The sequence below is a fragment of the Providencia sp. Me31A genome, from assembly GCF_050487165.1.
Classification (GTDB): domain Bacteria; phylum Pseudomonadota; class Gammaproteobacteria; order Enterobacterales; family Enterobacteriaceae; genus Providencia.
In genome coordinates, this window is sequence record NZ_JBKQGZ010000009.1 from 115344 (window position 1) to 172177 (window position 56834).

The 56834-nt window shown below is 42.6% G+C and carries 58 protein-coding genes, 2 tRNA genes and 1 pseudogene (2 of these 61 cut by a window edge); 36 read left to right on the top strand and 25 right to left on the bottom strand.

Going from position 1 to position 56834, the window contains the following annotated elements:
• A protein-coding gene (locus ACLPIE_RS09155; RefSeq protein ID WP_430261320.1) for a DUF6122 family protein crosses the window boundary here: on the bottom strand, positions 1 to 45 show its 5' portion. Its footprint begins 399 nt before the window's first position; the window shows 45 of its 444 coding nt (coding positions 1-45); its start codon is at positions 43 to 45; the stop codon falls past the left edge of the window.
• Between the two features lie 83 nt (positions 46 to 128).
• Positions 129 to 599: a transcriptional regulator ArgR gene (gene argR / locus ACLPIE_RS09160; protein ID WP_430261322.1), complete on the bottom strand. Its 471-nt coding sequence runs from the start codon at positions 597 to 599 to the stop codon at positions 129 to 131.
• Between the two features lie 491 nt (positions 600 to 1090).
• Between argR and mdh the strand changes: the two genes are divergently transcribed.
• Positions 1091 to 2029 (top strand): malate dehydrogenase, encoded by a 939-nt coding sequence (gene mdh / locus ACLPIE_RS09165; RefSeq protein WP_430261324.1) that lies wholly within the window; start codon positions 1091 to 1093, stop codon positions 2027 to 2029.
• A gap of 68 nt (positions 2030 to 2097) precedes the next feature.
• Here the strand turns inward: mdh and ACLPIE_RS09170 are convergent, their stop codons facing one another.
• Positions 2098 to 2628, bottom strand: coding sequence for a substrate binding domain-containing protein (locus ACLPIE_RS09170; RefSeq protein WP_430261326.1), 531 nt, complete (start codon positions 2626 to 2628; stop codon positions 2098 to 2100).
• 5 nt (positions 2629 to 2633) lie between these two features.
• Between ACLPIE_RS09170 and ACLPIE_RS09175 the strand changes: the two are divergent.
• Both ACLPIE_RS09175 and metC read left to right on the top strand, forming a co-directional pair.
• Positions 2634 to 2933, top strand: a pseudogene (locus ACLPIE_RS09175) (transporter); the annotation flags it as partial.
• A 24-nt stretch (positions 2934 to 2957) separates the two neighbouring features.
• Positions 2958 to 4130: a cystathionine beta-lyase gene (gene metC, locus ACLPIE_RS09180; protein ID WP_430261328.1), complete on the top strand. Its 1173-nt coding sequence runs from the start codon at positions 2958 to 2960 to the stop codon at positions 4128 to 4130.
• An 80-nt stretch (positions 4131 to 4210) separates the two neighbouring features.
• Here the strand turns inward: metC and ACLPIE_RS09185 are convergent, their stop codons facing one another.
• Positions 4211 to 4483, bottom strand: a complete 273-nt coding sequence (locus ACLPIE_RS09185) for a helix-turn-helix domain-containing protein (protein WP_430261330.1) — start codon at positions 4481 to 4483, stop codon at positions 4211 to 4213.
• A 514-nt stretch (positions 4484 to 4997) separates the two neighbouring features.
• Here ACLPIE_RS09185 and ACLPIE_RS09190 point away from each other — a divergent pair.
• The gene (locus tag ACLPIE_RS09190; RefSeq protein WP_430261332.1) at positions 4998 to 5345 is read left to right on the top strand and encodes a DNA-binding protein; all 348 of its coding nucleotides are present in this window, start codon (positions 4998 to 5000) and stop codon (positions 5343 to 5345) included.
• Between the two features lie 132 nt (positions 5346 to 5477).
• Entirely contained in the window at positions 5478 to 5840 is a 363-nt protein-coding gene (locus ACLPIE_RS09195) for a DNA-binding protein (protein ID WP_430261334.1), read from the top strand.
• A gap of 32 nt (positions 5841 to 5872) precedes the next feature.
• On the opposite strand, the gene ispB is transcribed toward ACLPIE_RS09195, so the two are convergent.
• The gene (ispB, locus tag ACLPIE_RS09200; protein ID WP_430261336.1) at positions 5873 to 6844 is read right to left on the bottom strand and encodes an octaprenyl diphosphate synthase; all 972 of its coding nucleotides are present in this window, start codon (positions 6842 to 6844) and stop codon (positions 5873 to 5875) included.
• A 335-nt stretch (positions 6845 to 7179) separates the two neighbouring features.
• Between ispB and rplU the strand changes: the two genes are divergently transcribed.
• The 3 genes from rplU to cgtA all read left to right on the top strand — a co-directional run bounded on the left by rplU (position 7180) and on the right by cgtA (position 9107).
• Positions 7180 to 7488, top strand: coding sequence for a 50S ribosomal protein L21 (gene rplU / locus ACLPIE_RS09205; RefSeq protein ID WP_004905925.1), 309 nt, complete (start codon positions 7180 to 7182; stop codon positions 7486 to 7488).
• Positions 7489 to 7507: 19 nt separating this feature from the next.
• Positions 7508 to 7765 (top strand): 50S ribosomal protein L27, encoded by a 258-nt coding sequence (gene rpmA / locus ACLPIE_RS09210; protein ID WP_004905922.1) that lies wholly within the window; start codon positions 7508 to 7510, stop codon positions 7763 to 7765.
• Positions 7766 to 7931: 166 nt separating this feature from the next.
• The gene (gene cgtA / locus ACLPIE_RS09215) at positions 7932 to 9107 is read left to right on the top strand and encodes an Obg family GTPase CgtA (protein WP_430261338.1); all 1176 of its coding nucleotides are present in this window, start codon (positions 7932 to 7934) and stop codon (positions 9105 to 9107) included.
• Positions 9108 to 9168: 61 nt separating this feature from the next.
• On the opposite strand, the gene dacB is transcribed toward cgtA, so the two are convergent.
• Positions 9169 to 10617, bottom strand: coding sequence for a serine-type D-Ala-D-Ala carboxypeptidase (gene dacB, locus ACLPIE_RS09220; RefSeq protein ID WP_430261339.1), 1449 nt, complete (start codon positions 10615 to 10617; stop codon positions 9169 to 9171).
• 246 nt (positions 10618 to 10863) lie between these two features.
• On the opposite strand from dacB, the gene greA reads away from it, so the two are divergent.
• Positions 10864 to 11340, top strand: coding sequence for a transcription elongation factor GreA (greA, locus tag ACLPIE_RS09225; protein WP_430261340.1), 477 nt, complete (start codon positions 10864 to 10866; stop codon positions 11338 to 11340).
• Positions 11341 to 11458: 118 nt separating this feature from the next.
• Here greA and yhbY read toward each other — a convergent pair whose 3' ends face one another.
• Positions 11459 to 11752 (bottom strand): ribosome assembly RNA-binding protein YhbY, encoded by a 294-nt coding sequence (gene yhbY, locus ACLPIE_RS09230; RefSeq protein WP_004905914.1) that lies wholly within the window; start codon positions 11750 to 11752, stop codon positions 11459 to 11461.
• A 135-nt stretch (positions 11753 to 11887) separates the two neighbouring features.
• Here yhbY and rlmE point away from each other — a divergent pair, with 135 nt between their 5' ends.
• The 16 genes from rlmE (at position 11888) to ACLPIE_RS09310 (ending at position 30029) form a co-directional block, all read left to right on the top strand.
• Complete coding sequence (gene rlmE / locus ACLPIE_RS09235; RefSeq protein WP_004905912.1) at positions 11888 to 12517, top strand: 23S rRNA (uridine(2552)-2'-O)-methyltransferase RlmE; 630 nt, start codon at positions 11888 to 11890, stop codon at positions 12515 to 12517.
• A 48-nt stretch (positions 12518 to 12565) separates the two neighbouring features.
• A complete protein-coding gene (gene ftsH, locus ACLPIE_RS09240; protein ID WP_430261341.1) occupies positions 12566 to 14548 on the top strand; it encodes an ATP-dependent zinc metalloprotease FtsH in 1983 nt (660 codons plus the stop codon).
• Between the two features lie 66 nt (positions 14549 to 14614).
• Positions 14615 to 15451: a dihydropteroate synthase gene (gene folP / locus ACLPIE_RS09245; RefSeq protein WP_430261342.1), complete on the top strand. Its 837-nt coding sequence runs from the start codon at positions 14615 to 14617 to the stop codon at positions 15449 to 15451.
• Between the two features lie 4 nt (positions 15452 to 15455).
• A complete protein-coding gene (gene glmM, locus ACLPIE_RS09250) occupies positions 15456 to 16793 on the top strand; it encodes a phosphoglucosamine mutase (RefSeq protein WP_430261343.1) in 1338 nt (445 codons plus the stop codon).
• Positions 16794 to 17013: 220 nt separating this feature from the next.
• Positions 17014 to 17358 carry a preprotein translocase subunit SecG gene (gene secG, locus ACLPIE_RS09255; protein WP_430261344.1) on the top strand — a complete coding sequence of 115 codons (345 nt, stop codon included), beginning with the start codon at positions 17014 to 17016 and terminating at the stop codon, positions 17356 to 17358.
• A 115-nt stretch (positions 17359 to 17473) separates the two neighbouring features.
• Positions 17474 to 17563: transfer RNA gene (locus ACLPIE_RS09260), tRNA-Leu, on the top strand.
• 58 nt (positions 17564 to 17621) lie between these two features.
• Positions 17622 to 17698 (top strand) — tRNA-Met (locus ACLPIE_RS09265).
• Positions 17699 to 17949: 251 nt separating this feature from the next.
• Positions 17950 to 18402: a ribosome maturation factor RimP gene (gene rimP / locus ACLPIE_RS09270; protein WP_430261345.1), complete on the top strand. Its 453-nt coding sequence runs from the start codon at positions 17950 to 17952 to the stop codon at positions 18400 to 18402.
• A gap of 23 nt (positions 18403 to 18425) precedes the next feature.
• Positions 18426 to 19934, top strand: coding sequence for a transcription termination factor NusA (nusA, locus tag ACLPIE_RS09275; RefSeq protein ID WP_430261346.1), 1509 nt, complete (start codon positions 18426 to 18428; stop codon positions 19932 to 19934).
• 23 nt (positions 19935 to 19957) lie between these two features.
• Positions 19958 to 22696: a translation initiation factor IF-2 gene (gene infB, locus ACLPIE_RS09280; protein WP_430261347.1), complete on the top strand. Its 2739-nt coding sequence runs from the start codon at positions 19958 to 19960 to the stop codon at positions 22694 to 22696.
• Positions 22697 to 22782: 86 nt separating this feature from the next.
• Entirely contained in the window at positions 22783 to 23193 is a 411-nt protein-coding gene (gene rbfA / locus ACLPIE_RS09285) for a 30S ribosome-binding factor RbfA (protein WP_430261349.1), read from the top strand.
• Entirely contained in the window at positions 23193 to 24146 is a 954-nt protein-coding gene (truB, locus tag ACLPIE_RS09290; RefSeq protein ID WP_430261350.1) for a tRNA pseudouridine(55) synthase TruB, read from the top strand. Before rbfA ends, truB begins: the two co-directional genes overlap by 1 nt.
• 112 nt (positions 24147 to 24258) lie before the next feature.
• Positions 24259 to 24528 carry a 30S ribosomal protein S15 gene (rpsO, locus tag ACLPIE_RS09295; RefSeq protein WP_004905890.1) on the top strand — a complete coding sequence of 90 codons (270 nt, stop codon included), beginning with the start codon at positions 24259 to 24261 and terminating at the stop codon, positions 24526 to 24528.
• A gap of 276 nt (positions 24529 to 24804) precedes the next feature.
• Positions 24805 to 26928, top strand: coding sequence for a polyribonucleotide nucleotidyltransferase (gene pnp, locus ACLPIE_RS09300; RefSeq protein ID WP_430261352.1), 2124 nt, complete (start codon positions 24805 to 24807; stop codon positions 26926 to 26928).
• Positions 26929 to 27021: 93 nt separating this feature from the next.
• Positions 27022 to 27939, top strand: coding sequence for a lipoprotein NlpI (nlpI, locus tag ACLPIE_RS09305; RefSeq protein ID WP_430261354.1), 918 nt, complete (start codon positions 27022 to 27024; stop codon positions 27937 to 27939).
• Positions 27940 to 28109: 170 nt separating this feature from the next.
• Entirely contained in the window at positions 28110 to 30029 is a 1920-nt protein-coding gene (locus ACLPIE_RS09310) for a DEAD/DEAH family ATP-dependent RNA helicase (protein ID WP_430261356.1), read from the top strand.
• Positions 30030 to 30283: 254 nt separating this feature from the next.
• On the opposite strand, the gene btsR is transcribed toward ACLPIE_RS09310, so the two are convergent.
• Both btsR and ACLPIE_RS09320 read right to left on the bottom strand, forming a co-directional pair.
• Positions 30284 to 31000 carry a two-component system response regulator BtsR gene (btsR, locus tag ACLPIE_RS09315; protein WP_430261358.1) on the bottom strand — a complete coding sequence of 239 codons (717 nt, stop codon included), beginning with the start codon at positions 30998 to 31000 and terminating at the stop codon, positions 30284 to 30286.
• A gap of 18 nt (positions 31001 to 31018) precedes the next feature.
• Positions 31019 to 32704 carry a LytS/YhcK type 5TM receptor domain-containing protein gene (locus ACLPIE_RS09320; RefSeq protein ID WP_430261360.1) on the bottom strand — a complete coding sequence of 562 codons (1686 nt, stop codon included), beginning with the start codon at positions 32702 to 32704 and terminating at the stop codon, positions 31019 to 31021.
• Positions 32705 to 33509: 805 nt separating this feature from the next.
• Between ACLPIE_RS09320 and ACLPIE_RS09325 the strand changes: the two genes are divergently transcribed.
• From ACLPIE_RS09325 to ACLPIE_RS09335, 3 genes are read left to right on the top strand one after another with little or no spacing between them, the layout of a single operon-like run.
• Positions 33510 to 34481, top strand: a complete 972-nt coding sequence (locus ACLPIE_RS09325; RefSeq protein WP_430261362.1) for an HlyD family secretion protein — start codon at positions 33510 to 33512, stop codon at positions 34479 to 34481.
• 11 nt (positions 34482 to 34492) lie between these two features.
• Positions 34493 to 35638 (top strand): ABC transporter permease, encoded by a 1146-nt coding sequence (locus tag ACLPIE_RS09330; protein WP_430261364.1) that lies wholly within the window; start codon positions 34493 to 34495, stop codon positions 35636 to 35638.
• Positions 35638 to 36792, top strand: coding sequence for an ABC transporter permease (locus ACLPIE_RS09335; RefSeq protein ID WP_430261366.1), 1155 nt, complete (start codon positions 35638 to 35640; stop codon positions 36790 to 36792). The genes ACLPIE_RS09330 and ACLPIE_RS09335 overlap by 1 nt, the downstream gene beginning before the upstream one ends.
• A 213-nt stretch (positions 36793 to 37005) precedes the next feature.
• Here ACLPIE_RS09335 and ACLPIE_RS09340 read toward each other — a convergent pair whose 3' ends face one another.
• Together ACLPIE_RS09340 and ubiU are read right to left on the bottom strand one after the other, a co-directional pair.
• Positions 37006 to 37881 (bottom strand): U32 family peptidase, encoded by an 876-nt coding sequence (locus tag ACLPIE_RS09340; RefSeq protein ID WP_430261368.1) that lies wholly within the window; start codon positions 37879 to 37881, stop codon positions 37006 to 37008.
• 17 nt (positions 37882 to 37898) lie between these two features.
• Positions 37899 to 38894 carry a ubiquinone anaerobic biosynthesis protein UbiU gene (gene ubiU, locus ACLPIE_RS09345; RefSeq protein WP_430261370.1) on the bottom strand — a complete coding sequence of 332 codons (996 nt, stop codon included), beginning with the start codon at positions 38892 to 38894 and terminating at the stop codon, positions 37899 to 37901.
• Positions 38895 to 39418: 524 nt separating this feature from the next.
• Between ubiU and ubiT the strand changes: the two genes are divergently transcribed.
• The gene (ubiT, locus tag ACLPIE_RS09350) at positions 39419 to 39943 is read left to right on the top strand and encodes a ubiquinone anaerobic biosynthesis accessory factor UbiT (RefSeq protein WP_430261372.1); all 525 of its coding nucleotides are present in this window, start codon (positions 39419 to 39421) and stop codon (positions 39941 to 39943) included.
• Entirely contained in the window at positions 39937 to 40443 is a 507-nt protein-coding gene (locus ACLPIE_RS09355; protein WP_430261374.1) for a GNAT family N-acetyltransferase, read from the top strand. The genes ubiT and ACLPIE_RS09355 overlap by 7 nt, the downstream gene beginning before the upstream one ends.
• On the opposite strand, the gene ACLPIE_RS09360 is transcribed toward ACLPIE_RS09355, so the two are convergent.
• Positions 40413 to 40754 carry a GIY-YIG nuclease family protein gene (locus tag ACLPIE_RS09360; RefSeq protein ID WP_430261376.1) on the bottom strand — a complete coding sequence of 114 codons (342 nt, stop codon included), beginning with the start codon at positions 40752 to 40754 and terminating at the stop codon, positions 40413 to 40415. The two genes, ACLPIE_RS09355 and ACLPIE_RS09360, sit on opposite strands and share 31 nt — an antisense overlap.
• Positions 40755 to 41024: 270 nt before the next feature.
• Here ACLPIE_RS09360 and bhsA point away from each other — a divergent pair, with 270 nt between their 5' ends.
• Together bhsA and ACLPIE_RS09370 are read left to right on the top strand one after the other, a co-directional pair.
• On the top strand, positions 41025 to 41276 hold the full coding sequence (bhsA, locus tag ACLPIE_RS09365; protein ID WP_430261377.1) for a multiple stress resistance protein BhsA: 252 nt from the start codon (positions 41025 to 41027) through the stop codon (positions 41274 to 41276).
• A 315-nt stretch (positions 41277 to 41591) separates the two neighbouring features.
• A complete protein-coding gene (locus ACLPIE_RS09370; protein WP_430261379.1) occupies positions 41592 to 42029 on the top strand; it encodes a YhbP family protein in 438 nt (145 codons plus the stop codon).
• On the opposite strand, the gene nrdG is transcribed toward ACLPIE_RS09370, so the two are convergent.
• From nrdG to pyrB, 5 genes are all read right to left on the bottom strand, one after another.
• The gene (nrdG, locus tag ACLPIE_RS09375; protein WP_430261381.1) at positions 42026 to 42490 is read right to left on the bottom strand and encodes an anaerobic ribonucleoside-triphosphate reductase-activating protein; all 465 of its coding nucleotides are present in this window, start codon (positions 42488 to 42490) and stop codon (positions 42026 to 42028) included. The two genes, ACLPIE_RS09370 and nrdG, sit on opposite strands and share 4 nt — an antisense overlap.
• A 4-nt stretch (positions 42491 to 42494) precedes the next feature.
• On the bottom strand, positions 42495 to 44633 hold the full coding sequence (gene nrdD, locus ACLPIE_RS09380; RefSeq protein WP_430261382.1) for an anaerobic ribonucleoside-triphosphate reductase: 2139 nt from the start codon (positions 44631 to 44633) through the stop codon (positions 42495 to 42497).
• Between the two features lie 401 nt (positions 44634 to 45034).
• Entirely contained in the window at positions 45035 to 45421 is a 387-nt protein-coding gene (ridA, locus tag ACLPIE_RS09385; RefSeq protein ID WP_004907508.1) for a 2-iminobutanoate/2-iminopropanoate deaminase, read from the bottom strand.
• A gap of 162 nt (positions 45422 to 45583) precedes the next feature.
• Positions 45584 to 46048 (bottom strand): aspartate carbamoyltransferase regulatory subunit, encoded by a 465-nt coding sequence (pyrI, locus tag ACLPIE_RS09390; protein WP_430261384.1) that lies wholly within the window; start codon positions 46046 to 46048, stop codon positions 45584 to 45586.
• Positions 46049 to 46061: 13 nt separating this feature from the next.
• Positions 46062 to 46997 carry an aspartate carbamoyltransferase gene (pyrB, locus tag ACLPIE_RS09395; protein ID WP_430261385.1) on the bottom strand — a complete coding sequence of 312 codons (936 nt, stop codon included), beginning with the start codon at positions 46995 to 46997 and terminating at the stop codon, positions 46062 to 46064.
• Between the two features lie 441 nt (positions 46998 to 47438).
• On the opposite strand from pyrB, the gene ACLPIE_RS09400 reads away from it, so the two are divergent.
• Positions 47439 to 47795 (top strand): hypothetical protein, encoded by a 357-nt coding sequence (locus tag ACLPIE_RS09400; protein ID WP_430261387.1) that lies wholly within the window; start codon positions 47439 to 47441, stop codon positions 47793 to 47795.
• Positions 47796 to 47862: 67 nt separating this feature from the next.
• Here the strand turns inward: ACLPIE_RS09400 and phnV are convergent, their stop codons facing one another.
• The 5 genes from phnV to phnR all read right to left on the bottom strand — a co-directional run bounded on the left by phnV (position 47863) and on the right by phnR (position 52505).
• Positions 47863 to 48660 carry a 2-aminoethylphosphonate ABC transport system, membrane component PhnV gene (phnV, locus tag ACLPIE_RS09405; protein WP_430261389.1) on the bottom strand — a complete coding sequence of 266 codons (798 nt, stop codon included), beginning with the start codon at positions 48658 to 48660 and terminating at the stop codon, positions 47863 to 47865.
• A 2-nt stretch (positions 48661 to 48662) separates the two neighbouring features.
• Entirely contained in the window at positions 48663 to 49523 is an 861-nt protein-coding gene (phnU, locus tag ACLPIE_RS09410; RefSeq protein ID WP_430261390.1) for a 2-aminoethylphosphonate ABC transporter permease subunit, read from the bottom strand.
• A 1-nt stretch (position 49524) separates the two neighbouring features.
• Complete coding sequence (gene phnT / locus ACLPIE_RS09415) at positions 49525 to 50634, bottom strand: 2-aminoethylphosphonate ABC transport system ATP-binding subunit PhnT (RefSeq protein WP_430261392.1); 1110 nt, start codon at positions 50632 to 50634, stop codon at positions 49525 to 49527.
• 5 nt (positions 50635 to 50639) lie between these two features.
• Positions 50640 to 51653: a 2-aminoethylphosphonate ABC transporter substrate-binding protein gene (locus ACLPIE_RS09420; protein ID WP_430261394.1), complete on the bottom strand. Its 1014-nt coding sequence runs from the start codon at positions 51651 to 51653 to the stop codon at positions 50640 to 50642.
• A gap of 132 nt (positions 51654 to 51785) precedes the next feature.
• Positions 51786 to 52505 carry a phosphonate utilization transcriptional regulator PhnR gene (phnR, locus tag ACLPIE_RS09425; RefSeq protein WP_430261396.1) on the bottom strand — a complete coding sequence of 240 codons (720 nt, stop codon included), beginning with the start codon at positions 52503 to 52505 and terminating at the stop codon, positions 51786 to 51788.
• Between the two features lie 138 nt (positions 52506 to 52643).
• Between phnR and phnW the strand changes: the two genes are divergently transcribed.
• Positions 52644 to 53747, top strand: a complete 1104-nt coding sequence (gene phnW, locus ACLPIE_RS09430; protein ID WP_430261398.1) for a 2-aminoethylphosphonate--pyruvate transaminase — start codon at positions 52644 to 52646, stop codon at positions 53745 to 53747.
• Between the two features lie 9 nt (positions 53748 to 53756).
• Positions 53757 to 54566: a phosphonoacetaldehyde hydrolase gene (phnX, locus tag ACLPIE_RS09435; RefSeq protein WP_430261400.1), complete on the top strand. Its 810-nt coding sequence runs from the start codon at positions 53757 to 53759 to the stop codon at positions 54564 to 54566.
• Positions 54567 to 54622: 56 nt separating this feature from the next.
• On the opposite strand, the gene argF is transcribed toward phnX, so the two are convergent.
• On the bottom strand, positions 54623 to 55648 hold the full coding sequence (gene argF / locus ACLPIE_RS09440; protein ID WP_430261402.1) for an ornithine carbamoyltransferase: 1026 nt from the start codon (positions 55646 to 55648) through the stop codon (positions 54623 to 54625).
• A gap of 163 nt (positions 55649 to 55811) precedes the next feature.
• Between argF and rraB the strand changes: the two genes are divergently transcribed.
• Complete coding sequence (gene rraB / locus ACLPIE_RS09445) at positions 55812 to 56225, top strand: ribonuclease E inhibitor RraB (RefSeq protein WP_430261404.1); 414 nt, start codon at positions 55812 to 55814, stop codon at positions 56223 to 56225.
• 65 nt (positions 56226 to 56290) lie between these two features.
• Here the strand turns inward: rraB and ACLPIE_RS09450 are convergent, their stop codons facing one another.
• Complete coding sequence (locus ACLPIE_RS09450) at positions 56291 to 56638, bottom strand: hypothetical protein (RefSeq protein WP_430261405.1); 348 nt, start codon at positions 56636 to 56638, stop codon at positions 56291 to 56293.
• Between the two features lie 157 nt (positions 56639 to 56795).
• Positions 56796 to 56834, bottom strand: the final stretch of a protein-coding gene (locus tag ACLPIE_RS09455; RefSeq protein ID WP_430261407.1) for a GNAT family N-acetyltransferase. The gene runs 465 nt beyond the window's last position; only the last 39 of its 504 coding nucleotides appear in the window; its start codon lies off the right edge, out of view; it ends in the stop codon at positions 56796 to 56798.

The following is a 56834-nucleotide window of genomic DNA, read 5'->3' on the forward strand; positions in this document are numbered from 1 at the left end:
ATGAAAACCATAGTGTATAAGGTTACGAAAAATTTCGAATAGCACAATGCGTCTCAAAGATAGGTGAATGGTAAAAACAAAAAAGAGGGAAACGTATTTCCCTCTTTATATCCAGATATCGGTATGAATTACAATTCTTGTTCAAACAACGCTAAGATAGCGTCATACAACTCTTTAGTTGTAAAATTGTTGGCGGGCGTAGAGAAAATGGTATCATCCCCCGCAATGCTTCCCAAAATCCCTTCAGCTTTACCTAATGAGTCTAGAAGGCGAGCGATTAATTGTGCGGCACCTGGGCTTGTTCTAATCACAACAACGGAAGGGTTATAGTCGATATCTAATACTAGGTTTTTAAGTGGGCTGGTTGCGGTTGGAACACCAGGCTCTGTCGGTAAGCAATATACCATTTCCATTTTTGCATTACGGGTGCGAACAGCACCAAATTTTGTCAACATTCTGGAAATTTTCGACTGATTGATGTTTTCGAAACCTTCTTCCTGTAAAGCTGTGACAATCTCAGCCTGAGAGCTAAATTTTTCTTCTTTAAGTAGGGCTTTAAAAGCCTTAACCAAGTCTTCTTGTTTAGACGGAGTGCGCATAATTAACCCATTCTTCGGCAGTAAACTAAGTTGTATTATCCGTAAAAGTGCATTTTTATGCAACAAAATTGCGTTATGATGATTTAATAATCAGCCCACTTTAAGGTTTTGAGAAAGATAACTAAATTGATAGTTAAAAGGACTATATTATCTTAAATTACAGGTACTAAAAATTAGCATGATTGACTAATGAATTTATGAGAATGATATTGTAAATTTATTGTTAAGTTCAATATTGTTAGCTCGAATAATATACAGTTAAATCAGTTTACTGTGTAAAAATCAATAGATAAAAAACTATTTGTTAAAACAGTGCCCGTTATCTCATTAACAGATAAGGAATTTGTTTAGAATAATGGCAAATAGTAAATGAATTCTCTCGCGTTAAACGCTCTCTCTATCTGTTAACAAATTGTTTTTTATACGTAATATGTTAACTGTATAAAAAATAAAGTGATATCTTTTTAAAGTACAAATTAAGGAGTTTCAGAATGAAAGTTGCAGTCCTAGGTGCAGCAGGTGGTATCGGTCAGGCTCTTGCCCTTCTTCTCAAAAACCAGCTCCCAGCAGGTTCAGAACTCTCTCTCTACGACATTGCACCAGTCACTCCAGGCGTTGCTGCTGACTTAAGTCACATCCCGACAGATGTTAAAGTAACAGGCTTTGCGGGTGAAGATGCAAAACCTGCTCTGAAAGGTGCTGACATTGTTCTCATCTCTGCAGGGGTTGCTCGTAAACCCGGTATGGATCGCTCCGATTTGTTCAATATTAACGCAGGTATCGTTCGTAACCTGATTCAACAAATCGCTGAAACTTGCCCGAAAGCATTGATCGGTATTATCACTAACCCAGTAAATACCACAGTAGCTATCGCAGCAGAAGTCCTGAAAAAAGCAGGTGTTTACGATAAAAACCGTTTATTCGGTGTAACAACATTAGATATCATCCGTTCAAATACTTTTGTTGCTGAATTAAAAGGTAAAAATGTTAATGAGATCGAAGTCCCAGTTATTGGTGGCCACTCAGGTGTGACAATTCTACCTCTGTTGTCTCAAATCGAAGGCGTAAGCTTTACTGATGAAGAAATTGCAGCACTGACTAAACGTATCCAAAATGCGGGTACTGAAGTGGTTGAAGCTAAAGCGGGTGGCGGGTCTGCAACACTGTCTATGGGCCAAGCTGCAGCACGTTTAGGTTTATCTTTAATTCGTGGCCTGCAAGGTGAAAGCAATGTAGTTGAGTGTGTTTACACAGAAGGTGAAGGTGAGCACGCACGTTTCTTTGCGCAGCCAGTTGTTTTAGGTAAAAATGGTATCGAAAAACATTTACCAATAGGTAAATTAAGTGCATTTGAAGAAAAAGCACTGAAAGAAATGCTAACTGTATTAAAAGCGGATATCGAGTTAGGTGAAAAATTCATCAATGGCTAATGCCAACTAATTTTGCTTCATTTTAAAGGTTGAGCTTCTATCATTAGAGCTCAACTTTTTTATTTTTATTAGGATGCATGTTGCCGCATCCAGTGATCCCAATGGGGATCTGATGGTATTTTTTCCACTAAAAAGTCAATAAATGTACGAATTTTCGGTGAGTGGGTGTGTGCTGGATGGTATAGTGCGTATAACGCAAAGGGGGTAGATTTGGGATCGTAATCAAGCAAAACAGGGATCAGCTCTCCATTTTCGATGTAATTTCCCAACATATAGGTTGGTAAGCAAACAATACCTTGGTGGCAACGTGCCGCTTCTAATAAACCTAAACTGCTATTAACCTCTATCATATTATTAATTTCTAATGGATAGGCTATACCGTTTTTATCAGCCATACGCCAAGTATCAGGAATATTTGGATTAATTAAGCAATTATGTAAGGCAATATCTTCGGGGGTTTGGGGAATGCCATAACGTTCAAAATAAATGTGGCTACCACAATATACCCAATTAATATTACATATTTTTCTTAATGCAATATCAAAGTCAGTTTCATTCAAATTAATTAAATCGTCATTAAGATCAACAGATAAACTCACTTTGAATTGTAGTGAATATCATTAGCCGATTTATACCCGAAGAACGCATTAACCAAACAGTATTACACTATGGTGTGTGTTTAGGCGTGATTGTCGCTCTATGGTTTTGGGTATCAACGCGCTTTTCTATTCTTTTCTTTATGCAATTGGGTGGACCATTATTTGGTATTGTTTCGTGCTTAATTCCTTGTTATTTAGTCTACAAAGTACCTGCACTACATAAATTCAAAGGGGCAACAGTGTGGTTCATCATCTTTTTTGGTGTATTACTATGTCTTTCTCCTTTCTTTAAATTTTTCGAATAATCATTTTCTTAACGAGAGGATCTCATGAAGAAAAAAAACGTTTCTGAGTTTCATATCGATACGCAAATTACACAATTAGGGAGAAACCCTGCGGAACAAGCAGGGTTTGTAAATGCGCCCGTTTATCGAGGGTCAACAGTTGTATTTCCTACAGTTGATGCATTAATTAACGATAGAGCGGAGTTTAATTATGGGACTGCGGGAACACCTACAATTAAACAGCTAGAAAAAGCTTGGTCAGCGCTTGCGGGAGCAGAAGGAACGGTTCTTTCGCCATCGGGTTTAGGAGCCATTGTATTGGCTTTACTCACGACATTAAAAACAGGCGATCATTTACTGATGCCAGACAGCGTTTACCGGCCAACACGAAAATTCTGTCATGGACTACTCGAAAAAATGGGGATCACAACGACCTATTATGATCCCATGATAGGCGCAGGTATTGAATCATTAATTAAACCCAATACCAGCACGATATTTATGGAGTCACCGGGTTCACAAAGTTTTGAAATTCAAGATGTTCCTGCAATTGTCAAGGTAGCAAAACACCATAATATTGCCACAATCATTGATAATACATGGGCGACGCCATTGTTTTTCAGAGCGCATGATTTTGGTTGTGACTTATCGTTGGAGGCCGGCACGAAATATCTTGGTGGTCATTCAGACTTGTTGATGGGGATTGTTTCAGCGAATCAGGCTTGGTGGCCTAAATTGCGTGAAACGTATGATTATATGGCAATGTTGCCAGGAGCTGAAGATTGTTTCTTGGCGCTACGTGGTCTACGCACATTATCTATTCGCTTAAAAGAAGCACAAGAACGAGCAATAGACATCGCAACTTGGTTGCAATCACGGCCTGAGGTTATACGTATTCTACATCCTGCATTCTCAGATTGCCCAGGGCATGAAATATGGAAACGAGACTTTGACGGTTCCTCAGGTTTGTTCTCCATTGTCCTTGATCCTAAATACACACAAGCCGATGTAGCAAAAATGCTGGATGGTTTGTCCATTTTTGGAATGGGGTATTCATGGGGTGGGTTTGAAAGCTTAATTATTCCATTTGATTGTGCGGAGTACCGCACGGTTACTCAATGGAATCCTGGAGGCTTAACACTGAGACTGCAAATTGGTTTAGAAAATATAGATGATTTAAAACAAGATATTGCAGATGGATTTGCTCGAATGGCATAAATGAATATTGAATTATTAAAAAGGATAAAGCCACTGAATAGTTAATAATTACTGTGGCTTTATATCTATACTCATATTTTTTAGTCTTCAGCTTGCATTTTTTCTCTGACTTTTCTTTCCAATAAATCGCCCGTAATTGGATCATAGTAACGGCTAGGCCAAATTTCCGCTGGATGAATTCCTAAAAAATTGGCAATGATCCATTCCCCCTTTGGCCAAGGCCGTGACAGTGCATTTGCGAGTGTAGATGAGCTCAACCCAGCCTCGCGGGAAATGGCGGCAAGAGTTGTTCCACGCTTACGTAAAGCGGCGATGATATCTGCAGGGTGCCAGTCTGACTTCCGTAAAATCATTTTTTAGTCCTTTTTTCATTCAGAATCATGTAGAGTTAGTGGTACGAGTAACGGGAAATTGTGATACATTCAATACAATCGTCCTGTTATTAGAAATAAAATAACAGAAATTTCTCAAAATAATTTCCAGTTTTTTCTAAAAAATTCATTTTATGAAATTAACGAGGTTTTTATGAAACTAAATAGAAAGCCAGAATTAATAACTGTGAACTAGGATAAAAATTTGAAGTTAAAACTAACTCTTTCTAGTTAGTAATGGAAATAGCATATTTAATGCTATCTGTAACGCGACTTAGTAATATATCTGAATTAACAATAAAATTAGTTAAATTATTAACAATAAAATTATTTAATTGTCTGTTATTAAAAGAAATTAAAATGATAATAATAAATATAATTTGTATATTATTATTTATGTTTATAAATAAAGTGAATGAGTTAATGGAGTTTTAAGAAAATATTGATGATTTTCAGCAACTGATAATAAATTGTCATCATGACTAGGAGGGTCAGTATGTACAAGGAGTGGTTGACAGCAAAGGAACTGGTTGGGTTAGCAGGATTGCCAATGACAACTCAAGGTATCAATGCAATGGCAAGGCGTGAGCAATGGGCTAGCCGTAAGAGGCTAGGTGTTCAAGGAAAAGCATTGGAATACCATATTAGCTCTTTGCCTATAGATATTTTTGAAGGTCAGTTTGCTAATGAAACCTCAGCATCTTACCAAGTTAAGCGAAACGATGACTCGTTTATTTGGCAGGAAGCGTATAACCAACTTTCTTGCGCTGAAAGGGAGATTATCCTGAAATTTATTATGCGGGAGGGTGCACTAGCACTAATTAATTTAATTAATAATAAGTAGTTTACAAATACTTAAGATGCACATAATTAATATATAAAAATAATATTATATTGTATCAAAAATGTTTTAACAGATAACCATTTGGTAAAGCTGCAACAGCAGGTTTTATAATATAAGCGTGAAAGTAAAATTATGAAAAAATTGTGGTTTACTGCGAAAGAACTAGCAGGGCTAGAAGGAGTTCCTACATCGCCTCAGGGAGTTAACCTGATGGCAAGACGGGAAGGCTGGAAACATCGTCGTAAAAGAGGTGTTCAGGGTAAGGCTGTTGAGTATTATCTTGAAAGTTTACCGGGTGAGATCCAAGGGCAATTAACTTTATGCGAGAACCCCGTAACTTACCAAAGCCAAAGAACGGATGCATCACAAATTTGGTCAGAAGCTTATTACCAACTGACAGAAGAAGAACGTAATAAAATCGTGAAATACATTTTACGTCACGGCTTATCATCGCTGCTTGCTCAAATAGATGAAGAAGACAAAGGGGAAAAATAATTTCCCCTTTTCTTGAAATGTGCTAATCCGTATTAAGAATGGCGTTGGATTGCTACATGAACCAAGCCAATTAATGCTTCTTTATAGATAGAATCATCAATAACATTTAAAGCGTCAATAGCTTTCTGCGCTTCTTCTTGAGCGCGAGCATAGGTATACTCAAGAGATCCGCAGCGTTTCATCGTGGCAAGAACCGTATCTAATAAATGACGTCCATTGCCTTGTTCGATTGCTTGTCGAATCAAAGCAGATTCTTCTTCGGTACCATGTTGCATTGCATGAAGAAGCGGCAACGTAGGCTTACCTTCATCTAGGTCATCGCCAGTATTTTTACCTAATTGAACGTTATCTGCATCATAATCCAACAAGTCATCAATTAACTGAAAAGCGGTGCCAATGTAGCGACCGTAATCCTGCAATGCTTTTTCTTGCTCAGGTGTTGCATTGGCCAAAATAGCCGATGCATGAGCCGCAGCTTCGAATAAACGTGCTGTCTTACTGTAGATCACTTGCATATAGTTTTCTTCAGTAATATTTGGATCATTACAGTTCATTAATTGTAAAACTTCACCTTCAGCAATCACATTCGTCGCTTCAGACATCAGTTTTAAGACTCGCATGGAGTCGAGATCCGTCATCATTTGGAAAGATCGAGTGTAAATAAAGTCACCGACTAACACACTCGCCGCATTGCCAAAAACGGCATTTGCGGTTTGCTTTCCTCGGCGCATATCAGATTCATCAACGACATCATCATGCAATAAAGTCGCAGTATGAATGAATTCGATCAAAGCGGCCACTTGGGTATGTTTGTGACCAGAATAGCGTAAAGATCGACCAGCGAGTACTGCGATCATTGGTCTGATCCTTTTACCGCCACCACTGATGATGTAATAACCAAGTTGATTAATTAGCGCAACATCTGAATTCAATTGACTGAGAATGGCTTCATTTACTGCTGACATATCCTCAGTTGTTAGTTCAATAATAGATTCTAAATTCATCGTAATTTATTCATATTATTAGTTTTTGGTTCATTCCCTGAAAATAAAAATGGGAGACCGATAGAAACAGTTATGGCATTAGCATAACATTATTAATAATAAGATTATCAGGTGTGATGCAAAAAATGTTTAAATAAGTAACAATATGACTAATAGGCACAAAATTGATAGCCAAAAATAGTTATTAAGAAAAAAGTCATATTTTTTGTCATCTAACCGCATTATTGGCTTGTGTTCTGCTGCTTTTTTGCGTAGAATTCGCGCCCTATTGTGAATATTTTATAGCGTGCTCTGGAATTGAAATATTTAGCGGGTACGCGGAAAGCGGAGTTAATATGTACGCGGTTTTCCAAAGTGGTGGTAAACAACACCGAGTCAGCGAAGGTCAAACTGTCCGCCTAGAAAAGCTGGACATCGCAACAGGTGAGACTGTTGAATTTGATCAAGTTTTAATGGTTGCTAATGGCGATGAGATCCAAATCGGCGCTCCTGTCGTTGAAGGCGTTAAAGTGAAAGCGGAAGTAGTTGCACACGGTCGTGGCGAAAAAGTTAAAATCGTCAAATTCCGTCGTCGTAAACATAGCCGTAAACAACAGGGTCACCGTCAGTGGTTCACTGATGTTAAGATCACTGTCATCGCTTAAGATTTAGGAGAGCAGATTAATGGCACACAAAAAGGCTGGTGGTTCGACTCGTAACGGTCGTGACTCAGAAGCAAAACGTTTAGGTGTTAAACGTTTTGGTGGTGAAGCTGTATTAGCAGGTAGCATCATCGTTCGTCAACGTGGTACTAAATTCCACGCAGGTAACAACGTTGGTTGTGGCCGTGACCACACACTGTTCGCATTAGCGGATGGTAAAGTTAAATTTGAAGTTAAAGGTCCAAACAATCGTAAATTTATCAGCATCGAAGCTGAATAAGTTTTCTGACTTTTAATTTAAAATTAAAGCCCTGCAAAAACCTTTTGCGGGGCTTTTTATATTCAGGCATTGTATTTTTAATAAAATGCCCTCGTATTAAAAAATATGCCATCTCTGAGTAAAACAACCATCCAGCTTTATATGGCTCAGAAACGGAGAGAGAATTATGAAATTTGTAGATGAAGCCAAAATATTAGTCGTGGCAGGAGATGGTGGCAATGGTTGTGTCAGCTTCCGTCGCGAAAAATATATTCCGAAAGGGGGACCTGACGGAGGCGATGGCGGTGACGGTGGTGATGTTTACTTACAAGCAGACGAAAACCTCAACACACTGATTGACTACCGCTTTGAAAAATCATTCCGTGCAGAACGTGGGCAAAATGGCCAAAGTCGTGAATGTACAGGTAAACGTGGTCAAGATATTACAGTTAAAGTCCCTGTAGGAACGCGTGTACGCGATTTAGGGACCAATGAAGTACTATGTGATATGACGCGTCATGATCAACGTCACATGGTCGCTAAAGGCGGTTTTCATGGTCTTGGAAATACCCGTTTTAAATCTTCAGTAAATCGCGCTCCACGTCAACGTACCATGGGAACGAAAGGGGAAACTCGCGAAATACTGTTAGAACTGATGCTGCTAGCGGATGTGGGTATGTTAGGTATGCCAAATGCAGGCAAATCGACCTTCATTCGTTCAGTTTCAGCGGCAAAACCAAAAGTTGCAGATTATCCATTTACCACATTGGTTCCAAGCTTGGGCGTGGTGCGTATGGATAACGAGCAAAGCTTTGTGGTTGCGGATATTCCAGGGTTAATAGAAGGCGCAGCGGAAGGGGCGGGTCTTGGGATCCAATTCCTGAAACATTTAGAGCGTTGCCGTGTTCTACTTCACTTGATCGACATTTGCCCGATCGATGAATCTGATCCTGTTGAAAATGCGAAGATAATCATCAGTGAATTAGAAAAGTACAGCGAAAAACTGGCAGCAAAACCGCGTTGGTTAGTTTTCAATAAGATAGATATCTTAGGTGAAGAAGAATCCGCGCAGCGTGCAGCAGAAATTGCCAAAGCGATGGGCTGGGAAGATAAATTCTACATGATTTCAGCGGTTAACCACGAAGGTGTGAAAGCACTGTGTTGGGACATTATGGAATTCATGAATACACAGCCACGGGATATGGCAACCACTGAAGATGCACAGCAACCCGAAAAAGTCGAGTTTATGTGGGATGATTACCACAAAGAACAACTGTCTGGCGCTGAAGATCTAGACGATGATTGGGATGATGACTGGGACGAAGATGACGACGAAGGCGTCGAAATCATTTACCAAAAATGATCCATCATAGAAAAACAAAAAGGCGCTTTCGCGCCTTTTTTAATGACTAAATGGAAAATGATCAGTTTTTCTGATATAGATCTTTATATAGACGACTTTCGAACCGAACGAGTGGAACACGACGACTACGTTGCTGGCTCTGTGGTACTGTATAAGCAGAAATAAACTGAACAAAAGCCACTCGCTGCCCACTCGCCGTAGTAATAAAACCTGCGAGGTTATAAACCCCTTGTAATGCCCCTGTTTTTGCTGAAACTTTGCCATTAACCCCCGCTTCATCAAGACCGCCACGGTAACGTAATGTACCATCGTGACCTGCGAGAGGGAGCATTGAGATAAAATCGAGCTGTTGATCGTTTTTAGCGATAAACTGCAAAATGTCCATCATAGTTGCGGGGGTGATCAAATTATGACGGGATAACCCAGATCCATCCACCATCACCGTATTACCAAGATCGATCCCGGCTTTTTGCTTTAACACTTGTCTGACTGCATCCGATCCTGAACGCCAAGTTCCAGGTACACCATAATATTCACGCCCAATGGTACGAAAAACGGTATCCGCTATCATATTATCGGATTTCTTTAGCATCACTTTTAACAAGTCATGCAGTGGCTTCGATTCGGTCTTGACTAATACTTGTGATTGAGCAACAGGCAATGTACGTTTTTTGACATGACCAGTCAGTTCAATCCCCGCTGTAGTGAGCTCATTTTTGACAATTGCACCAGAGTAACTCGCCCCATTTTGTACAGCAAAAGCAAGGGGAAGTGGGTCACTACGCTGAGTTAAACATCCTGTTAACGTATAACGATTTAGCTCTCCGGGAACGACATCTAGCTCACAGTAGCGGGCCTCAGGTGACCCTTTGGCTAATGTCTTAACTTCACTAAACATATTAACAGGGTAAAAATTAGCAGTTTTGATAAACGCTAAATCTCCTGCTTTTTCAGCAGGATATAGGGATACAGAAAAGCAATTACGATCAATGATTGCGGCAGCAGGAGGTGCACTGAAGCATTGTGTCATATCATTCCAAACCCAGCCCGGTGCTTTATCATGGCTAGTAAAGGCGGAGATATCGACAATTAAATCACCGTCAACTTTATGGATGCCAAGTTGCTTTAACGCATTGGTCATATTGCGAATTTGTTGACGTGTGAGTGTAGGATCGCCACTAAAACGGATTACTAAATCCCCTGATAGGGTATTATTATTCAGCTTAGCGCTCGTTTCAAAATTGGTGACAAAACGATAGTCTGGCCCCAATTGCAACAGTGCTGCAAGGGCAGTAACCACTTTCTGAGTACTTGCAGGAAGTGCCATCTGTTGTGCATTATAATCAATTAATGGGGTGTTACTTCCCACTTTTTGCGCGACCAGAGCAAGGTTAGTGCCATCAGGTAAATACTGTTTGTATTCATCGACGGGGATAGCGATAGCTCGGCCACTTGCTAAGATGATGCCTAAAGGTATGATCCATTTTCTGGTTAAAGTTAATAATGACATATATTTCACGCATTAGGGTGGACATATTGCACATACTAAAGTGTAATGCCCAATAAAGTAAACGGGTGACCTGTTATTAAGTCTCCGTTAAAATAGCGTACATTATGATAAGATAAATGAGTACATAAGTCTGATTGCGTTTTTTTTACCTAGAACCCCCGTCTTTATGGTGGTGTTCGGTGTGCTGTTGTTACAAAATCAGGAAGATACTTATTTTTAGATAGGATTGAACCGAGGTATTTATTAATGAAACAAATTCCGATGACAGTACTTGGTGCGAACCTGCTCAGAGAAGAGCTTGAATTCCTAAAATCTGTCCGTCGCCCAGAAATTATTGCGTCGATTGCCGAAGCTCGTGAACACGGTGACTTAAAAGAAAATGCGGAATACCATGCAGCACGTGAACAACAAGGTTTCTGCGAAGGCCGTATTCAAGAAATCGAATCAAAACTTTCGCACGCACAAGTAATTGATGTGACAAAAATGGTCAATAATGGTCGTGTGATCTTTGGTGCAACAGTAACAGTATTAAATGTTGATACAGACGAAGAGTTAACGTATCGCATCGTTGGTGATGATGAGGCTGACATTAAGGTTAACCTTATTTCTGTTAATTCACCGATAGCTCGTGGTTTAGTGGGGAAAGAGGTTGATGATGCAGTATCGATTAAAACCCCAGGTGGCGATGTAGAGTTCGAAATTCTTAAAGTTGAGTATATCTGATTCCTATTTCACTGAATTGGTTATATTATTTCTCCGATTTAAAGAAAAAGGCCGCAGGCGGCCTTTTTCAACGTATAAAACATGCATTCAATGGCATTTTTATATAAATGATAGGGGATTATTTAGGTAAAATGATTTTGCGGTCTGCCGAAGGACGGTAGATGACAAGAATTTTACCGATGATTTGTACATTTACTGCACCAGTTTCGCGAACAATCGCATCAGCGATCAAATTTTTAGTATCACGGTCTTCGCCTGCGATCTTGACTTTGATAAGCTCATGATGTGCTAATGAGAGTTCAATCTCAGCCAAAACACCTTCGGTTAAACCATTGTTGCCGATCATAACAACAGGGTTTAAATGGTGAGCGAGACTTTTTAGGTGCTGAATTTGTTTTTTATTAAGATTCATTGATTTTTTGCTTGGTTAGTATTGAAAATGGCTTATTCTACCGCCATCTGATATCTATCACCATCAATTATATCTTTTTGATGGTAAAGAAGCAGCAAGTTAGGTGAAGTTCTTTTAGTATAGTTGGAAAGCACAATGGCCAATAAAAAACGTTCGGCAAGCTCAAGTCGCTGGTTGCAAGAGCATTTTAGTGATAAATATGTTCAGCAAGCACAAAAAAAAGGGCTACGCTCGCGTGCATGGTTTAAACTGGAAGAAATCCAGCAAGGTGATAAAATTTTTAAACCAGGTATGACCGTTGTTGATTTAGGAGCAGCCCCTGGTGGTTGGTCGCAATATGTTGTTAGCCAAATAGGTCATAATGGGCGGGTTATTGCTTGTGACTTATTGCCGATGGACCCAATCGTTGGCGTTGATTTCCTGCAAGGGGATTTTCGCGATGAGGCTGTTCTCGCCGCTTTGTTAGAACGCGTTGGCGACAAAAAAGTACAGGTGGTCATGTCTGACATGGCGCCAAATATGAGTGGGACACCAGCGGTTGATATTCCTCGCTCTATGTATCTAGTTGAATTAGCATTGGATATGTGCCGTGCTGTATTGGCGCCTGGGGGGAGTTTCATTGTTAAAGTGTTTCAGGGAGAAGGCTTTGACGATTACCTTAGGGATATCCGCTCCCTGTTTACGAAAGTAAAAGTTCGTAAACCCGAATCTTCGCGGGCACGGTCACGTGAAGTATACATTGTAGCGACAGGACTAAAACTATAGTACCCTGAGCGTTATTTGTTAACACAGTTGTAATATGAGGTTAATCCCTTGAGTGACATGGCGAAAAACCTGATTCTCTGGTTAGTCATCGCAGTTGTTCTGATGTCCTTGTTCCAGAGTTTTGGCCCAAGCGATTCGAATAGTCGCAGAGTTGATTATTCAACGTTTATCAATGAGTTAGCCCAGGACCAGGTACGTGAAGTTCGTATCACAGGTCGTGAATTGAACGTCAGAAAGGCTGATAATAGCCGTTATACAACTTATCTTCCTATGCAGGATGAGAAGCTGTTAGACACCATGCTGAATAAGCATGTGACTGTCGTTGGTGAACCACCAGAAGAACCTAGCTTACTGACATCTATCTTTATTTCCTGGTTCCCAATGCTTCTGCTGATTGGGGTCTGGATTTTCTTTATGCGCCAAATGCAAGGTGGCGGCGGCAAGGGAGCGATGTCATTTGGCAAAAGTAAAGCTCGCATGCTGACAGAAGATCAGATCAAAACAACATTTGCTGATGTGGCTGGGTGTGATGAAGCTAAAGAAGAAGTGGGAGAAATCGTAGACTTTTTACGTGAACCCGCGCGCTTCCAAAAACTTGGCGGTAAAATTCCAAAAGGTGTCCTGATGGTAGGGCCTCCTGGTACAGGTAAAACCTTACTGGCGAAGGCTATTGCAGGCGAAGCTAAAGTTCCATTCTTTACAATTTCCGGTTCAGATTTCGTGGAAATGTTCGTGGGTGTGGGAGCTTCTCGTGTTCGTGATATGTTCGAACAAGCTAAAAAAGCCGCGCCTTGTATCATCTTTATTGACGAAATCGATGCGGTTGGTCGTCAACGTGGCGGTGGTTTCGGCGGCGGTGGTCACGATGAACGCGAACAAACATTGAACCAGATGTTGGTTGAAATGGACGGTTTTGAAGGTAATGAGGGTATTATCGTCATTGCAGCAACTAACCGTGCAGACGTACTTGACCCTGCATTATTACGTCCAGGTCGTTTTGACCGTCAGGTTGTTGTTGGCTTGCCGGATGTTCGTGGTCGTGAACAAATTCTGAAAGTGCATATGCGTCGTGTTCCATTAGACCCAAATGTAGATACGTTTATTTTGGCACGTGCAACACCAGGTTTCTCTGGTGCAGAACTGGCTAACCTTGTGAATGAGGCTGCGCTTTTTGCAGCACGCGATAACAAACGTGTTGTTTCAATGGTTGAGTTGGAAAAAGCACGAGATAAGGTTTGGCTAGGTGCTGAGCGTCGTTCTCTGATGATGACGGAAGAAGAAAAGGAATCAACGGCTTATCATGAAGCAGGGCATATGATCGTTGGTTATTTAATGCCTGAGCATGATCCTGTTCATAAAGTCTCTATTGTTCCGAGAACTAAAGCGTTGGGCGTTGCATTCTTCCTACCGGAAAATGATGATGTCAGCTTGAGCCGATTGAAAATTGAAGGAAATATTGCGACCCTTTACGCTGGACGTATCAGTGAAGAATTAATCTACGGTAAAAATAAAGTTACTACAGGTGCTTCACACGATATTCAAGTTGCAACAAGTTACGCTCGTAACATGGTAACGCAATGGGGATTCTCTGAGCGTGTCGGAGTCATGCAATGTTTCCGTGAAGATGGTCAGACTTATTTAGGCCGAGCCGCTGCCAATGGTGCAACAATTTCTGATGAAACTGCTCGCATTGTTGACGAAGAAATCAAGCTTATCCTAGATACTTGTTATCAATTATCTTATAAAACGCTAGTCGATAATATGGATATTTTGCATGCAACCAAAGATGCATTATTACAATATGAAACGATTGATATGCCGATGATTGATGATTTGATGAACCGTCGTCCAGTTCGTGCTCCAGCAGGTTGGGATGAAGACAAAAAAGTGAATAACGTTACAGGTTCATTTGGTAATGCAGTACCAAAAACAGAATCTGAATCTGAAACGAACAAGCCTCAGTCTGAAAATTCGAGCAATCATACTGATGAATCTAATTCATCGGATAATAACGACAGCAAGCCACAATAAGCTGTTGTGACATAAATAATAAGAGCCCCAGTTCGCTGGGGTTTTTTTCGTTAAGGAAAAATAACAATGCAAATCAAAGCGAGAGGCAGTGTCCTTGACTTATCGACTCCACAGGTGATGGGGATTCTGAATGTTACTCCTGATTCATTTTCAGATGGTGGCACTCATAATCGTTATCTTGATGCGATAGACCACGTGGCAAAAATGGTGCAAGAAGGGGCGACTATTATTGATATTGGTGGCGAGTCGACTCGCCCTGGTGCTGCGGACGTCTCTGTGAGTGAAGAACTTGATAGGGTGATCCCTGTTGTGGAGGCGATTGCCCAACGTTTTGATGTGTGGATTTCTGTTGATACCTCGAAAGCAAAAGTTATGTCTGAAGCCGCAAAAGCGGGGATGCATATTATCAATGATATCCGCTCATTACATGAGCCTGATGCGTTAGCCGTTGCCGCTAAAACCGGGTTACCGGTGTGTATTATGCATATGCAAGGCCAGCCTAGAACAATGCAAGAAGCGCCAAATTATGAAAATGTGGTACGTGAGGTTCAGGAGTATTTAGCCGCTGAAATTGCACGTTGTGTTGCTGCTGGAATTGAAAGACAACAAATAATCCTTGATCCAGGCTTTGGATTTGGTAAGAACTTGTCGCATAATTACCAGTTATTGGCAAACTTAGAACAATTTCATAATTTCGGACTACCGCTATTGGCAGGGATGTCACGTAAATCTATGATTGGACAATTATTGAATGTTCCACCACAAGAACGCCTCGCAGGTAGCCTAACTTGTGCTGTGATTGCAGCAATGCAAGGAGCGCACATCATCCGAGTTCATGATGTCCGAGAAACAGCGCAGGCAATGCAAGTGGTGCAGCTGACTATGTCAAAAAAGGAAATGTAAGCGTATGAGCGACCGTAAATATTTTGGTACTGATGGTATTCGTGGCAAAGTGGGTGATAGCCCAATTACCCCTGATTTTGTTTTGAAATTAGGTTGGGCGGCAGGGAAAGTATTGGCCCGTCATGGCTCACGCAAAATTATTATTGGTAAAGATACGCGTATTTCTGGCTATATGCTGGAGTCTTCTTTAGAAGCAGGGTTAGCCGCAGCAGGTTTATCCGCCTCTTTTACGGGTCCAATGCCGACACCGGCAGTAGCTTATTTAACTCGAACCTTCCGCGCTGAAGCTGGCATTGTTATTTCTGCGTCTCATAACCCATATTATGATAATGGGATCAAGTTCTTTTCTATTGATGGAACTAAACTTCCTGATGAAGTTGAAGAAGCTATTGAAGCCGAGATGGAAAAGCCGATTACTTGCGTTGAGTCGGCCGAACTAGGTCGCGCGAACCGCATTGTTGATGCAGCTGGCCGCTATATTGAATTTTGTAAAGGCACATTCCCAAATGAGCAAAGTTTATCTAGTTTAAAAATTGTCATTGACTGTGCTAATGGTGCAACCTATCACATCGCACCAAATGTGTTCCGTGAATTAGGTGCAGAGGTCATCACTATCGGTTGCGATCCTAACGGGATCAACATCAACGAAGAGTGCGGTGCTACAGATGTTCGTCAGCTACAGCAAAAAGTGCTGGAAGAAAAAGCGCATGTGGGCTTAGCATTTGATGGCGATGGTGACCGTATTATCATGGTTGACCACCTTGGTGAAAAAGTCGATGGCGACCAAATCCTGTTTATTATTGCTCGAGAAGCGCTCCGCCAAGGCCAGCTAAAAGGCGGTGTAGTCGGTACATTGATGAGCAACATGGGACTAGAGATCGCACTGAAACAGCTTGGTATTCCATTTGAGCGAGCGAAAGTGGGTGATCGCTATGTACTCGAAAAATTACAGGAAAAAAGCTGGCGTATGGGGGCTGAAAACTCAGGCCATGTGATTTTATTAGATAAAACAACCACCGGTGACGGTATTGTCGCAGGCTTACAAGTATTAAGCGCGATGGTACGCAACCATATGAGCTTACATGACTTATGCAGCGGTATGAAATTATTGCCTCAAGTGTTAGTCAATGTCCGTTTCAAAGGTAAGCACGACCCATTACAGAGTGATGCAGTGGTTACTGCGAACGAAGAAGTGGAAAAACAATTGGCTGGAAAAGGGCGTGTGTTACTGAGAAAATCGGGAACAGAACCGTTAATTCGAGTCATGGTTGAAGGCGAAAATGAAGCAGATGTGACAGCGATGGCGAATCGTATTGCGGATGCTGTTAAGGCTGCGGGTTAATTGCTCTGGATGAAGCTGAGCAATATTTCGATGATTTGTTGATTTTTTCTACAAATAATCAAATGACGGCAAATTAGACTTGCTTGTCGGCTCAGCTTTAGTTAGTATTCGCACCTGCTCAATCTCTGCAAAGGCATTCCTTAGCAGGTGAAAATGAGTAAGTGTGCAGTAAAAAGGTCATAGCATCAGGCTATGCACCGCAACTGAATAGGTAACTCAAATGTACATAGCTCTTTTAATTGTTTTCTTGCTAGCGGCTATCGGGCTTATTGGTCTGGTTATGTTACAGCAAGGTAAAGGTGCTGACATGGGTGCATCATTCGGTGCGGGCGCTTCTGCGACACTGTTTGGTTCATCGGGTTCAGGTAATTTCATGACCCGCATGACTGGGATCTTGGCTGCTGTGTTTTTCATCATCAGTTTAATACTTGGCAACATGACTGCTAACAAGTACGGAACTGGTAGTGGTAGTAAGTGGGAAAACATTAGTGAACCTACTAAAGTCGAGCAACCAACAGACGTTCCGGCAGCACCAGCTACACCAACGAGCGATATTCCTCGTTAAGTGTTAGAGATTCCGAATGAAGGCAGCTAATGCCATCATTAAGCAGTAAACTCAGAAATGAGTAAGAAATTAGAATTTGAGGTTATTGATTAAATATTGATAACCTCGCCTCAGTGCCGAGGTGGTGAAATTGGTATACACGCTACCTTGAGGTGGTAGTGCCTACAAAACGGGCGTACGGGTTCAAGTCCCGTCCTCGGCACCATTATTTTAGATGGCTTGTGATTTATAAGTTATCTGTGTAGAATATATCATGTTTCGAACGCGGGATGGAGCAGCTTGGTAGCTCGTCGGGCTCATAACCCGAAGGTCGTCGGTTCAAATCCGGCTCCCGCAACCATTTCTTATTCAACATACCATGTCAGCATTTTAGTTTATAGCAATTATCCGGTGTAGTAATCAGTGCAGTTATCTTTATAGCTCTCAAAATTTCTCATCGATTTCTCTAGACTTTGCAGGTATAATAAGAATATGGTGAACCCGTGTACTACAGGGTCCAGTTGCAAAAGCCCCGAATTTCGGGGTTTTTTGTTATTTGACAATCGAATTAACTGGGCTTTTATAGCCCTTTTTTTATGTCTGGGGGTGGGCTTGTCCACATTAGAACAGAAATTAACAGAGATGATTTCAGCACCTGTGGAGGCGCTAGGCTTTGAATTTGTTGGCTTAGAGTTTATCCGTGGCCGCACATCGACACTGCGTGTCTTCATTGATAGTGAAGAAGGCATCACTGTTGATGATTGTGCTGATGTCAGCCATCAGGTAAGTGCAGTATTGGATGTCGAAGATCCAATTTCTGTCATTTATAACCTTGAAATATCGTCACCGGGGCTTGAACGTCCATTATTCACCGTGGCTCACTATGAGCGTTTTATAGGGGAAGAGGTGGCGTTGACGTTACGTATAGCAATGCAGAACCGCCGCAAATGGCAAGGCATTATTAAAGCGGTAGACGGTGAAATGATTACGGTTACTGTAGATGGTAAGGATGAGGTGTTCGCCCTCGGCAACATCCAGAAAGCTAACTTGGTACCCCACTTTTAATTAAGTTCAATGAGGCAACTAGGATGAATAAAGAAATTCTGGCTGTTGTAGAAGCGGTTTCTAACGAAAAATCCCTCCCTCGTGAAAAAATCTTCGAGGCTCTGGAAACTGCATTAGCGACGGCGACTAAAAAGAAATATGAACAAGAAATCGATGTACGTGTTGAAATCGACCGTAAATCAGGTGATTTTGATACATTCCGTCGTTGGTTAATTGTTGAAGAAGTGACAATGCCAACACGTGAAATCACTTTAGAAGCAGCGCAATATGAAGATCCAGCGTTAAAACTTGGTGAGTATGTTGAAGACCAAATTGAGTCTGTTGTGTTTGACCGTATTACAACACAAACAGCAAAACAAGTTATTGTACAGAAAGTTCGTGAAGCTGAACGTGCAATGGTTGTTGACCAATTCCGTGAGCAACAAGGTGAAATTATCACTGCTCAAGTGAAAAAAGTTAACCGTGAAAATATCACGTTAGATTTAGGTAATAACGCTGAAGCTGTTATCTTGCGTGAAGATATGTTACCACGTGAAAACTTCCGCCCAGGTGACCGTATTCGCGGAGTCCTGTATGATGTTCGTCCAGAAGCCCGTGGCGCACAACTTTTCGTGACCCGTTCTCGCCCTGAAATGTTGGTTGAATTATTCCGCATTGAAGTGCCAGAAATTGGCGAAGAAATTATTGAAATTAAAGCGGCCGCGCGCGATCCAGGTTCTCGTGCGAAAATCGCAGTAAAAACTAACGACAAACGTATCGACCCTGTTGGTGCTTGTGTTGGTATGCGTGGTGCGCGAGTTCAAGCGGTCTCTAGTGAATTAGGCGGCGAGAGAATTGATATTGTGTTATGGGATGATAACCCAGCTCAATTCGTTATTAATGCAATGGCTCCGGCTGATGTTGCATCTATCGTGGTCGATGAAGACAAATGCACGATGGATGTTGCCGTAGAAAGCAGCAACTTAGCACAAGCAATTGGACGTAATGGTCAAAATGTTCGTTTAGCTGCTCAGTTGTTGAAAAAACACCGTGGTGATGACAAATGGGAATTGAATGTCATGACCGCAGAAGAGCTGAATGCAAAACATCAGGCAGAAGCACATGCTTCTATTGACACATTCACCAAGCATCTTGATATTGATGAAGAGTTCGCCACTGCACTTGTTGAAGAAGGCTTCTCGACGTTAGAAGAACTGGCATACGTGCCTATTAATGAACTTCTGGAAATTGATGGTCTTGACGAAGAGACCGTTGAAGTTCTACGTGAAAGAGCGAAAGCGGCCCTCACCACGATTGAATTGGCTCAAAAAGAGAGCCTAGGTGATAATCAGCCAGCAGAAGAATTGTTGAATCTTGAAGGTATGGATCGTACTCTTGCCTATAACTTGGCGACTCGCGGTATCTGTACACTGGAAGATCTTGCTGAGCAGGGCATCGACGACCTGATTGATATCGAAGGTCTGGATGATGAGAAAGCAGGTACGCTCATCATGGCCGCACGTAATATTTGCTGGTTCGGTAACGATGCGTAAACACTGTAGCAGGAAGGAACGGCATGACAGAAACTGTAAAAACATTGGCAACGGAAATTCAAACCACAGTTGATCGCCTGGTACAGCAATTTGCTGAAGCAGGGATCAAAAAAGGTGAGAATGACTCTGTTAGCCAGTCAGAAAAAGAAGCTTTACTGAACCACTTAAACCGTGAACAAGGCGGTGCAGCGGGTCAGCCAAGCAAATTGACACTACAGCGTAAAACTCGTAGCACGCTGAGCGTCCCCGTCACCGGTGGCAAAAGCAAATCGGTAAATGTTGAAGTCCGCAAAAAACGCACTTATGTGAACCGTGACGCTGAAGAAGCAAAAGCGGAAGAACAGGCGCAGCGTGAAGCGGAAGAGCAGGCACAGCGCGAAGCTGAAGAACTGGCACAACGTCAAGCAGAAGCAAAACGTTTAGCAGAAGAAGCTGCAAAACGTGAAGTGGAAGAAAAGGCAAAACGTGAAGCCGAAGAAAAAGCAAAACGTGAAGCAGCAGATAAAGCGACGCGCGAAGCAGCGGAAAGAGAAAAAGTGAAACCAAGCGAAAATCAACAAAAAGCAGGCAAGGCTCCAGAAAGCAATGCCGACAAACAACGCCGTGAAGCCGAAGCTGCGGAATTAAAGCGCAAAGCGGAAGAAGAAACTCAACGTAAAGTTGAAGCTGAAGCACGTCGCGTTGCTGAAGAAGCTCGTAAAATGGCTGAAGAAAACGGCGAGAAATGGACTGCTGATACGAAAACTGAAGAAGACAGCGATTATCACACAACCACTTCAACGCACGCTCGCGCTGCTGAAGATGAAAGTGATGAGAAAGAAGAAGGCCGTCGTTCTCGTAATCGTACAGCGAAAGCGCCTCGTCAGAAAAAAGGTAACAAGCTTTCTGAGAAAGCAGACCGTGAAGAAGAGCGTGCTGCGGGTCGTTCAGGTCGTACTAAAGGTAAACAGCGTAAAGGTAGCTCTTTACAGCAAAGCTTTACTAAGCCAGCAGCAGCGGTTAACCGCGATGTTGTGATTGGCGAGACTATCACCGTGGGTGAACTCGCAAATAAAATGGCGGTAAAAGGTTCTCAAGTCATCAAAACGATGATGAAGATGGGCGCTATGGCGACTATCAACCAAGTGATTGACCAAGAAACTGCACAGTTAGTGGCAGAGGAAATGGGCCACAAAGTTATTCTGCGTCGTGAGAATGAGTTAGAAGAAGCGGTAATGAATGACCGTGACACAGGGTCTGCGCTTCAAGAGCCACGTGCACCAGTTGTGACCATTATGGGTCACGTTGACCACGGTAAAACGTCACTTCTGGACTATATCCGTTCAACGAAAGTCGCATCAGGGGAAGCGGGTGGTATTACTCAGCACATCGGTGCTTACCACGTGCAAACTGACAAAGGTATGATTACCTTCTTAGATACCCCAGGTCACGCCGCGTTTACTTCAATGCGTGCTCGTGGTGCTCAGGCGACAGATATTGTTGTATTGGTGGTTGCAGCTGACGATGGTGTAATGCCACAAACAATTGAAGCTATCCAGCACGCAAAAGCGGCGGGTGTGCCAATTGTTGTTGCAGTAAACAAAATTGATAAACCAGAAGCTGATCCAGATCGCGTAAGAAATGAGCTGTCTCAATACGGTGTTATTTCCGAAGATTGGGGTGGTGATACACAGTTTATTAGTGTTTCTGCTAAAAAAGGTACCGGTATTGATGAGCTGCTTGATGCTATTTTACTGCAAGCTGAAGTTTTAGAGCTCAAAGCGGTATATGCAGGTATGGCAAGCGGTGTGGTTGTTGAGTCTTATCTGGACAAAGGCCGCGGCCCAGTTGCAACAATCCTGGTTCAAGAAGGTACATTGAACAAAGGCGATATCGTCCTGTGTGGTTTCGAATATGGCCGTATTCGTGCAATGCGTAACGAATTAGGTAAAGAAGTTCAATCTGCAGGTCCTTCAATGCCTGTTGAGATTTTAGGTTTATCTAACGTGCCTTCGGCGGGTGATGAAGCCACCGTTGTACGTGACGAGAAAAAAGCACGTGAGGTTGCCCTGTACCGTCAAGGCAAATTCCGTGATGTTAAATTAGCTCGCCAGCAGAAATCTAAACTGGAAAACATGTTTGCTAACATGGAAGAAGGTAAAGTATCTGAGCTGAACATCGTTCTGAAAACCGACGTTCAAGGTACTTGTGAAGCGATTACTGACTCTTTAATGAAGCTGTCGACTGATGAAGTTAAAATTAAGATCATCGGTTCTGGTGTTGGTGGTATCACTGAAACTGACGCAACATTAGCTGCGGCATCGAATGCGATTATCCTAGGCTTCAACGTACGTGCAGATGCATCGGCACGCCGTGTGATTGAAAGTGAAAGCGTTGACTTACGTTACTACTCTGTTATCTATAGCTTGATTGATGAAATCAAACAAGCGATGAGTGGTATGTTAGCACCTGAGTACAAACAGCAAATTATTGGCCTTGCAGAAGTTCGTGATGTGTTCAAATCACCGAAATTCGGTGCAGTTGCTGGTTGTATGGTTACTGAGGGTACCATTAAACGTAATAACCCAATCCGTGTATTACGTGATAACGTTGTCATCTATGAAGGTGAATTAGAATCACTGCGTCGCTTTAAAGATGACGTTAATGAAGTTCGTAACGGTATGGAATGTGGTATCGGTGTTAAGAATTACAACGACGTTCGCGTCGGTGATATGATCGAAGTCTTCGAAATCATTGAAGTTAAACGTTCTATCGACGGTTAATTTTGTGAAAGCCCACGAAGTATCGTGACTACAAAATAGTGTTAATAAGGGGGCGATTGCCCCCTTTATTGTCAGGAGACATAACGATGGCAAAAGAATTCAGTCGTGCTCAGCGCGTTGCGCAAGAGATGCAAAAAGAAATTGCGATCATTTTACAGCGTGAAATCAAAGATCCGCGTATTGGTATGGCAACCGTGTCAGGCGTCGAGTTATCTCGCGACCTTGCATACGGTAAAGTTTTTGTGACCTTTTTTAATATCGCAAATGATAAAAGCGAAGAAGAGATGGTTACGGATGGCATCAAAGCATTAAATGAAGCATCGGGTTTCATTCGTTCATTAATTGGTAAAGCAATGCGCTTGCGTATCATTCCAGAGCTAACATTTGAATATGATAACTCGTTAGTTGATGGCATGCGTATGTCTAATCTGGTATCGAATGTTATTCGCCATGACGAAGAGCGTCGTGCTGATACCGATAGTAAAGAGGAAAAATAATGGGGCGTCGTCGTAGCGGGCGTAATATTGACGGCGTTGTGCTGTTAGATAAACCCACCGATATTTCCTCAAATGATGCGCTGCAAAAAGTGCGGCGCTTTTTTAATGCTAACAAGGCAGGACATACAGGCGCACTCGATCCATTAGCGACGGGTATGTTGCCAATTTGCCTAGGTGAAGCGACAAAGTTTTCCCAATTTTTACTCGACTCGGATAAACGTTATCGTGTGATTGCTCGTTTAGGGCAACGCACCGATACATCAGATTCTCATGGCGAAATCATCAGTGAGCGTAACGTAAAGTTTACACAACAGCAACTGAATGATGCTTTAGAATTTTTCCGTGGCGATACTTTGCAAGTCCCATCCATGTACTCAGCTTTAAAGCATCAAGGTCGCCCATTGTATGAATATGCACGTAAAGGGATTACCGTTGAGCGTGAAGCACGCCCGATCACTGTGTATGAACTACAGTTTATTCGTTTAGAAAATAATGAGTTAGAACTGGAAATTCATTGCTCAAAGGGTACTTATATTCGTACGATTATTGATGATTTAGGTGAAATGCTAGGCTGTGGTGCACATGTGATTTATCTACGTCGTGTGCAAGTGGCGAATTACCCTTATGCACGGATGGTAACGTTAGAGCAGTTAGCCGCTTTGCGTGCGCAAGTGGATGCCGGTGAAGGTTCCTTTGAGTCTTTACTCGATAGCTTGTTGTTACCAATGGATACCGCAGTTGTTCATTTTCCAGCAATAAATATTTCTGAAGAAACAGCGGCTTACTTTAAGCAGGGGCAACCAGTTAGAGCCAATGTGCAAGGCCTTGCAGAGGGCTGCATGGTGCGAGTGACTTGTGGTGATAAACAGCAGTTTATTGGTATTGCTTTGATTAGTGAAGACGGACGTGTAGCCCCCAAACGTTTGGTTGTGGAAAATGAACAATCCGCATAATGGCGCTTATTGCTTTGCTGCTTCAAGCAGCGTAGAATAGCGGCGCTTAATCTTGAGATGCTAAATTAGAGATTGGCTCTCATCACTTACATAAATCATTTTGGAGTTTATTATGTCTCTAAGTAATGAAGCGAAAGCTAAAATCGTTGCTGAGTTCGGCCGCGGTGAAAATGACACTGGTTCAAGCGAAGTTCAAATCGCTCTGCTGACTGCACAAATCAACCACCTGCAAAGCCACTTTGCAGAGCACAAAAAAGATCACCACAGCCGTCGTGGTCTGCTGCGTATGGTTGCTCAGCGTCGTCGCTTACAAGCTTACTTGAAAGGTAAAGATATCGCGCGCTACACAGCTCTGATCGAGCGTCTGGGTCTGCGTCGTTAATCTCGTCAGTTTCAGAGGAAAGGGGCCTATTGGCCCCTTTTCTTCTAAAAGTTATTTTGAAAGTTGAAGTAATTCTCGAATTGTACTTAACTTAAATGCTAAGCTATAGATCGTAATTAGTTGTTTTGTTAAAGCCTCTTCGCTGCATCCGATTCGCGCGGCTAATGAGAGAGTTGATCATTTGAATATCAATATTCTCATTAGTCGCGAGGCTGTAGGAAGAGTAAACCAATGCTACCCGAGATGCTCAGGTGGCCTTACAAAAAGGGTAATATTGTGTTAAATCCTATTGTTCGTAAATTCCAGTATGGTCAACATACCGTCTCCATTGAAACTGGTATGATTGCGCGTCAAGCATCTGCCGCTGTTATGGTTAATATGGATGACACTGCGGTATTTGTAACTGCGGTTGCTCAGAAAAAAGTGAAAGAAGGCCAAGACTTCTTCCCTTTAACGGTTAACTATCAAGAGCGTACATATGCAGCTGGCCGTATCCCTGGTAGCTTCTTCCGTCGTGAAGGTCGTCCTGGTGAAGGTGAGACGCTGATCGCTCGCTTGATTGACCGTCCACTGCGCCCTCTGTTCCCAGAAGGCTTCTATAATGAAATTCAAATCATTGCGACCGTTGTTTCTGTTAACCCACAAGTTAACCCAGACATCGTTGCGATGATTGGCGCATCAGCTGTATTAGCGCTGTCCGGTGTTCCATTCAATGGCCCAATCGGTGCTGCACGTGTTGGTTTTATCAATGACCAATATGTTCTGAACCCAACAGCAGATGAGCTGAAAAACAGCCGTTTAGATTTAGTGGTTGCAGGTACTGATAACGCCGTATTAATGGTTGAATCTGAAGCTGACTTGTTAAGTGAAGAACAAATGTTAGGTGCGGTGGTATTTGGCCACGAGCAACAACAAGTTGTTATTCAAAACATCAATGAGTTAGTGAAAGAAGCAGGTAAAGAGAAATGGGATTGGCAACCTGAGCCAGTTAACCAAGCTTTGCATGACCGCGTTGCTGCATTAGCAGAAAGCCGTATGGGTGATGCATACCGTATTACTGAGAAACAAGAACGTTACGCACAAGTTGACTTAATCAAAGAAGAAGTCACTGCCGTGTTAGTTGCTGAAGATGAAAACGTTGATGTTTCTGAAGTTAGTGACATTTTAGCTAACTTAGAAAAACAAGTGGTTCGTAGCCGTGTTATTCGTGGTGAACCACGTATCGATGGTCGCGAAAAAGATATGGTTCGTGCACTGGATGTACGTACTGGCGTTCTGCCACGTACTCACGGTTCTGCGTTGTTCACTCGTGGTGAAACTCAGGCGTTAGTGACGGCAACATTAGGTACAGAGCGTGATGCACAGGTTATCGACCAATTAATGGGCGAGTACACTGACCGCTTCTTATTCCATTACAACTTCCCTCCATACTCTGTTGGTGAAACGGGGATGGTTGGCTCACCAAAACGTCGTGAAATTGGCCATGGCCGTTTAGCGAAACGCGGTGTGTTAGCCGTCATGCCTAATCATGCTGATTTCCCATACACAGTACGTGTGGTGTCTGAGATTACTGAATCTAACGGTTCATCTTCAATGGCATCTGTTTGTGGTGCGTCACTTGCTCTGATGGATGCGGGTGTACCAATTAAAGCGGCTGTTGCTGGTATTGCGATGGGGCTGGTGAAAGAAGGTGACGATTTCGTTGTTCTGTCCGACATCTTAGGTGATGAAGACCACTTGGGTGATATGGACTTTAAAGTGGCAGGTAGCCGTGAAGGTATCAGCGCACTACAAATGGACATCAAAATCGAAGGTATCACTAGCGAGATCATGCAAGTTGCTCTGAACCAAGCTAAAGGTGCTCGTTTGCACATTCTTGGTACAATGGAACGTGCAATCAATGGTCCACGTGAAGAAATCTCTGAATTTGCGCCACGTATTTATACTATTCGTATCAATCCAGACAAGATCAAAGATGTCATTGGTAAAGGTGGTTCTGTTATCCGTGCGTTAACGGAAGAAACGGGGACTACTATTGAAATCGAAGATGATGGTACTGTGAAGATTGCTGCAACAGATGGTATTAAAGCGAAAGAAGCTATTCGTCGCATCGAAGATATCACTGCTGAAGTTGAAGTTGGCCGTATTTATCCAGGTAAAGTGACCCGTATCGTTGATTTCGGTGCATTCGTTGCTATCGGTGGCGGTAAAGAAGGTCTGGTACATATTTCTCAAATCGCAGATAAGCGTGTTGAGAAAGTGACTGATTATCTACAAATGGGTCAAGAAGTTCCTGTTAAGGTATTAGAAATCGACCGTCAAGGCCGTATTCGCCTTAGCATGAAAGAGGCGGTAGCAACTGAAGAACAAGGTTCGCAACCACAGGACTCAGCGGAGTAAGCTGACCGAACGGCGTCCTATTGATTTAGGGCGCTATCAGCCCAATTTGCACAAGCCATTATTTGTAAAATCGTGGTAATGTAAGGACGGAGTATGCTGAACAGTATCTGTCTTCGGGTGAGAGATTATCGCACGTTACCGCGTGTGCTCTTGGCGCTTATCTTTTTTGTTATTATTGGATGTAGTAGCAAAGATTGGCGAAAGAACGAGGTTTTTGCCGTTCCACTCCAACCTTCATTGCAACAAGAAGTTATATTGGCACGTATGGAACAAATCCTTGCGAGCCGATCTTTAACCGATGATGAATACGCACAGCTTTTATATGAGCGCGGTGTGTTGTATGATAGTCTAGGTTTAAGGGCGCTGGCGCGTAATGATTTTTCGACTGCGTTAGCCATACGTCCTGATATTCCTGAAGTTTTTAATTTTTTAGGGATATATTTTACGCAGGCAGGCAATTATGATGCTGCCTATGAAGCGTTTGATTCTGTTTTAGAGCTTGATCCAACTTACAATTTCGCGCGGATGAATCGTGGCATCGCTTTATATTACGGTGAACGGTACAAACTAGCGCAGGATGATCTGCTGGCGTATTATCAGATAGATCCAAATGATCCTTTTCGTACTCTGTGGCTTTATCTCGTAGAAAAAGACATAGACCCGCGTATGGCGCAAGATAATCTTGCCGCCCGCTACAACCAAGCGGAGAAAGGGCAATGGGGCTGGAATATCGTAGAATTCTATCTTGGCAATATCAATGAAACAACATTGATGGAGCGCTTGAAAGAAACATCTACGGATAACACTTCGCTCGCTGAGCATCTCAGTGAAACTAACTTCTATTTAGGTAAACATTACCTAAGTCTGGGGGATAAGGATAGCGCAGTTGCGTTATTCAAACTGACGGTAGCTAACAACGCTCACAGCTTTGTTGAACACCGCTATGCATTGTTGGAATTGGCGCTGTTAGGCCAAGAACAAGACGACCTTTTAGAATCGGGCCAGCAATAGCTGACGAACATTTCACGATAATTTTTTAAGTCATCATCCCTTGGGATGACGGCCTGTTTGTTCGTTTAATAAACACAATTTGAGCCAGTTCACATTTTAAATGAAAATGACCGAAATGATTTTCCCATGGTTATGTAAACTGGCTGCCATTAAGTATGAGGCACCTTTACATGACTACTGAGACCGATATTTCTTTTGCTGAGTTAGGTTTATCAGCATCTATTTTGACAGCACTGAATGACCTGGGATACGAAAAACCATCTCCAATCCAGCAACAATGTATTCCATTGTTAATGGATGGCAATGATGTATTAGGTATGGCACAAACAGGTAGCGGTAAAACTGCTGCATTTAGTTTGCCATTACTGCATAACATTGACCCAGATTTGAAAGCTCCGCAAATTTTAGTTCTGGCACCAACTCGTGAGTTGGCTGTTCAGGTTGCTGAAGCGATGAGCGATTTTTCTAAACATATGAACCGTGTTAACGTGGTTGCCTTATATGGTGGTCAGCGTTATGACGTTCAATTACGTGCGTTACGTCAAGGCCCACAAGTGGTTGTTGGGACGCCAGGTCGTCTTCTTGACCACCTGAAACGCGGCACGTTAGATCTCTCTAAATTAAAAGGCTTAGTGTTAGACGAAGCCGATGAAATGCTGCGAATGGGCTTTATTGAAGATGTTGAAAACATCATGAGCCAAATTCCAGCAGAGCACCAAACTGCGCTGTTCTCTGCAACGATGCCAGAGCCAATTCGCCGTATTACCCGTCGCTTTATGAAAGAGCCGAAAGAAATTCGTATTCAGGCTAGTATTACGACACGTCCAGACATTGCTCAAAGCTATTGGACAGTGTACGGAATGCGCAAAAATGAAGCACTGGTACGTTTCTTAGAAGCGGAAGATTTTGATGCGGCGATTATTTTCGTCCGTACCAAAAATGCAACATTAGAAGTCGCGGAAGCGTTAGAGCGCAATGGCTACAACAGCGCCGCACTGAATGGCGATATGAACCAAGCACTGCGTGAGCAAACTCTGGAGCGCTTAAAAGATGGTCGTTTAGACATCTTGATTGCAACTGACGTTGCAGCGCGCGGTTTGGATGTTGAGCGTATTAGCTTAGTTGTTAACTATGATATCCCAATGGATGCTGAATCCTATGTTCACCGTATTGGTCGTACAGGCCGTGCGGGTCGTGCAGGTCGTGCGTTACTGTTTGTTGAGAACCGTGAACGTCGTTTGCTGCGTAATGTTGAACGTACGATGAAACTGACTATTCCTGAAGTGGAATTACCAGATGCAGATCTGTTGAGCAAACGTCGTCAGGCGAAATTCGCTGAGAAAATTCAGCAGCAATTAGAAAGCAGCGATTTAGATCAATATCGTTCACTGTTAGCGAAAATGTCCCCATCAGAAGATGTAGACATGGAAACTTTAGCCGCAGCATTGTTGAAAATGGCACAAGGCGAACGTGCTTTGATCCTGCCTCCAGATGCTCCGCGTCGTCCTCGTCGTGAATTCAACGACCGTGATGATCGTCGTGGTGACCGTCGTGACCGCAATGGTAATGGTTTTGACCGTGCAGAACGTGGTGAGCGTGGTGGTCGTCGCGAGCGTCGCGATGTTGGTGATATGGAAATGTACCGTATCGAAGTGGGTCGCGATGATGGTGTTGAAGTTCGTCATATCGTAGGTGCGATTGCTAACGAAGCGGATATCAGCAGCCGTTATATTGGTAATATCAAATTGTACGGAACTCACTCGACAATTGAATTACCAAAAGGTATGCCAACTGACGTGCTAACCCATTTAAGTCGTGCTCGTATTTTGAATAAGCCAACGCAAATGCAACTGATTGGTGATGCACAACCATTTGAACGTCGTGGTGGTAGTGAGCGTCGTGGTGGCCCACGTCGTGAAGGCGGCAGCGAAGGTGGTTTCGGTGCAGGTCGTCGTAATGATCGTGGTGGCGAGCGTCGTGGCGGTGGTGAACGCCGTGGCGGTGGTAACCGTGACCGTGGTAACTCAGCACCTCGCCAAGATGGTACCAATGCAGCTCCTCGTCGTCGTAGCAGCAGCCATAACGCGTAATTGTTAGATTTTAGGGAATTTAATTCCTAATAAAATGAAACCCGCATTTCTTGGGAGTGCGGGTTTTTGTTTAGCCATTCTGGCCTAAGTATATCGTCTTGATAACGCTTAGGATATTTCTAATATTATTCTTGTGGATGATAGAGGTCGCTCATCAACAAACTCTGCTGCTTGAATACTACTCATTAAATAGATTTTAAAAAATTTATTATTAATTTATACACCAAATTTATTCGTGATAAGTGGAAGGGCATTTAAGCTAACCCCAATGCCTCTTTTAGTGGTTTGAGATAACGGCGGCTAACGGGAATATGCTCACCGGAACTCAGTACTAACTCAGCTTGCCCGTTATCGCCAAACAGAATTTCATTTAACTGGGTCATATTGACCAGATACTGGCGGTGGCAGCGTACCAATGGCGTGCGCATTTCTAATGTGCGTAATGTGAGTTCCGTAAACCCTTCTTGTCCTTGCGTGCTCATAACATACACACCACTCATACGTGAAGTGGCATATAATACTTCATCAAGTTTCATCAAGTAAATGCGGCTATGCCCTGTGCATGGGATGAATTTCAGCGGTTCATTGTTGCTAAGAAGTTCAAGATTTTGCTTTTGTTTGCCTTGGCGTAGGCGATTCAAGGTTTTTTCTAGTCGTTCTGTTTCAAGGGGCTTTAACAAGTAATCAAATGCATGTTCTTCAAAAGCTTGAATAGCAAACTCATCAAACGCAGTAAGAAAGACAATATAAGGGCGGTCTTCTGGATCTAACATGCGCACCATTTCTAGGCCTGTTAAGCGTGGCATTTGAATATCAAGAAAAACGACATCAGGCTTTTTTTTGTGAATTATCCCAATCGCTTCAATCGCATTGGCACATTCACCAATAATTTCAATATCATCGTGCCCTTCGAGTAGGCAACGCACGTTTTCACGTGCCAGAGGTTCATCATCAACAATTAATACATTCATAAGGTTACATTATCATTGTTATGGTGCCACTAAATATGGCAGGCGAATTTTCATTCGAGTGAATTTTTCTGGCTCATGCTCTACACTGATGCCGTATTGTTCGCCATATTTTAAACGCAAGCGTTTATCGACTAAGCCCATCCCTAAGCCATCACTTTGTTTTGCGGGTTGGTAGAGTCCCGCGTTATCTTCTATTTCAATATAGACATGTTCGCTACCGATATAACTACGTATTGTAATATATCCAGTCTCTAATAACTGTGAGGTGCCGTGTTTAATTGCATTTTCAACAAGGGGTTGCAAGGTAAATGCAGGAAGTTCGACATGTTTAACTGCATCAGGAATTTCGATGTGGATTTGTAAGTTTTCCTGAAAACGGGCTTTTTCGATTTGTAGGTAAGCATTGATATGTTCGATTTCTTCACCGAGAGTGGAGTTTTGTTCAGGCCGCTTTAGATTATTACGAAAAAAGGTCGAAATATATTGCACTAATTGCCCTGCTTGCTGGCTATCTTTACGGATAACAGCTTGTAGTGTATTGAGAACATTAAATAAAAAGTGAGGGTTCACTTGCGCGTGAAGGAGTTTCACTTCAGACTGAAGTAATGACTGTTTATTGCGCTCATATTGCCCCGCTAAAATTTGTGCCGAAAATAGGCTGGCAATGCCTTCACCCAATGTACGATTTATTGAGCTAAACAAGCTATTTTTCGCTTCATAAAGTTTAATGGTACCAATGACCTTTTCATTTTCGCCACGTAATGGGATCACGAGTGCAGAACCGAGTTTACAAGTGGGACTCAATGAGCACTTATAAGGGGTCTCATTTCCGTCTGCATAGACGACTTCATTATTATCAATCGCTTGTTTCGATTGACTTGAGGAGATCGATGTCCCGGGCCGATGATGGTCAGCGCCAATGCCAATAAAAGCGAGAATTTTTTCGCGATCAGTGATAGCGACAGCACCAATTTCCAATTCTTGGTAAATAATTTTAGCGACTTTCATGCTGTTATCCGCATTGAAGCCTTTGCGCAAGATACCTTCGGTCGTTAAGGCTATTTTAAGTGCTTGAGCGGAAAATGCGGTGGTGTACTTTTCAACAATTGCGCGCCTATCGAGGAGAATTCGAATAAACATCGCTGAACCGATGGTATTAGCAACTAACATTGGCGCAACGATGCTTCTAACCAACTCGACGGCTTCATCGAATGGGCGGGCAAGCAAAAGAATAATCAGCATTTGCAGCAGCTCCGCAACAAAGGTTGCGCAACTTGCAGTTACTGGGTTAAAAATTTTATTAATTTCACCACGTTTCATGTAATAGCGATGGACTAGCCCGCCAATTAAGCCTTCGACAATGGTAGATACCATGCAGGCAAATGCGCTCATTCCGCCTAAGGAATATCTGTGGAGCCCGCCTGTAAAGCCAACCGCAAAACCGACGCCTGGACCACCTAATAACCCGCCAAGTACAGCGCCGATGGCACGAGTATTAGCAATGGAATCATTGATATGTAACCCAAAATAGGTGCCGATGATACAAAAGACAGAGAAAATAAGGTAGCACATCACTTTATGAGGTAAGCGGATAGTGACCTTTAGAAGTGGGATAACTAGCGGTGTACGACTAAGTGCCCAAGCAATAACAAGGTAGACGCACATTTGCTGGAGTAATAGTAATATTAAGTCAAATTCATACATGTTCGTTATATTTCACATTGTGGGGGTGTTGACTTCGTCATCTTGCCCTAGTCACATACTGCTGTATGCTCCTAGGGCCTCGTTTCCTCGTCGCCTACCCACAATGCGAACTATTTAGAACATGGCTCGTTATGCTTTGCACTGTGGGGTGTTGACTTCGTCATCTCGCTCCAGTCACATACTGCTGTATGCTCCTAGGGTCTCGTTTCCTCGTCGCCTACCCACAATGCGAACTATTTAGAACATGGCTCGTTATGCTTTGCACTGTGGGGGTGTTGACTTCGTCATCTCGCTCCAGTCACATACTGCTGTATGCTCCTAGGGCCTCGTTTCCTACCCACAATGCGAACTATTTAGAACATGGCTCGTTATGCTTTGCACTGTGGGGTGTTGACTTCGTCATCTCGCTCCAGTCACATACTGCTGTATGCTTCTAGGGCCTCGTTTCCTCGTCGCCTACCCACAATGCGAACTATTTAGAACATGGCTCGTTATGCTTTATATTGTGGGGGGACTTCGCTATCTCGCCTCATTATTTCTTAGCGCTGTATGGGGGAGCTATTCACTTTGACCATTTTTGTTTATTTTGGCGGTTGATTATACCGTAAGTTGTTGGTTAAGTAATCGACGTTTGAGAAAAGTAGATTCATCAATATTTGACATAAGAAAGGAATCGCTTCAATATTATACAATGCCCTATCTTTTCGTGATCTTACGCACGAATTTATTAACACTGTATTTAATTTTCTTGTCATACTCTAGGGATAATAGTTTCCCCCGTTATTATTTAAGGTTCACATAAATAATGAAAAAAAGAACGATAGTACTGATTTTGCTGATGCTTATCTTGATAGCAGCAGCTGCACTTTTTCATTCCCATAATCAATATCTATTGTTACAGGGAGAAGTGGATGCACCTGAAGTTATCGTAACATCGAAAGCTAAAGGGCGAGTGATTGAGCGCCATGTTGAGCGTGGTGATGATGTAAAACAAGGACAATTGTTACTGACATTAGAAAGTCCTGAGTTGCAAGCGCAATATGAAGCGTCGAAAGCGGCAAGAGACCAAGCAAAAGCTCAACTTGAACAATCAATTAATGGGACGCGTGAAGAAACTATCCGCGACTTACAAGCCACGTTAGCACAAGCTAATTCGCAATACCAAAATGCTTCTCGTGAATATGCTCGTTTGAGTAATTTAAAAACGAAAGGGTATGTTTCAGCGAATGAACTCGATAATGCACGTAAAGCCAAAGATGTAGCTCTTTCTCAGGTGCAAGGAGCGAAAGCTCGACTCGAAGAGGGCCAACACGGTGATCGTGTTGAGCTGCGCCAACAATATGAGGCGGCGCTTCATCAAGCAGAACAAAAGTTGGCTGAGCTACAAGTGCAAATTGATGATTTGCAAGTTAGGGCGCCTGTTGATGGTGAAGTCGGCCCTATCCCTGCTGAGATCGGTGAGCTTTTCAATGCGGGGAGCCCACTGATTTCACTTATTCGATTACCTCAAGCCTATTTTATTTATAACCTGCGAGAAGATATTTTAGTCAACGTTAAAAAAGGCGATAAAGTACAACTGGATGTGCCTGCGTTAGGTAATAAGATGATTGAAGCACAAGTGCGTTACATTGCGCCAAAAGGGGATTACGCAACAAAACGTGCTACCCGTGCAACAGGCGACTTTGATTTAAAAACATTTGAAATTCGTTTATACCCATTAGAGCCGATTGAAGGACTGAGACCTGGCATGAGCGTGTTATGGCATTGGGATAAATAGAAGGTGTTGCCATGAAATTAAAGTTTGTTTGGCACGGCTTTGAACACGCGTTTAGCCGCGAAACCCAGATGGCCATCCGCAGTCCTGTTTTCCACTGGCTGAGCTGGTTGTTTCCGTTGATGCTGTTCACGTTAGTTAGTGCTAACTTCTCTGAAGGCACACTCATGGATTTACCCGTTTCTGTGGTGGATGATAACCACAGCCCTGTTTCACGACAAATTATTCGTGATTTGGATGCGGGGCCTCATGCAGATATCAAAACTGTTGATGATAACTTGAGTACATCACTAAAAAGGTTGGGGAGTTCAAAAGATTACGCTCTGCTGTATATTCCCCATAACTTTGAAGAAGATGTTTTACGCGGGCGTCAGCCTGAACTACGCATGTACTACAATGCGTTGTTTTATGCATCAGGAAGTTATGCAATTCAAGATTTCAGTGGCTTAGTTGCGGAGCTGAATGCGAAATATCGCCAAGAACTGGCAAGGTCAATGGGAAAAGCGTTACCCCCCTTGGCACAAGTGACGCTTTCTTATGATAGCTTGTTTAATCCAAGCGGTAGCTATATTTATTATCAACAATTTGCTGCCACTATTCATATGCTACAGCTATTTGTGGTGACGGCAACGATTTATACCATGTCGCGAGGTACGACCTTACAGAGTGTGAAGCCCTTTGCCTCGGCATTATTGGGGAAAATGGCGCCTTATACTTTATTCTTCAGCACATTATTAGCCATTGAATTAGCCGCGTTAGTGACCATCTTTGATGCAAAAGTGGTGGGAAACCCGCTGTATATGTTAATTGTCGGCTTCTTTTATGTCATTGCGGCTCAGAGTGTGGGGTTATTGCTGTTTAGTTTTACGTCTAGCGCGATTATGGCCTACAGCTTAATCGGGATGTTGGTGAGTATTGCCTTAGCATTCTCAGGGATGGCTGTACCCGAATTAGCTATGATTTTACCCGCACAAATTATTTCGAATGTTGAACCACTTACGCATACGCTTAATGCCATGTTCGATATTTTCTTACGAGAGATATCCTTCTGGCGCATTATAAAAGTGTGCCTGTTCTTATTAATTTATCCCATAGTGACTGCCTTTTTAGTTCGTAAACGTTTGGTTAAACGCCTTGCTATGCAAGGGGGGGCGGTTTGATGAGTGTTTATTTCGCAACTTTCCGTAAAGTTCTACTGGGGATGTTAGAAAAACCCATGTGGCTACTGTTGCTGGTATCGTTATGTGTTATGAGCTTGGTGTATGCAAGACCCGTTTTATGGGATTTACCTGTTGCTGTCATTGATATGGATCACAGTTCAGCGAGCCGTGAATTGATCCGTGATTTGGATGCGACTCCAAAGGTACAATTGCATAGCTATGACAGCTTAGCTCAAGCACGGCAAGATATGATAGCCCGCAAGTTGTTTGCAATAATTATCGTTCCGACAGACTTTCAACAGCATTTATTAAACGGTAAAAATATCACGGTACCGGTGTATGGAGATGCGACTAACCGTCTGGCAAGTGGACAAATTCAGCAAGAGCTATCAAAAGCTTATCAGACGCTATTGAATGCCTATAATACACAATTACTGACGAAATCTGGCTATAGCCAAGAGCAAGCTGAGGTGATTATCACGCCTATTCGCAGTGAAACGGAACCGTTATATAACCCTGGCATTAGCTTTGCTGCTATTATTTTCCCTGGCTTATTGGTGATGTTGTTGCAGCACTCCTTGTTAATTGCGTGTGTGCGAGTGAGTATCGCGATTCGTTCAACTCCAAAAGGTAAGCCACCACTGGCGGTTTACTTGGGGGCATTGTCTGCGTTGATCCCAATTTGGTTGTTTCTATCGACCGTCTTTTTTGCTCTTTGGCCGTGGGTATTGGGCTACCGACAAGAAGCGCCTTTGTATTTAATCTGGATATTGACTTTCCCATTCTTGCTCGCTGTTTTGGGGCTTGGCAAGTTGGTTACAGAGTGCTTACGTAGTGTAGAAATGATTTATTTAACATTGGCATTTATTACGACCCCCGTGTTTTATATGTCAGGCACTATTTGGCCTCTGCAAGCCATGCCTGATTGGGTTCGTATGATTGCATCTGCGTTTCCATCAACGTGGGCGACGAATGCTATGGCAGGTCTTAATCAAATGGGGTTACCTTTCAATGAAGCGCTGATGGATATTGTCATGATGCTCACTCTTGGTGTGATTTATACCGCGATCGGGGTATTTATTGGCATGCTACGCGATGGAGAATTACGCCATTTAGCACATATATTTAACCGCTGGCGAAGGCACCACCGTTAGCCTTTGGTTTATTCGACAATAAGTTATGCTATATGCGGGGCTCAATGGATTCAGAGGCCATTGAGCCTTTTTGTTTAATGTTTGTCAGTTTCTAGGTTTTCCAGTTATTTTTAATCATTTTATTGACTCCATCGCATTCGCTCTGCGATGAGGGGAATTTAAGTATATTACTTTTTTATGTGCTAAATCACATCATAATGAACTGAAACCTGATTAGGGCACCATTGATAAACCTGCAATTTGCCGCCAATAGCCATTACAGCTTTTATCCTTTATTGTGAATGGCATTTCACCATTTTCATTGGCTTTAAATTGCGCCAATGTTTCAAGGGTATCAATACGTTCAGGTGAAATTCGCACAATATCGACTAAGCCTTGCATTGAGCGCAACTCATTGCCGAGGTTATAGCAATCACCACTTAGGGTTTGAATTCCATTTAAAGTAAAGACTTGCTGTTGTTCTTGGGAAAGCACTTTGCGACCTTGCGGGTAATTAATGCAGCAAGTTTCACATTCATCTTTTTGCTTGTTTTCTGAGCGAGCGGTGAAGCAGCGTGCAGAGTAGGCGAGAGGAAGGTGGCCGTAGCTCATCACCTCCACTTCAAACTTGCCACGAATACCAATGTCATCACATTGATTGAGCAAATTAGCTAGCCAGTCACGGGATAGCTCTACAGGCATACACCAGCGAGTCATACCTTGACGAAGTAGAATCTTCAAGGTTTGGGCATTGTAGCAGTTCAAACCATGTCCAGCGACGAATGGTAGCCCTTTCTCGACTAACATATTGATGACACCAAAGTCATGGGCTTCAACTAAAAACTCTCCATTATCAACTAACTTGCTAATTTCTTTGAGTTCAGAAGGCGCCTGTAAGAGTGCGAGTGTGCTAAGGACGATTTGTTTGCCACTTTTGGCGAGTTGCTGGGCGAGTTCTATCCAGTCATTGGGTTTCATTTCTCGGCGCTTACTACATACCGTTTCGCCCAGATAGATAATATCGGCTTCACTTTGCATCGCAAGTTGATAAAAATCGCTCAGCGTTTGTTTTTGCCAATAATAAAGGACAGATCCTAATGAGTACTGCATGATATTTACCTATTAAATTATTGCCATTTACGATGGTAAGCGCCCAATGTAGTTTGGTTACCCTCTGAAAGCGCACCTAAGGCTTTTAGCCATTTAGGGTCGGTGATGAAGTGACTTGGATTGACGTTATAGTGGTCGATGGCTTGTCGCCAAATGCGTGTCACTTCAGTGACATATGCGGGGCTACGTTGGCGGCCTTCGATTTTAACGGAGGCGATATTGGCGGCCATGAGTTCAGGTAATAGCTCAATGGTATTCAAGCTGGTGGGTTCTTCTAGCACATGATATTTTTGCTCATCCACAAGATAGCGGCCTTTACACAAGGTTGGATACCCTGCATTTTCATCTTTTTGATAGCGATCGATGAGCACATTATTAAGGCGTGATTCCATTCCTTCCTCTGTTTGTTGCCAGCGAACAAAACGGGCAGGGGAACATGCTCCTACGGTATTAGGTGACTCACCCGTGAGATAAGAAGAAAGGTAGCAACGTCCTTCGGCCATAATGCACAGGCTCCCAAAGGCAAAGACCTCAAGTGGTACTGGGCTATTTTTAGCCAGTTGCTTGACTTGGTGAATTGATAAAACGCGAGGGAGTACGACGCGATGGACATCAAAATTGCGTTGATAAAAACGGATGGCTTCTGTGTTGGTGGCAGAGGCTTGAACGGAAACGTGCCTTTCGATGTGTGGGTATTTGTTAGCAGCGTATTCTAGCATGGCTATATCTGCTAATATCAGCGCATCTGCGCCAAGATCCGCAGCAAGATCGACGGAGTTTTGCCAGCGTTCATAGCCGTTTGGGTGTGCAAATGTATTAATCGCAATATGTAATTTGCGTTTACGGTTATGAATATAGCGCTCGGCCTCATATAGCTTTTTTTCAGTAAAATTTAATCCGGCAAAATGACGCGCGTTGGTCTCATTTTTCAATCCAATATAGACGGCATCAGCACCGTTATCGACAGCTGCTTTCAAAGCGGGCAAATTCCCTGCTGGGCAGAGTAATTCCATTGACCTATCCCTGTATAAATTTTGATGATTAACATTCTAGTCAAGGGAACTGTTATAGATTTTGATTTAGAGCAGAGAAATTGTTAATGGCTATCAGTATTCGTTAATTCAGCGAGTCGATAGCGTGTTATTCATTGTTAGCCGTTTAAGGATCTTGCTAGATTAAAGAGAGATAAGTTGTATAAATAGTTTAACCTAAACTGCTTTTGATGATTTATTATCGTATAAATTGTGGTAAAACCATCATTAAAGGCCAATTTCTCCTATAATTGCGGGCTAAAAATAAATATTGGCGAGATGGGCAAAAATTGATATAGGATCAGACCAATTAACCCTTTTTTTGGCAATATACTTGCTACGGAAGCAAACAGGACGTCGATAAATTCACTTTTTGGCCTATTGGCGGCAAATATTTTTCTTAAATTATTTGAGTACACAATATCTTACCCTAAGCGATTCGAGCTGCTACTGTGGTTAAGTAGTTACACGAAAACGGGCAAATAATTAATACGGGAGTCAGTACTGTGTTAGGTAAAATTCGTTCTCAACTCATCACAAAAGGCCCTTCATTTTTGAAATTGCCTTTAAAAGTGACCCCATTTGCTGTGCAGCGCCAAGTGCTTGAGCAGCTATTAAGTTGGCAGTTTCGCGAGTCAGTTAAAGAAGGGGAACTTGATTTTTTCGAAGACAAATGGCTAAAAGTTGAAGTGCGTGATTTAGCACTGGTTTGGTTTATTAGCTTGCAAGATGGCCAATTAGTGGTTAAACAAAATGCACAAGCTGATGTTAGCGTTAGCGGTAATGCTAACGATTTGATATTGATTGCAGCACGTAAAGAAGACCCTGATACGTTGTTTTTTCAGCGTAGGTTAGTCATCGAAGGGGATACCGAACTCGGTTTATACGTGAAAAACTTAATGGATGCTTTTGAATTAGAAAATATGCCAGCGCCATTGCGCTTTACATTGCTGCAATTAGCGGAGGTGATTAAGGTGGTTCAGGATAGTGAGGACGTGGAGCATAAATCGCCCACGTTAACTTCATGCTAATTCGAGTCGAGATCCCTGTCGATGCTATGGGTATCGATAAACTATTGAGGGAAACGTTCCCTACCGAGGCTGAAGCTAACCTTGTTCAGCGTCTGCGTGAGGATGGTCTATTAACGCTCGGTGTTGTTGCGACAAACGATGATGGTGAAGTTATTGGTTATGTTGGTTTCACATCTGTCGATGTGAATGGTGAAGATGTTCAGTGGGTAGGATTAGCCCCATTAGCGGTCAATAAAGCGTACCAGCGGCAAGGTATTGCAGAAAAGCTGGTTTATGAAGGACTAGATAGCCTAAATGAGTTTGGTTACGCTGCTGTCGTGGTTTTAGGTGACGAACATTACTATTCGCGCTTTGGTTTTGAACCTGGCTCAAAATATGCGGTGAATTGTCAGTGGCCTGAACACCAATCTCATTTCATGATTTGTGGGTTAGAAAATGGTGAAATAGATGCATATCAAGGCGTTGTAACCTATTCATCGCATTTTGATAATGTATTATAGCTTGCCAAATAATTAATAAGTTCACTAGGCTGGTCAATGACCAGCCTTTCTTTTGTCTTTTTACTCAGTTTCTTAACTTGATATTCCATTTTTGAGGCATCAGAGCGAGAGCCAATCAAGCATGAGAAAACGAGTGTCAAGGGCATTTTCCCTTTCAGGGCTTTTGCACCGGTACCTGCTTTGTGTTGCTCAAAACGGCGCTGCACATTCGTTGTGATCCCACAATATAATGCGTTATTTTTCTCTCTTACCAGATAGAGATACCAGCTATTTTGAGTTAATTCATTTTTTTCTAACGTATTTTTTATCATTCTGTGCTGATTTATAGGGTGAAAACAAGAGGTTATCGACGAATATATTCGTTAAGAGAGCTATTTATAACATATTAATATATAAATAAAAAATGAGACAAAACCGTCACAAATTTGTAACCTCAACAGGACTTTATATTCAATTTTTTTGAATTAGTATAGCAAAATTAGCTAATTTTCATTCTCAGTTAAAGCGCATAATATGATCCATATCACAGAGGGACAGTAAATATCCCGATTAAAAATCAAATTTAATAAAAGGAACGTATTATGAAAAAATCAACATTATTCGCTGCTGCTTTAGCTTTAGGTGCTGTTTCATTTGGCTCAATGGCGGCTGATGAAGTTCAACACACTAACCAACCTGCTGCAGGTTATGTATCAGTAACGGGTGCTGTGAGCGTAAATGACCTGACCGAGCAATTAGCCAAAAAAGCTGATGAAGCCGGTGCAACTTCATTCCGCGTTATCTCTGCTGGCGGTGAAAACTCAATGAGTGGTACTGCAGCTATTTATAAATAAATTTATTCGTCATATTTATTCGTCATACTTCGAGCCGTAGCGTTGGCCGCGTTCATTCGCACTCGTCACATACTTATGTGTGCTCCTAGCGCTTCGTTCACTTGTTGCCTAGCTACAACTCGAATTATTTAGAGTAAAGGTTTGGGTAAGATAGTGTAAAACCCAAATTAATTAGAGTGATAAAACTAATTAGAACCATTTTTTAATTAGTTAGGCTATAGTAATAGCGAATTTTATACCCGCGTTCAGAACAGTTTAAGCAAGCTTAGGGGAAACCCAAAAGCTTGTTCTGAACGGGTCTATATGGAAATCGCTATGACGCCAGAACAAATGTTAAAACACATCCAGCGCTATATTTCTCGCCAACACGTATTTTCTATTTTTGCTCACCATAACCATGAGATTTGGCCCGCCACTTGTTACTATGTATTTGATTCTAAAAGTATGTCACTTATTTTAATGACCGACCCAAACTCAAAACATGGACAGCTAATGGTGGCTAATCCACAAGTTGCTGGCACTATTTCTACTCAATCGAAAGCGATTAGTCAGATACAAGGTATTCAGTTTAAAGGATGTGTTGAGAGATTAGAGGGGGAGAAAGAACAATTGGCGAGAGCTCTGTATTGTCGTCGTTTTCCTGTCGCGCTAACAGCGAAACTGCCGATTTGGCAGCTTCACTTAGATAACGTCAAAATGGTAGATAATAAGCTAGGTTTTGGAACTAAATTGCACTGGACGCGAGATAATTAGCGTAAACTATGGATAACTTGATTTGCGCTACCGCGCCAAATTAACCGAGGGTCATGTAAGTCTTGCTCAAACTTACCGTCAACTAAGGTATTTACAAAACTCACCACTTTGTGTTGTTCGGCAGTCAGCTCACTTAATCTGTATCCTGTCCATAACCAGATATCTTTATTTGGGCAAACGGCTTTTACCCGTTTCACTAATTTTAGTATCGCAGGTAAGTTAGCTGGATGGAGTGGATCTCCACCGGACAGGGACAATCCCTGCCTATGAATACGCGTGTCTTGCAAATCTTGAATGATTTGGTCTTCCATTTCTTGAGTGAATGGCACCCCTGAATCGACTCGCCAAGTACTTTGGTTATAACAACCACGGCATTGATGAACACAGCCTGAAACGAACAGTGTACAGCGAGTTCCAGGACCATTGACTACATCAACGGGGTAATATTGGTGATAATTCATAATATTAGCCTAATTGACCATTACCTAGGTGTTTGATGCGACGCTTAACTTCTTCCTGTTTTCCTGCATTGAACGGCCTTGCATCGGGGCTACCTAAATAACCGCAAACTCGGCGGATAACAGAGACTCTGTTTGTGTCATGATTACCGCAAGCAGGACAAGTAAAGCCTTTGCTGGTACAAGAAAACTCCCCAGAGAAACCACATTCATAACATTCATCAATGGGGGTGTTTGTTCCATAGTAAGGGACATGTTGATAGCTATAATCCCACACATCTTCTAGCGCTTTAACGTTATGTTGTAAGTTTGGATATTCGCCGTAACAGATGAAGCCACCATTAGCGATAGCTGGATAAGGGGCTTCAAAATCAATCTTGTCGTAAGGATTCACTTGCTTTTCGACATCTAAATGGAAGCTGTTGGTGTAATAGCCTTTATCTGTCACCCCCGCAATGACACCAAACTCAGCGGTGTCGATACGGCAGAATCGGTCACAAAGATTTTCACTGGGTGTGCTGTATAAACTAAAACCATAACCCGTTTCTGCTTTCCACTCATCGGTGGCTTGGCGTAGGCGTTCAACAATAGCGACGGCCTTTTCACGTAATCGTGTATCGTCATAAACGTGTGTCTGTGTGCCAAACAGGGCATTGATTGTTTCATGTAAGCCAATGTAGCCTAATGAAATCGAGGCTCTGCCATGTTTGAATATTTCAGCCACGTTATCGTCCGCTTTTAACCTAACGCCGCAAGCGCCTTCCATATATAGGATAGGGGCAACGCGGGCTTTGACGGTTTCTAAGCGAGCAATACGAGTCATCAGAGCTTTTTTCGCAATGGCTAAACGCTCATCAAGTAGTGCCCAAAATGCTTCTTCATTTCCATCTGCTTCGATGGCGATACGCGGTAAGTTAAGGCTAATAACCCCTAAATTATTGCGACCATCATGAATTTGTTTACCATCTTCTTCATAAATACCTAAGAAGCTACGACAGCCCATTGGGGTTTTAAATGAGCCGGTGATATCAACAACGCGATCATAGTTAAGGATATCAGGGTACATGCGCTTGCTGGCACATTCTAAAGCTAACTGCTTGATATCATAATTTGGATCGTCAAATTTGTGGTTTAGGCCTTCTTTAATGGCAAATACCAGTTTAGGGAAAACGGCCGTTTTGCGGTTTTTACCAAGACCCGCAATGCGGTTCTTTAAAATGGATTGCTGAATTAACCGAGCTTCTTTGGAAGTACCAAGGCCAAAACCAAAAGTAACAAAAGGAGTCTGACCGTTAGCAGTATGTAGGGTGTTAACTTCATACTCTAATGATTGGAATGCATCATAACATTCTTTATCAGTACGGTTCTGCGCGTAACCTTCAGCATCTGAAATTCCCCACTCTTTGGCAACTTTTAAGTGTTTTTCGTAGCTGATAGCGACATAAGGCGCTAAAATTTCATCAATACGGTTAATTGTAGTACCACCATATATGTGGCTAGCGACTTGAGCAATGATTTGTGCCGTGACGGCTGTTGCCGTTGAAATAGACCTTGGTGGCTCTATTTCTGCATTTCCCATTTTAAATCCGTTAGTTAACATTCCCTCAAGGTCAATTAGCATACAATTAAACATAGGGAAGAAGGGGGCATAATCAAGGTCGTGGTAGTGGATTTCACCTTTTTCATGCGCGAGGACGACATCGCGAGGTAAAATATGTTGTTTAGCATAGTGTTTCGCAACGATCCCGGCGAGCAAATCACGTTGGGTTGGGATCACTTTACTGTCTTTGTTGGCATTTTCATTGAGTAAAGACACATTGCTTTGCTCAATAAGCCCTCGGATTTCGTGAGTTAGTTGGCTGCGTTTCTCACGTTCGTTGTCTCGGTCATGGCGATATTCAATGTAAGTGCGAGCGAGATCTTTATAAGGGCCTGCCATCAATTGGTTTTCGACAGCGTCTTGAATTTCTGCGATATCCACTTTGTCACGGCTGCAAAGTTGTTCTGTTACGGCAGAGGCAACTTGAAGACAGTAATCGTCATCCTTAACATTCACCGCAGCGGCTGCTCGCTTAACTGCTTCTTGAATTCGTGGAAGGTCAAAGCTGACCTGACAACCATCTCTTTTAATAACAACCGTTCCCACTATCGCTCTCCTTGTTGAGTTATCCATAGCATCAACAAAGGTATTTTCTATCTTTTTTGTTGACCTTATTCTGTGGATAAAATGTAAATAAATACTATATGTTGTGCTGATTGGTGTAATTAAAGCACAATATATAGATTAATGCTTTTTTTTAGATAGCCAATGTTTGATTTAAAACAAAGAAAAAAATAATTTATATGAAGATCAAAAGCGCAGGGAAAGTAAATCTTTTTAGTCAGCGGTATTTATTTACATCAGTTAAATAAAATGTGTGGCATGCTTTTTTGTTATTAATAAACATGAAGGGCACGAGAAATGTGCAGACTTGAGGATAAGAAGAAAACGCAAGGAATAAAAGACACCCCACAAAAAATAATGAGGTGTTTCGTTCGAGCTAATCGTTATTTACGTACCGCGATTGCTTCGATTTCAATTTTTACATCTTTTGGAAGACGAGCGACTTCAACGCAAGAACGAGCAGGGAATGGTGCATTATGTTGTTTGAAGAACTCTTCGTAGGTCGCATTCACCGTTGCAAAGTCATTTAAATCTTTTACAAATACGGTCGTTTTCACGATGTTAGCTGCGCTTAGGCCTGCTTTTTCTAATATCGCTTTTACGTTAGCCAGTGATTGGCGAGTTTGTGCTGCGATATCTTCAGGAACTTCGCCTGTTTTAGGGTCAACAGGGATTTGGCCTGATGTTATCACCATACTACCCAAATCTACACCTTGAACGTAAGGACCGATCGCTGCTGGTGCATTTTCTGTATTGATTTCGTATGACATAACTACTCCGTTTCATCACGTAAAGGGAAAATACTCGTCATATTGCAAGCCACCGCTGTGTTTGTGGCTTGGTGAGACTTTGAGTATAACGTTGTGGGCAATTAGACGCTATTATAAACATGGATTGCGCCTAGACAACACCGCAGTCTACGCTGAAACAACCTACTGGTTATTGATCACAGCATCTCTATCGAACTCTTTTTCACAGAATTGGCATGTCAGTGCAACCTCTTTGCCAATTTTCTTCACACGGAAGCTACTTGATACGGGTTCATTATGGCTAATACAGTTACTGTTTGGGCAAATTAAGACGTTGTCGATATAGTTAGGTAATGTGAGTTCAAGCTTTTCAACGACTTGGTAATCTTCAATGCGATTAACCGTAGCTTCAGGAGCATACATAGCGAGCTGGTTGGCTTGTTCAGGGGTTAAAAAGGTATTTTCAATTTTGATGATATCTTTTTTACCCAAGTTGCTTGAAGGTAAATTTAAACCAATGGTGATACGTTCATCCGTTTTGGTTAGTTTAAATAATTTGAGTAATTTGAAGCCAATTTGAGCAGGAATGTGGTCGATAACCGTACCGTGGCTGATTGCTTCAACTTGTAATTTATGATCGTGTGTCATGATGATTTCCTCCTCAGATAGCCAATTCTTTATTTAACACCAGTGATAGCAATGCTTGACGCGCATAAATTCCATTGCCCGCTTGTTGGAAATAGTAAGCGTAAGGTGTGCTGTCGACATCAACAGTAATTTCATCAATTCGTGGTAATGGGTGTAAGACTTTTAGGTTAGGTTTTGCACAATGTAAGTCAGCGGCACGTAAGATAAATTGCGCTTTCACATTGGCATATTCAGATGGGTCGAGGCGCTCTTTTTGTACGCGCGTCATATATAGAATATCCAGCTCAGGCATTACCTCATCAATATTATTGTGCAAGCTATAGGTCGCGCCTTTTTCTTCTAAAATATGCAAAATGTGATTTGGCATTGAAAGTGCTTCAGGGGCGATAAAGTAGAAGTGATTACCTTCAAATTTGGAAAGTGCTTGGGTGAGGGAATGCACGGTTCTGCCATACTTTAAATCACCAACCATCGCTACTTGTAAGTTTTCTAACCGGCCTTGGGTTTCTTGGATTGTAAACAAGTCAAGCAAGGTCTGAGTTGGGTGTTGGTTCGAACCATCACCTGCATTAATTACTGGGATTTGGCCTGCAAATTGGCTTGCTAACCGTGCAGCTCCTTCTTGCGGATGACGCATGACGATCGCATCCACATATTGGCTAATAACCGAAATGGTATCTGCCAATGTTTCGCCTTTCTTACCTAATGAAGTATTGGTGCTATCAGAGAAACCAACGACAGATGCCCCTAAGCGATGAATGGCCGTTTCGAAGGACAACCGTGTGCGCGTTGATGCTTCAAAGAAACAACTTGCGATAACGTTATGTTTTAGGAGTTCGGGTTGCGGCTGTTTTTTCAAAGAAGCAGCGACATTGAGTACAAGTTCGAGGTCTGAACGATCTAAATCGTTAATTGAAATGATATCGCGGTGGTATAAAGGATTCGGCATTGTTGTTCTCCTGTGTCAGCAAGACATGTTAGGTCTATAGGCCAAAAAAAAGCCCCTCATTGAGGGGCTTTCTTGAAAATACGAAGGGAAAAAACAGATTGTCCAGACCGCCATAAGGCAGTGTGTTGGAGGTGTTCTTAGTGAAAACTAGAGCAGCAGCGTTCATGGTTTCTCCCGGCAAATTGTGGCGCATTATACGCATCTGATTCTCTGACGCAAGCGTTTGCATAAAGAAAAAGAAACTTTTTTATTTTTGCATTTTGGTGAATATCTGAACTTACTGAAAAATGAGAGAAAGGTTATCTATCATAATAAATATGTTGAGCATTGGTGCTTTTTAAACCAAAATTAAATCATATGATTGAATATACAGTGCATTTATTTACACATATTTTATGTACGAGTAAGATGTTTTTTCTTTTTCAATTAAATATGATCATTATGAAATCACGACTTCTTATTCCATTGGCATTTCTTCTTTCAGGGTGTTCATCTGTTTGGGTACCTGTTTCTGGTGGTTCAAAATTTACTCAATCTGAGGCGAATGCAGCTTGTAAGCCTGAAGCTCTTCATTTGTACCCAATCAAAAATGAAGTGGCACAGCGTTCTGTCATGTCTTATGTCGAAAAAAAGTGCAAAAAAGATGATGATTGTGGCAAAGACAAAACCTATAAAGAACAAACACCAGTCATGGAAAGCTATGTGATTGATGTTAATGAAGATACCCGCAATAATTATTACTTGGAATGCATGGTTTCTAAAGGCTGGACAAAAAAAGATAAGTATATGTGGGAATAGCGTGCAAGCCGCTAAATAGCTCAGTATTTAGGGGACTTGGCTATTTAGCGAGTTAGCGAGGCAACGTTTATTTTTGGCCAAGTCTTTTTGCTATTTTCTCTAATTTCATCATCAGTAATAATGTTATCGCCACTAAGACAATTGTCAGTGCAGAGCTGTCAGTAATATTGCCCCTATCTGTTAAGCTAAAAATGGAGACCGGTAAGGTTGCCCAGCCGGGAGGGTATAGCATCATAGTTGCCCCTAATTCTCCTAAAGACAGAGAAAGACTTAATGCTAATGCTGAAATCATCCACGGCATCAATAATGGCAGCGTCACATGGCAAAGGCGATACCACGGTGATGCACCTAAGCTAAAGGCGACATTTTCAATATCAGGGGAAATTCGTGCGAGCCCTGTAGACACATTGCTGAATGTGAACGCTGAAATTAAGACAAAATGGGCGCTGAATACAATCCAAAATGTACCATTCATTTGTAAGTAACCTTGGCTGAATGCGACAAGGATACCCAGCCCTATCGAGACAGAGGGAATTGCACTGGGTAAATAAAAAGCGATACCCAGTAATTTTTGCAGTCTCCCGTTATGCCTTCTTAAGGCTAACGCCGCCCAAAGGCCACAAAACAGAGCAAATAAACTGGCACAAAATCCAATGATTAAACTCGATAGAATTGCATTCCAAGCGGGGCCACTGAACGCATTGACAAAGTGCTCAAATGTAAAGCCAGAGGGTAAAATACCATTCCATTGCCGGCTAAAGCTTGACATCAGGATCATCACCAAAGGCAGTAAAAAGAGTAATGAAATTAAGCTAATGGCAATCAGTGTTGCGAGGGCTCGACCTTTTTTAGACCAAATCAACATAGCTAGCTCCTTGTGCCAAGACGCGTGGTTGCCATTCTGTAGAGGAAAAACAGCCCAAGGGACAATAGGATATTGACGAGTGCTATCATGCAGGCGACGGCATAATCAGACTCAAGTATGGCTTTGCTGTACACCATCATAGGTAAGGTATTTACCCCCTTTGCCCCAATAAACAGCACGATACCAAACTCATTGGTGGTTAGCAGCAAGCAAAGGCTGCCACCCGCGAGCAGTGCAGGTAGCGCTGCGGGAAAAATCACTTGGGCGATCACTCTTGCTGGGTGAGCACCTAAAATACTGGCAGCTTCTAATTGGCTTTTATCGATTTGCCGTAGCGCTGCCATGAGTGGGCGCATAACCAAAGGGGTAAACACTGTGATTTCAGCCAAAATCACGCCATTAATGGAATATAGGAAATCAACAGGTGGAAGTTCGAAATTGAATAACGCCATCAATGTGCCATTGAGAAGCCCTGCGGAGCCATAGATGAATGTAAAGGCAAGGGTAATTAAAAATGTTGGCAAGGCAATAAAGGTATCAATCACTTGAGTAATAAAACGATGACCTGTGAATGGGATAAAAACTAAGATTAGCGAAAGTATACTGCCTACCACAAGGCAGCCTAATGTCGCTAAAAAGGCAATTTGTAATGTATTCCATAATCCAGTTATGAATCGCTTTGATTCAATAAGTTGCCAAAATGTCTCTCCCCTCAATCCACCCGTTTCACTTTGTAGAGCTTGTTGGGCTATCAATAATAATGGGTAGAAGAATAGGGTCGCTAACACCAATAATGGCGGCAGTATCCAGTAGATTGGTTTTATCGTAGTGGATGAACGCGTTGGCACACTGATATGTGACATGTCATTCCTCAATCAAAATGGTATCTGTGGGGGAAAACCATAGCGTGAGCTTATCGCCAGCTTGGGGGGATGAGGCTAAATGGGTGACGGCGACGCTCACCGTTTCTCCTGCAACATCACAGATTAAATGGCTTAAGTCCCCTTGCCAGCGTATTGAACGCAGTGTGCCATGTAACTGATTGGTGGTTTCAGGTCGGGGGGTTAAGGTGATGTGCTGAGGGCGAATACAAATCCACTTATGGGGACCTGTTTTCATACCTTGCGTTTGTGCTTCAAGAAATGTCCCTGCACAGCTGACATTTACTCTGGCTGGTGTTGATGAAAAATGTAAAGCGGTAGCGGTTAAAATATTTGCTCGCCCTAAAAACTCAGCCGCAAAACGGTTTGGGGGGCGATGATATAGGGTGTTTTTTTCCCCATGAGCGACTAAATAACCGTCTTTCATGATGCCAATTTTGTCACCAAGAGCAAGCGCTTCAGTTTGGTCATGAGTGACATAAAGAATGGTCAATTCAGGTAGTTCACGGTGTAGCCGTGCGATTTCCTCTACCATATTGTGGCGAATTTGTGCATCAAGGGCCGATAACGGTTCATCCAGTAATAAAACGCGAGGGCGTGTGGCAATCGCTCTGGCAATTGCGACGCGTTGTTGTTGTCCACCAGAAAGCTGGTGGGGGTAACGAGTGGCATAATCTGTCATCCCCACAACTTTCAACGCTTCAACAACGCGTTCATTGATCAGTGCTTTGGGCTGCTTTTGCGCACGTAATCCAAAAGCCACATTGTCTTCCACCTTCATATGGGGGAATAGTGCATAATTTTGTACAACCATGCCTAGCCCACGCTGATAGGGGGGAAGGTGGGTGATATCCGTATCACCCAATAGAATTCGCCCACTATCTGGTTGAGCGAAACCCGCAATGGCACGTAATACCGTAGTTTTTCCCGAGCCAGAGGGGCCGATTAAGACTAATATCTCACCAGGATCGATAGTAAGGTCTAAGGGTTTTAATACCACATTGCTGTGGTAGGAGACCCGCAAAGACTCAAGCTTGATCCCTGAATGCTCAGTTTGCTGCATTGAGGTGGCTAATTTTCGTTTCATTAACATCACAATTACTCGCCATCAGTCACTTTTTGCCAACGTGAAATATCATTGGATAGGGAGGTTTCAACGTCATCCCAATTGGGCTGCCAAGTTTTAACGCCGTCGAGGGTTTTAACAGCGGTACGATATTGCTTATCTTCAGGGGTGATATCTGAACGCACGGGCATTCCCCATGAAAGCTCACTGACACGGTTTTGTGAGGGTTTATCCAAGAGGAAATTAATCAGTTTTTTGCCATTTTCTGTTTCAGGACCGTTGTTCACTAAACCGACAACATAAGGCAAAACCAGTGCACTACGTTCACCATTTGCATCTTGTGGCCAGAAAATTTGTACATTCGGATTGCGCGCCATTTGCGATAGGTTCATTTGCAAGTCGCCGTTTGCAACATATAACTCGCCTTTGTTGACGAGTGCCGTCAATTTGCCTGTAGATGCGGATGGTCCAACGTTATTCGCCTGTAATTTCCCAAGGTAGTCAAACCCTGCATCTTTGCCATTAAAACTATGGAACACCTGTAGCATGACGGCAGTGCCGTCTCCCGCTTGACCCGGTGTGGAATATTGCAGTTTATTTTTAAAACGAGAGTCGAGCAGGGAAGACCAATTCTCGGGAGGGGACTTCAGCATTTTTGCGTTGTAGATAAAAGTCAGGTAGTTATTTACCAATGGCGTGTAGTAACGATTCGAATTAGCAATACTGGCAGCGGCATCAGGCATGAATTCAGCGAGTAACTGTGTTTTGGCGGCGCGTTGAATAAAAGGGGGAACGGTGATTAACACATCAGCCTGTGGGTTGGTACGCTCTTTAACTAAACGTTCGACAATCGCACCAGAACCACTTTCAACGTACTGAACTTTGATGCCAGTTTGTTGGGTGAAAGCCTCAAATTGATTTTTATACCAGCTGTCATTGCCATCGTGCAGGCCATCAGCGGAGTAAACAGTCACGATATTATCAGCAAAAACAGCGGTTGCACAAAAGGTTGCCATGAGCAAGCAGACTAAGGGAGTACGTTTCATTGTTTTCTCCAGTTAAGGTAAAATGTATTCTGGTATATACCAGATGTTTTTTACGCTAACGGGTTTATATGACAAACAGATGAAACCAAACCAAATAGTTAAAAATATTTTTCTAAGCGGAAACGAAGGCTATCACAAGGTATGGACTTCAATACGCAGACTGTCATGACGCCAATACTCCACATCGTAATCTAAAATTCGCCCATGTTGGTCATAGTTCAGACGTTGCAATAGTAAGGCCGGACGGCCCACGGCGACACCGAGTGCGTGTGCGGCTTGTTCTGGCATCGCGGTCGGGTAGAAAGACAAATGCATACTGGTATATATCAGGCCATAGTGAGTGTCATACACTTCGGTTAGGCTACCATTAAGGTCATGGCGTAGTAACTCAGGAACACGAGCAGGCAAACAATGGTTTTCACAGTAGCAAACGGGTCTTCCATCCGCAAAGCGTAGTCGTGTGAGTAAATAAATTTGCTCAAAAGGCTGGAGCTGCAACGAGGAGATGGCTTCAAGCGGAACGGTAACGACTCGCCCATCAAGTAAGGTGGTTTTGGGCTCTCTGCCTTGCTCAATACACAGTTTGTGGAAGTTGGTATTTTGTGTTGGATCTAGCCAGAGGCGCTCAGGGGTTACAAACCAACCTCGGCGCTCAGAACGGTAAATGACACCACTGGATTCTAACTGCGCCAAACTTTCACGAATAGTGACCCTTGTGGTGTTAAAAATAGTGCAAAGCTCACGTTCAGAGGGGAGCTTATCTCCACATTTTAACGCGCCATTTTGAATGCGTTCCTGTAATTGCGCTTTAATCAGCAGGTATTGCGGGGTTTCATCCGTTGATAATTTCATCGCCATTTCCGGTTATTGTTTCTGTCATATTATACATAGTTATATGAATTTTTTGTTTCACAGGCACTTTTCCTTTGACCTTTTAATCCACCTACGACCATTATAATGGCAATCTGGTATAGACCAAAGGTGAATTAAATGACCCAAAAGAATTATTTGTTGTTAACACCGGGCCCATTAACGACCTCTAGAACGGTAAAAGAGGCGATGCTGTTCGATAGTTGTACATGGGATGATGATTATAACTTGGATGTGGTGCAAAAGATCCGTCAACAGTTAGTTTCACTTGCCACACCACAAGCGGGCTATACCTCGGTATTGCTACAAGGGAGTGGTAGTTATGCCGTTGAGGCAGTATTAGGGAGTGCGGTAGGGCCAACAGACAAGGTGCTAATCATCAGTAATGGCGCTTATGGTGCCCGAATGGTTGAAATGGCGCAGATATTAGGACTTAACTATAGTGTGTATGATTGTGGTGAAATGGATTTACCTGATGTGGAATGGATTGAACAGTTATTACGGCAGGATAACCAAATTACACACATTGCAATGGTCCATTGTGAAACCACCACGGGTATGTTAAACCCAATAGAGCAAGTCGCTGTATTAGCGAAGCATTACCAAAAATGTTATATCGTCGATGCAATGAGCAGCTTTGGTGGAGTTCCGTTAGATATTGCCCAGCTGAATATTGATTTTCTGATCAGCTCGGCAAACAAATGTATTCAGGGGGTTCCGGGGTTTGCTTTTGTGATAGCGCATACACAGTCATTGGAAAATTGCCAAGGACGTTCCCGTTCGTTATCCCTCGATTTATATGCGCAATGGCGTTGCATGGAAGACTTCCACGGTAAATGGCGCTTTACCTCCCCGACACATACCGTGTTAGCCTTTGCTCAGGCACTTAAAGAGCTTGAGGCGGAAGGTGGGGTTGCTGCGCGTTATCAACGTTATCGCCAAAATCAGCGTAAGCTGGTGGCAGGAATGAGAGCACTCGGTTTTACCACTTTATTGGATGATGCGCGACATTCGCCGATTATCACTGCATTTTACTCACCAATTTCTCCAGATTATCAATTTAAACCGTTTTATCAGCGCTTAAAGGCTCAAGGTTTTGTGATCTATCCGGGGAAAGTGTCACAAAGTGACTGTTTTCGTATCGGAAATATTGGTGAGGTGTTTGCAGCAGATATTGATGCATTATTGGCAGCAATAGAAAAAGCCATTTACTGGAAACAATAAGGAAGAGAGATGAAGCGCATTGAGGCTGTTATTTTGGATTGGGCGGGTACGACGGTAGATTTTGGGTCTTTTGCGCCCACTCAGATTTTTATTGAAGCGTTTAAGAGTGTGTTTGATATTGAGATAACATTAGCACAAGCTCGAATTCCGATGGGGCTGGGTAAGTGGCAACATATTGAAGCGCTGGGCAAATTACCTGAAGTTGACGCTGTATGGAACGCGAAGTTTGGCCGTTCAATGACCCGTGAAGATATTGATAAAATCTATGCCGCATTTATGCCACTACAGATTGCCAAAGTTGTCGATTTTGCCGCGCCTATTGCCGGTGTTACCGACACAATCGCAGCATTACGTCAGCAAAATATTAAAATTGGCTCTTGTTCCGGATACCCACGCGTTGTCATGGAGAAGTTAGTGCCAGCGGCTCAGGCTCTTGGCTATCAGCCGGACTACTGGGTTGCAAGTGATGACCTCCTTGCAGGCGGCCGACCAGGGCCTTGGATGGCATTACAAAATGTTATTGCGTTAGGCATCGGCTCAGTATCAGCCTGTGTGAAAGTCGATGATGCAGTACCGGGGGTTGAAGAAGGGCGCAATGCAGGAATGTGGAGTGTCGGCTTGTCTATCTCAGGCAATGAGTTTGGTAAAACATGGGAAACGTACCAAAGTATGTCAGATGAAGAGATTGGTTCACTGAAACAGCAGGCGAGCGAGAAGCTTTTTGCGGCAGGGGCACATTATGTTATTGATACGCTTGCTGACTTGCCATCGGTTATTGATTGTATCAATGAGCGTTTGGTGAAAGGAGAACGCCCTTAATCATGCAACTGTGCTGCCATCGGCACAATAGATGTGCCGATGATAGCTATTTAAAACTAGAAGACATTAACAGGCAATTGGGGAACTAATGTCGCCACCATCACCGCTTTGATAGTATGTAACCGGTTTTCTGCTTGGTCAAACACAATGCTATAAGGGGACTCAAACACTTCTTCGGTGACCTCAAGCCCACCAAACATATTGAATTCTTTGGCTAATTGAGCACCCAATGTGGTGTCTTCATTGTGGAAAGCCGGTAAGCAATGCAGGAACTTCACATTCGGGTTGCCAGTAAGTTTAATCACGTTCATATTCACTTGATACGGCTTTAACAAGTTAATGCGCTGCGCCCAAACCTCTTTGGCTTCCCCCATCGAGACCCAAACGTCGGTATAGATAAAATCAGCCCCTTTAACCCCTTCGGCGACATCTTCAGTGAGCGTGATTTTAGCCCCTGTTTTTTGTGCGATTTCTTGGCAGGTATTGATCAGTGCTTCTTCTGGCCAGCAGCTTTTGGGCGCGACTAAGCGTAAGTCTAAACCAGTGAGCGCTGCGGCTTCGAGCATCGAATTTCCCATGTTGTTACGTGCATCGCCTAAATAGGCAAATTTAATGTCTGAGAATGGCGTATTTGGTCGGTGTTCTTGAATGGTCAGCAGGTCGGCTAATAACTGTGTGGGATGGAATTCGTTGGTTAGTCCATTCCATACAGGCACTCCCGAGTGCGCGGCTAAGACTTCCACGGTGGATTGGGCAAAACCCCGATATTGGATACCGTCATACATCCTACCCAGTACTCTTGCCGTGTCTTTCATGGTTTCTTTATGGCCAATTTGGCTACCAGAAGGTCCAAGGTAAGTGACTCTCGCGCCTTGGTCAAAAGCACCCACCTCAAATGCACAACGTGTCCGAGTCGAATCTTTTTCAAAAATGAGTGCAAAATTTTTGCCAGCAAGGAGGGGATGCTCAGTACCTGCTTTTTTTTCTGATTTTAACCAAGCTGAGAGTTTTAACAATGAATGAATTTCGCTAGGAGTAAAATCAAGTAGCCTAATAAAATGCTTGCTATATAAGGGATTCATAAATCACGGTCTCTTTTGATTGAATTAATATTCAATTTATATTCATAAAAATTCAAAATCAACCCCCGAGAGAAAAGAAATTATCGTGAAATGTATGGTTTCACTTTCAACCCTATGGGAGAATGACGAAAAGGCTAGAGATAAAGAAAAAAGGGGTGTGGATATGGTAGATAAAGCTGAACTCGATGCGCAGTACGAAGAAACTCGCTTAATTATTGAAGAATTATTGGAAGATGGCAGTGATCCGGATGCACTGTATGCAATTGAGCATCATTTCTCTGCAGACAATTTTGCGTTATTAGAAAAAGCCGCAGTTGAAGCATTCAAACTAGGTTATGAAGTGACGGATGCAGAAGAATTAGAAATCGAAACAGGTGAAACCCTGATGTGCTGCGATGTTGTTAGTGAAAGTGCTTTAAATGCAGAACTGATTGATGCACAAGTTGAACAGCTAATGAAGTTGGCAGAGAAAATGGGCATCAACTATGACGGTTGGGGGACTTATTTTGAAGACCCAGATGCAGAGTATGACGATGAAGAGGGGGACGATATCGACCCTGAAGATCGCGTCCATTAATTAGTTGTATAATTGTATAGTAAGAAAGGATAGATAAAGGCTATCCTTTCTTATGGTTATTTTGGCTATTTTTGCATAAATTCAGGTAATGGAGGGGAAAGCTTTAAATTAAAACCAGATAAATCAGGTTTAGTGCGATTTAATAGAGCACTAGCTAAGTGTTTTAGTACTTCTACTCTACATTCATCAGGACAACCTTTTTTTGCCCAATCTGTCCACTTTGATAAAAATTCGGTTTTTTCTCCCTTTCTCGCTGCCAATTCCTCGGTTTGCTTTTTGTTATGCAAGGGATAACGATTCCGGTTGTTAGTTATTATAGATATCTCTCTTGGCTGTATACTAATAGAAAAATGTATCTTATTAGCCGATATATTGACGATATTACTATTTGGATAATGTATTGGACTGGTCATATATACTCCTGATAAAAAATAGAAGTATAGAAAATGGATTAGGAAAATCTTGTGTGAATCGATGATAGAGGTTGAGTATTAATATAGATAAGAATTTTTTGATGCTCAGCGATTATTTCGTCGTGCGGCAAAATATTCACCGCACTGGTATGATGAATTACAACGCTTTTAACATGCGGATCTCACAGTCGCTATG

Coding starts and splice junctions, on each gene's coding strand:
- argR (WP_430261322.1), bottom strand. CDS start 599: ATGCGCACTCCGTCTAAACAAGAAGACTTGGTTAAGGCTTTTAAAGCC.
- mdh (WP_430261324.1), top strand. CDS start 1,091: ATGAAAGTTGCAGTCCTAGGTGCAGCAGGTGGTATCGGTCAGGCTCTT.
- metC (WP_430261328.1), top strand. CDS start 2,958: ATGAAGAAAAAAAACGTTTCTGAGTTTCATATCGATACGCAAATTACA.
- ACLPIE_RS09185 (WP_430261330.1), bottom strand. CDS start 4,483: ATGATTTTACGGAAGTCAGACTGGCACCCTGCAGATATCATCGCCGCT.
- ACLPIE_RS09190 (WP_430261332.1), top strand. CDS start 4,998: ATGTACAAGGAGTGGTTGACAGCAAAGGAACTGGTTGGGTTAGCAGGA.
- ACLPIE_RS09195 (WP_430261334.1), top strand. CDS start 5,478: ATGAAAAAATTGTGGTTTACTGCGAAAGAACTAGCAGGGCTAGAAGGA.
- ispB (WP_430261336.1), bottom strand. CDS start 6,844: ATGAATTTAGAATCTATTATTGAACTAACAACTGAGGATATGTCAGCA.
- rplU (WP_004905925.1), top strand. CDS start 7,180: ATGTACGCGGTTTTCCAAAGTGGTGGTAAACAACACCGAGTCAGCGAA.
- rpmA (WP_004905922.1), top strand. CDS start 7,508: ATGGCACACAAAAAGGCTGGTGGTTCGACTCGTAACGGTCGTGACTCA.
- cgtA (WP_430261338.1), top strand. CDS start 7,932: ATGAAATTTGTAGATGAAGCCAAAATATTAGTCGTGGCAGGAGATGGT.
- dacB (WP_430261339.1), bottom strand. CDS start 10,617: ATGTCATTATTAACTTTAACCAGAAAATGGATCATACCTTTAGGCATC.
- greA (WP_430261340.1), top strand. CDS start 10,864: ATGAAACAAATTCCGATGACAGTACTTGGTGCGAACCTGCTCAGAGAA.
- yhbY (WP_004905914.1), bottom strand. CDS start 11,752: ATGAATCTTAATAAAAAACAAATTCAGCACCTAAAAAGTCTCGCTCAC.
- rlmE (WP_004905912.1), top strand. CDS start 11,888: ATGGCCAATAAAAAACGTTCGGCAAGCTCAAGTCGCTGGTTGCAAGAG.
- folP (WP_430261342.1), top strand. CDS start 14,615: ATGCAAATCAAAGCGAGAGGCAGTGTCCTTGACTTATCGACTCCACAG.
- glmM (WP_430261343.1), top strand. CDS start 15,456: ATGAGCGACCGTAAATATTTTGGTACTGATGGTATTCGTGGCAAAGTG.
- secG (WP_430261344.1), top strand. CDS start 17,014: ATGTACATAGCTCTTTTAATTGTTTTCTTGCTAGCGGCTATCGGGCTT.
- nusA (WP_430261346.1), top strand. CDS start 18,426: ATGAATAAAGAAATTCTGGCTGTTGTAGAAGCGGTTTCTAACGAAAAA.
- infB (WP_430261347.1), top strand. CDS start 19,958: ATGACAGAAACTGTAAAAACATTGGCAACGGAAATTCAAACCACAGTT.
- rbfA (WP_430261349.1), top strand. CDS start 22,783: ATGGCAAAAGAATTCAGTCGTGCTCAGCGCGTTGCGCAAGAGATGCAA.
- truB (WP_430261350.1), top strand. CDS start 23,193: ATGGGGCGTCGTCGTAGCGGGCGTAATATTGACGGCGTTGTGCTGTTA.
- rpsO (WP_004905890.1), top strand. CDS start 24,259: ATGTCTCTAAGTAATGAAGCGAAAGCTAAAATCGTTGCTGAGTTCGGC.
- nlpI (WP_430261354.1), top strand. CDS start 27,022: ATGCTGAACAGTATCTGTCTTCGGGTGAGAGATTATCGCACGTTACCG.
- ACLPIE_RS09310 (WP_430261356.1), top strand. CDS start 28,110: ATGACTACTGAGACCGATATTTCTTTTGCTGAGTTAGGTTTATCAGCA.
- btsR (WP_430261358.1), bottom strand. CDS start 31,000: ATGAATGTATTAATTGTTGATGATGAACCTCTGGCACGTGAAAACGTG.
- ACLPIE_RS09320 (WP_430261360.1), bottom strand. CDS start 32,704: ATGTATGAATTTGACTTAATATTACTATTACTCCAGCAAATGTGCGTC.
- ACLPIE_RS09325 (WP_430261362.1), top strand. CDS start 33,510: ATGAAAAAAAGAACGATAGTACTGATTTTGCTGATGCTTATCTTGATA.
- ACLPIE_RS09330 (WP_430261364.1), top strand. CDS start 34,493: ATGAAATTAAAGTTTGTTTGGCACGGCTTTGAACACGCGTTTAGCCGC.
- ACLPIE_RS09335 (WP_430261366.1), top strand. CDS start 35,638: ATGAGTGTTTATTTCGCAACTTTCCGTAAAGTTCTACTGGGGATGTTA.
- ACLPIE_RS09340 (WP_430261368.1), bottom strand. CDS start 37,881: ATGCAGTACTCATTAGGATCTGTCCTTTATTATTGGCAAAAACAAACG.
- ubiU (WP_430261370.1), bottom strand. CDS start 38,894: ATGGAATTACTCTGCCCAGCAGGGAATTTGCCCGCTTTGAAAGCAGCT.
- ACLPIE_RS09355 (WP_430261374.1), top strand. CDS start 39,937: ATGCTAATTCGAGTCGAGATCCCTGTCGATGCTATGGGTATCGATAAA.
- ACLPIE_RS09360 (WP_430261376.1), bottom strand. CDS start 40,754: ATGATAAAAAATACGTTAGAAAAAAATGAATTAACTCAAAATAGCTGG.
- bhsA (WP_430261377.1), top strand. CDS start 41,025: ATGAAAAAATCAACATTATTCGCTGCTGCTTTAGCTTTAGGTGCTGTT.
- ACLPIE_RS09370 (WP_430261379.1), top strand. CDS start 41,592: ATGACGCCAGAACAAATGTTAAAACACATCCAGCGCTATATTTCTCGC.
- nrdG (WP_430261381.1), bottom strand. CDS start 42,490: ATGAATTATCACCAATATTACCCCGTTGATGTAGTCAATGGTCCTGGA.
- ridA (WP_004907508.1), bottom strand. CDS start 45,421: ATGTCATACGAAATCAATACAGAAAATGCACCAGCAGCGATCGGTCCT.
- pyrI (WP_430261384.1), bottom strand. CDS start 46,048: ATGACACACGATCATAAATTACAAGTTGAAGCAATCAGCCACGGTACG.
- pyrB (WP_430261385.1), bottom strand. CDS start 46,997: ATGCCGAATCCTTTATACCACCGCGATATCATTTCAATTAACGATTTA.
- ACLPIE_RS09400 (WP_430261387.1), top strand. CDS start 47,439: ATGAAATCACGACTTCTTATTCCATTGGCATTTCTTCTTTCAGGGTGT.
- phnV (WP_430261389.1), bottom strand. CDS start 48,660: ATGTTGATTTGGTCTAAAAAAGGTCGAGCCCTCGCAACACTGATTGCC.
- phnU (WP_430261390.1), bottom strand. CDS start 49,523: ATGTCACATATCAGTGTGCCAACGCGTTCATCCACTACGATAAAACCA.
- phnT (WP_430261392.1), bottom strand. CDS start 50,634: ATGTTAATGAAACGAAAATTAGCCACCTCAATGCAGCAAACTGAGCAT.
- ACLPIE_RS09420 (WP_430261394.1), bottom strand. CDS start 51,653: ATGAAACGTACTCCCTTAGTCTGCTTGCTCATGGCAACCTTTTGTGCA.
- phnR (WP_430261396.1), bottom strand. CDS start 52,505: ATGAAATTATCAACGGATGAAACCCCGCAATACCTGCTGATTAAAGCG.
- phnW (WP_430261398.1), top strand. CDS start 52,644: ATGACCCAAAAGAATTATTTGTTGTTAACACCGGGCCCATTAACGACC.
- phnX (WP_430261400.1), top strand. CDS start 53,757: ATGAAGCGCATTGAGGCTGTTATTTTGGATTGGGCGGGTACGACGGTA.
- argF (WP_430261402.1), bottom strand. CDS start 55,648: ATGAATCCCTTATATAGCAAGCATTTTATTAGGCTACTTGATTTTACT.
- rraB (WP_430261404.1), top strand. CDS start 55,812: ATGGTAGATAAAGCTGAACTCGATGCGCAGTACGAAGAAACTCGCTTA.
- ACLPIE_RS09450 (WP_430261405.1), bottom strand. CDS start 56,638: ATGACCAGTCCAATACATTATCCAAATAGTAATATCGTCAATATATCG.